The following is a 57,540-nucleotide window of genomic DNA, read 5'->3' as shown; positions in this document are numbered from 1 at the left end:
TGTTGATCTCGCGCTTGCCAACCATCATCACGTCGGTGCCGCCCGAGATGGCCTGCCAGATGGTTTCGTCCGGCTTCAGGTCGTCGCGCGATTGGTCGACATAGGCCAGCTTGACGGTTTCACCGACCTTGATCGTGCCGCCGTCAGGCTTTTCTTGGCCGGTGATCAGCTTGAACATGGTCGACTTGCCGGCGCCGTTCGGGCCGATGACGCCGACGATGCCGTTGGGCGGCAGTTTGAAGGTCAGGTTGTCGAACAGCGTCTTGTCGCCGTAGGTCTTTTGCAGACCCTCGACTTCCAGAACGACGTTACCGAGGCGCGGCCCGGGTGGGATCTGGATGTGGGCGTGCGTCTGGGCGCCGCGCATCGATTCCTGTTCCTCGACCATCCGCTCGTAGGCGGCCAGACGGGCCTTGGACTTGGCCTGACGGGCTTTGGCGCCCGAACGCACCCATTCCAGTTCGCGGGTGAGGGCGCGCTGTCGGGCTTCGGATTCCGACTGCTCCTGCACGACGCGCTTGGTCTTGGCTTCCAGCCACGAGGAATAGTTGCCCTCGTGCGGGTGGCCCTTGCCGCGGTCCAGCTCCAGCGTCCACTTGGTGACGAGGTCCAGGAAATAGCGGTCGTGGGTCACCAGGATGACGCAGCCGGGGAAGTTTTCCAGGTGGTGCTGCAGCCAGGCGACGGATTCGGCGTCCAAGTGGTTGGTCGGTTCGTCGAGCAGCAGCATGTCGGGCTTGGACAGCAGCAGTCGGGCCAAGGCCACGCGGCGCTTTTCACCGCCGGACAGATTGGTGACTTCCCAGTCGTCGGGCGGGCAGCGCAGGGCGCCCATGGCCTGGTCGATGCGGCTGTCGATGTCCCAAACGTCGCCGGCGTCGATCTTTTCCTGAAGGGAGGTCATCTCCTCCATCAGTTCGTCGGTGTAGTTTTCGCCCAGTTCGGCGGCGACTTCGTTGAAGCGGTTGACCCACTGCTTCTCTTCGCACCAAGCCTCGACGTTCTGGCGGACGTTCAGGGCCGGATCGAGTTGGGGCTCCTGTTCCAGATAGCCGCGCTTGATGCCGTCGGCGGCGCGGGCCTCGCCGTTGAACTCGTTGTCCAAGCCAGCCATGATCTTCAGCAGGGTAGACTTACCCGAGCCGTTGACGCCGACGACGCCGATCTTGGCGTCGTTGTAGAAGCTGAGCCAGATGTTCTCGAAGATCTTGCGGCCGCCGGGGAAGGTCTTGGTCAGACCCTGCATCTGGAAAATATATTGCTGCGCCATGAGGTGCGGTGCGCCCTTCGGGTTAGTCTGAATGGGGAGTTGCGCCGGATGTAGCGATCCTGCGCGCGAAGGGCAAATATGGCGGGCAGGCGGCCGGACGGAACGGCAGTAAAGCTTGTCCGTTGATGACAGTCACACGCCTTGATCCGGCCCGAAACCGGGTGCGGAATGGCGTCATTCTACGCTTGCCAGTCTCGGATGCCCATGAAGACCCGATCGATCGTGCTCGCCGCCGCCTTCGCCCTGTCGGCGTGCGGCAATCCCTCGAATTCCAAGGCGCAGGAGGGCGAGTTCGCCCAGCCGACACGCACCGCCCCGGCCGATGCGGCGGGAATGAAGTCCAGTTTCGCGCCGGTGGTGCGATCCGCCGCGCCGGCCGTGGTCAACATCTCGGCGCGTAGCGTGCAGCGGGTGCAGGCCGATCCCTTCTTCCAGTTCTTCGGCGGCGGCATTCCCCAGGCGCGGGTGGCCGAGTCTGTGGGCTCCGGCGTCATCGTCCGCTCGGACGGGATCGTGGTGACCAATAACCACGTCATCGACGGCGCCCAGCAGATCAAGGTCGTGCTGAACGACCGGCGAGAGTTTCCCGCCACCGTCATCCTGGCCGACGAGCGCAGCGATATCGCCGTGCTGAGGCTGGAAAACGTCAGCGATCGGCTGCCGGTGCTGGCCATCGACGATCAGGAAGAGCAGCAGGTCGGCGATCTGGTCCTGGCCATCGGCAATCCGTTCGGCGTGGGCCAGACGGTGACGAACGGCATCATCTCGGCCCTGAACCGGACCGAGACCGGCATTTCCGACAGCGGCTCCTTCATCCAGACCGATGCGGCCATCAACCCCGGCAACTCGGGCGGGGCGCTGGTGGACATGGACGGCGACCTGATCGGCATCAACACCGCCATCTTCTCGCGCTCGGGCTCCTCGGCCGGGGTCGGGTTCGCCGTGCCCGCGGCGATGGTCAAGCGGGTGGTGGATTCGGCCTTGGGCGGAGCCAAACAAGTGGTGCGTCCGTGGCTGGGCGTGAAGGGCGACACTGTGACTGGCGACATCGCCGGCAGCCTGGGCCTGAGCCGGCCGCAGGGGCTCGTCGTCACTGACGTCTACGCCAACGGCCCGGCCGCGCGCGCCGGCGTGCGTCAGGGCGACGTCATCACCGCCGTCGATGGTCAGGAGATCAACGACCAGAACGGACTGAACTACCGCGTCGGTTCGCGCAATCCGAACGATCAAGTGCAGGTGTCCATCCTGCGCGACGGTCGGGCTCAGACCTTGACGGCGCGAGTGCAGACCCTGCCGGGCGACGCCGATCCGAAGCAGGGGGTGACGATCCAGTCCGGTCCCTTCGCCGGCGCCGAGGTCGTCGCGCTCAGCCCTGCTCTGGCGGACCGACTGGGCGGCGATCCGTTCGCGACGGGCGTCATCGTGACCGGCGTGTCCGGCCGTGGCTATGCGGCGCGCGCGGGCTTCCGCCAGAACGACCTGATCGTCAGCATCAACGGCCGCGCCATCGGCTCGGCCCGCGATGTCGAGGCCGCCAGTTCCGGTCGCGGCCCGTGGGAGGTCGTCGTCAACCGTGGCGGCCGTCAGATCCGTGGCGTGCTGAGATAGGTCTTCAGGTCTTCGTCGGCCCGCCGATCGACCAGGTGTGGCCGAAGGGGTCGCGCAGGACGCCGTAGCGGTCGCCCCAGAACTGATCGGCCATGTCCAGCACGGGTTCCGCGCCGCCGACGGTCATGGCGCGCGTCCACCAGGCGTCGGGATCGGAGACCTGAAGATGCAGGGTCACGCCGGCAGGGCGGACATCCTGCGAGCCGCCGTATTCCGGAAACTCGTCATTCAACATGACGCTGGCGCCGTTGATTCTCAGGTGGGCGTGCATCAGCCGCTCGCCGTCATCGGCCAGTCGACGGTCCAACACCTCGGCCCCGAAGGCGATAATGTAGAAATCGATCGCCGCAGAGGCCCCGCGCGACGGGATTGTCAGATGCGGCGTCACGCCAGAAGTCGGACCCTGGTTCGGATTGGCGTCGGTCATGGTGCGGTCTCTGTGGCGGTTCGCCATACTAACGCGTGAAAAGCCTTTGGCGAACGCCTACATAGGTCGCACCCATGAGCGACCTGTTCGAAGCCTCCGGCATTCTGCCCCCCGACGCCCCTCTGGCCGACCGTCTGCGTCCGCGCACGCTGGACGAGGTGGTGGGGCAGGATCATCTGCTGGGGCCAGGCGGGCCGATCCGGCGCATGATCGAGGCGGGGCGGTTGGGGTCGATGATCCTGTGGGGACCGCCGGGGACGGGCAAGACCACGATCGCGCGCCTGCTGGCCCAGGCCGCGGGCTATGAGTATCAGGCGATCAGCGCGGTGTTTTCGGGCGTCGCCGATCTGAAGAAGGCGTTCGAGGCGGCGCGGATGCGGCGTGCAGCGGGACAGAGCACGCTGCTGTTCGTCGATGAGATCCACCGCTTCAACCGCGCCCAGCAGGACGGCTTTTTGCCGTTCGTCGAGGCAGGCGTGGTGACCCTGGTCGGGGCCACGACGGAGAACCCCAGCTTCGAGTTGAACGGCGCCTTGCTGTCGCGCAGTCAGGTCTATGTGCTGAAGCGGCTGGACGACGCGGCATTGGATCAGCTGCTGAGCCGGGCCGAGGCGCACATGGACCGGACCCTGCCACTGACGCCGGAGGCCCGGCAGGCGATGCTGGCCCTGGCCGACGGCGACGGGCGGTATCTGCTGACCATGTCGGAGGTGCTGTTCGACCTGCCTGAAGGCGAAAAGCTGGACGTGCAGGGGCTGGCGGGCGTGCTGCAACGCCGAGCGCCGGCCTACGACAAGAGCCGAGAAGAACACTACAACCTCATATCGGCCCTGCATAAATCGGTTCGGGGATCCGACCCCGACGCAGCGCTCTATTGGCTGGCGCGCATGCTGAACGGGGGGGAGGATCCGCTGTATCTGGCGCGGCGGATCGTGCGGATGGCGGTCGAGGACATCGGCGAGGCCGATCCGCTGTCGATCCTGGTCGCCAACGCAGCTAAGGACACCTACGACTTCCTGGGCAGTCCCGAGGGCGAGTTGGCCTTGGCTCAGGCGGTGGTCCACTTGGCCACGGCGCCCAAGTCGGTTGGGGTCTATGAGGCGTTCAAAGCGGCCAAGAAGGCGGCCTATGAGACGGGTTCGTTGATGCCCCCCGCCCATATCCGCAACGCCCCGACCAAGCTGATGAAGTCGCTGGGCTACGGCAAGGGCTACCAGTACGACCCCGACACGCCCGAGGGCTTCTCCGGCGCGAACTTCTTCCCCGACGAGATGGACCGTCGCACCTTCTACAAGCCGAAGGGCGAGGGCCACGAAGAGAAGGTCAAGGCGCGTTTGGGGCGCTGGGCCGAAATGCGAGCACGGCTGGCGGCGGACGCGTCCGGCGACTGACTGAACGCCGTTCATTGTCGCCAGTCGACAACGCAGTTAGCGTTCCGGCCTGACATCCTTGGAGGGGACGATGATCGAGACGGTGAAAACGCCCTGGCATCTGTGGCTGGTGGGCGTGTTGTCGTTGTTGTGGAATGGATTCGGCGCGTTCGACTTCATCCAAACCACGACGCGGGGTGAGGCCTACATGCGGGTGGCTGGTTTCGACGATGCCATGGTCGCCTATTACGAGGCCATGCCCCGCTGGATGTATCTGCCGTGGACGCTGGGGGTCTGGGGTGCGGTGATCGGTTCGGTGATGCTGCTTTTGCGCCTGCGCTGGGGGGTTCCGGCCTTCGGCCTGTCGCTGCTGGGCGCGCTGGTCAGTCTGCTCTATGGCAAACTGATCGATCCCCCGCCGCCGGCGCCGACCGAACTGGCGGCCATGAGTTGGATGCCGATCGTCATCCTGCTGATTGCGGTTCTGCTGTTTGGCTATGCGTTCAATATGCGCAAACGCGGCGTGCTGCGCTGATGGGCTGACGCAGGGCGCGCCGTCGCGTATGGACGCGCCGTGACCCGTGTTCCTGTCGATCTTTCAGCCGATGATATCGCCGCCGTCCGGTCGTGGGTGATCCACGAGGATGCGCACGTCATTGCCTTTTCCAAGCCGCCGGGCCTGTCCAGTCAGGGCGGACGGATAAAGGCGCATACGCTGGACGACCTGCTGTGGGCGTTCGCGCGGTCAAACGGCAAGCGGCCGGAGCTGGTCCATCGGCTGGATCGCGACACCTCCGGCGTGATTCTGGCGGCCAAGACCAAGCCGGCGGCGAGTTTCCTGGGCAAGGCGTTGCAGATGCGCCGGTTCAGGAAACAGTATCTGGCCCTGCTGTCGGCCGCGCCCGAGCCCAAGGCGGCGACCATCGACGCGCCGTTGCGCCGCGAGGAGATCGGGCGTGAGAGCTATATGCGGGTCGTGGCCTTTGACGCGCCGGGCGCGCAAGGGTCGCAGAGCCGCTATCGGACCTTGGCCGCGGGACCGGAAGGGGCCGTTGTCGAGATGGAGCCGCTGACCGGGCGGATGCATCAGTTGAGGGTGCATATGGCCCATATCGGCCGGCCGTTGATCGGGGACGTGCGATACGGGGGCGCCTTGACCACACCGGTCGGGCCGGCGCCGCGTCTGATGCTGCATGCCGCCAAACTGACCTTTCCGCATCCCGAGGGTGGGACGACGACGGTCGAGGCGCCGCCGCCCGAGGATTTCGCGAAGCTGAGGACGGCGCTGGGTCTTTAGGGCGCGGGCGCCTCAGGGAACGACGTGCGCGTTTTGGCGCTATGTCGTTGAAAGGATACCTCTGATGAAGCGTCTCGCCCTCGCCTTGACCGGTCTTTCCGCCCTGGCCCTGACCGCCTGCGCCAGCTTGGCGCCCTATGGTGCCCAGATGGGTCCGAACGGGCAGGGGTATTCCGAGCAGCGGATCGAATCCAACCGCTATCGTGTCACCTACAACGGCGTCGGCGCCGCGGGCCGTGTCGCTGATTGGGCGTTGGTGCGAGCCGCCGACCTGACCACCGAACAAGGCTACGACTGGTTTGAGGTAACGCAGAGCTGGACCGATGGTCGGCCGGGTGGCGCGGGCGGGGTCAGCCCAAGCGTCTCCATCGGCGGCGGCAGCAGCCGGTATGGCGGCTATTCAGCCTCGGGCGTCGGCGTGGGCGTCGGTCTGAACTTCAGCGGACCGCAGCCGACCTCGACGACGCTGGAAGTCGTTTTGGGACGCGGCCAGAAGCCGGATCGTCCGAACGCCTATGACGCGCGCGCGGTCCAGAGCTCCATCCCGCGCTGACCATCGCTTTCGGCGCGGGCGGCGTATATATCGCCGCACGATGACACGTTTTCTTCTCGTTGCGGCAGGTGGCGCCATCGGCTCCATGGCGCGCTATGGCCTTGGCCTCGCTGCCGGGCGGCTCGCACCCAATGCCGGTTGGCCCGTGGGCACCTTCGCCGCCAATGTCGCCGGGGGTCTGCTGATGGGTTTGCTCGTCGGCTGGCTGGCGTTCCGGGGCGGGGCGCAGCAGGAGATGGTGCGCCTGTTCGCCGCCGTCGGCGTGTTGGGCGGGTTCACGACTTTTTCGTCCTATTCGCTTGAAGCGGTGCAGATGATCGAGCGCCGCCAGATCGGCCTGGCCGCGGCCTATGTGATTGGCTCGGTGGTTCTGGCGATCGCGGCCCTGTTCGTCGGCCTGATGGTCGCCCGCCGCGCCTTTGGAGTTCCCGCTTGACCGATCAGCCGCCCGCAGCAGATGCGCCCAAACGCGAAGTCCTGACGATCTATGTCGCCGAGGACGAGGACGGCATCCGGCTGGACCGCTGGTTCCGCCGGCGCTGGCCGCACCTGTCCAACATCCAGGTGCAAAAAATGGCCCGCAGCGGTCAGATCCGCGTGGACGGCGCCCGCATCAAGCCCGAAGGCCGACTGACCGCCGGCGCCGCCGTGCGCGTGCCGCCGATCCCCGATGACACCTCTCGCCAAGCGGGGGACGCCCACACCTTGTCCGAAAGGGACATCGCCTTCGCCAAGTCGCTGGTGCTGTACGAAGACGACATGGTCATCGCCTTGAACAAGCCGCATGGCCTGGCGGTGCAGGGCGGGACCAAGACGAGCCGTCACGTGGACCGTCTGCTGTCGGCCTGGGGCGAAGGGCTGGAGCGGCCGCGTCTGGTTCACCGGCTGGACCGCGACACCTCGGGCGTCCTGCTGCTGGGCAAGGGGCCGGAGGCGGCCAAGCGTCTGGCGGGCGCCTTTGCGCGTAGACAAGCCAAGAAGACCTATTGGGCCATCGTCATCGGCAATCCGAAACCCTATTCGGGCCAGATCGACATGCCGCTGAAGAAGACGGGCATCAACGACTTCGAGATGATGCGACCGGCCGAGCGCAAGGACCCACGCGCCGAACCGGCCGAAACGGCCTTCTCGACCATCAGCCGCGCCTCGCACCGGGCGTCATGGATGGCCCTGCGCCCCTTCACCGGACGGACGCACCAACTGCGCGCTCATATGGCGGGGATCGGCCATCCGATCCTGGGCGATCCGAAATACGGCGACGAGAAATCGCGTGAACTGTCGGGGCCGCTGAAGCTTCAGCTGCACGCTCGCAGCATCGAACTGGATCACCCGCGCGGCGGCGTTCTCAGGGTCACAGCCCCCTTGAGCCCCGAGATGAAAGCCGGCTTCGCCCACTTCGGCTTTTCGGAAGACGAGGCTGAGGACGACCCCTTCCTAGGCGTGAAGCGAATCCGGTGACTGCTGAGGTTCAGGCGAGGGTCGAAGGGGCCAAGGCTCTGGCCGCCGCCGGCCAGCTGAACGCGGCCTTGGAAATGCTGGCGCCGATGGCGCAGCAGGCCGATGCGCCGTGGCAGGCGCTGTCGGTCCAGGCCGATCTGATGAAGCGTGTGGGGCGTCTGGACGAGAGTGCTGAGCTGTCGCAGCGACTCGTCGAGGTTCGGCCGCACAGCATTCCGGCGTGGCATAATCTGGCGTCCACCCTCGGCGATCTCGGGCGGGCGGCCGAGGCGGAGGTCGCGTGTCGCGCCGCCATGTCCATCGGCGGCGATGCGCCGGAAACCTCGCTGGTGCTGGCGCGGGCTTTGCAGGCGCAGAGTCGGTTCGACGAGGCCGAGGACGCCTACCGTCAGGCGCTGCTGCGGCGGCCCGGCTACGGCGATGCGCTGCGTGATCTGAGCCAGTTGATCTGGATGCGAGATGCCGATCTGGAAACCGCCTGCGCGCCGCTGGATGCCGCCATAGCCGTATCGCCAGCGACGCCTTTGCTGCGCCAGATCAAAGCGAAGCTGCTGGAATATGCAGGGGAGGGCGAGTGGGCCTATCGCACCATGGTCGCCGGACCGCTGGATGGGCCCGGGGAACTGGCGGCGGCGCAGGCGTGTCTGACGTGGGATCCCCTCAGGGCGCTGGACCATGCGAACCGGGCGGCGGCGCTGGCAAGCGGCGAGGTTCCGGCGATCATGGTGACCCAAGCCGAATGTCTGCTGGCGCTGGGCGAGGCCGAGGCGGCGCTGGTCACGATCGAGACGTTGCGGGGCCGCGAGCCGCTGAACCAGCATGTGCTGGCCTTTCAGGCGACGGCCTGGCGGATGCTCGGCGATGTGCGGTACGGCCGGCTTTACGACTACGACGCCTTCGTGCGGCCGTATCGGCTGCAGGCGCCTGACGGGTGGGCGTCATTGGAGGCCTATCTGGTCGATCTGGCGAAGGCGCTGCACGATCTGCATACGCTAAAGACCCATCCGGTGGGTCAGTCGCTGCGCGGGGGATCGCAGACCAGCGCGTCCTTGGCTCAGAGCGAAGATCCGGCCATTCGCGCCTTCTTCCAGGCTATCGACAAGCCGATCCACGACTATGTGGCCGCGTTGGGCCAGGGCGACGATCCGCTGAGAGCGCGCAATACGGGCGACTATCGCATCCAGGGCAGTTGGTCGGTGCGGTTGAGGCCGAACGGATTTCACGCCGACCACATTCACTCGAACGGCTGGCTGTCCTCGGCCTGCCATATCGAACTGCCGCCGGCGGTGCAGGGGGAGGGCCGCGAGGGTTGGTTGCGGTTCGGCGCGCCGCCCGGCCTGCCGAGCTTGGCGGCCGAACACTATGTGCAGCCCCAACCCGGCACGTTGGTGCTGTTTCCTTCCTACATGTGGCATGGCACCCAGCCGTTCGGTGGCGAGGCGTCGCGTCTAACGCTGGCGTTTGACGTCGTGCCGGCCTGATTTCAACGGACCTTCTGATGACCGATCAACCCACCCCGCATCGCCCGCGTTTCGTTGAACAGTCGCCGGATCGCATCTCCCGCTTCTGGACTGATGCGGGCGTCGGGCCGCATGCGGACGGGGGCTGGGCCGTGCTGCTGGACGGACGCACGCCGAAGACGCCGGACAAGGCGGCGCTGGTCTTGCCGACGCAGGCTGCGGCGCAGTTGGTTGCTGACGAATGGGCGGCGCAGGGGCAGTTTCTGGATCCGTCGACCATGCCGGCGACGCGCTTGGCCTCGACCGCGATCGACCGGATCGGGCAGGCGCGCGAGCCTGTTGCGGACGAGATTGCCGCCTATGCCGGATCGGACGTGGTCTGCTATCTAGCTGATCATCCGACGTCGCTGGTCGAACGGCAGGCGCGGGAGTGGGGGCCTTGGCGCGATTGGGCCGCGCGCGAGATGGGTGTGGTGCTGGAGCCGGTTGAAGGCATCGTGCATCGGCCGCAGTCGCCTGACGCCATCGCGCGGGTCAAGGCGCACGCCCTGTCGCTGGACGACTTCCGCCTGACCGGACTGGCGACGGCCGTGCCTCTGCTGGGGTCGGCCGTGTTGGCCTTGGCGGTGGAGCAGGGGGTGTTGGATGGCGGGGCGGCGTTCGACCTGTCGCGGATCGATGAGCTGTTTCAGGAAGAGCAGTGGGGCGTGGACGCCGAGGCCGCCGAACGCACCGAGGCGCGCCGTGAGGAAGCCCAACTGCTGGATCGGTGGTTCAGGGCGCTCGATTAGAGCGCGGGCGGCGTCGTCGAGGCCGCGATCAGCATCGCGCGTTCCTGATCGGTCAGGTGACGCCAGCGACCCTCGGGCAGGTCGCCCAGTTCCAGCGGGCCGATGCGGATGCGATAAAGATCCACGACCTCCAGCCCGACCAGTTCGCACATGCGGCGGATCTGGCGATACTTGCCCTCGGTCAGGACGAAGCGAAGGCGTTGCGGTTCGATCTGGGTGACGCGGGCGGGCTTCAGGGGCTTGTCGTTCAGCGACAGGCCGTGGCGCAGCTTGCTGAGCTTGCCTTCGGTGATCTGGCCTTCGACAACGACCAGATATTCCTTGTCCAGCTCGGACGCCGGGCCGATCACCGCCTTGGCGACGACGCCGTCCGACGACAGCAGCAGCAGGCCGCGTGAATCCTCGTCCAGCCGACCGATGGGGGGCAGGGAGGCATCCCGCGCAGGCGTCTCGCCTTCGCCGATACGATTGGGCGTCTTCAGCAGTCGCACGGCCGGGATTTTGCCCGGATCAGGCTGGCCCGAGACGTAACCGACCGGCTTGTGCAGCACCAGCGTCATGCCCGTCGCCAAGGCCGCCTGGGCGGTGTCGTTCAGCGTCAGGGTCTCGCCCGGCTGAATCTTGCGGCCCGCATCGCTGATGGTCTCGCCGTCGATGGAGACCAGGCCGTTGGCGATCAGGGTGTCGGCCTCGCGCCGCGAACAGACGCCGGTCTGGCCCAGCCACTTGTTCACGCGAACGGGTTCGTCGCCGTCATAGGTGCGGGTGAAGGCCATGCGATTCTGTCGTCCAGTCGATGCGGCTGTCTAGAGCCGGGCGGGATTGCGAGCAAGCGGGTCGCCGTTTTCAGGATCAGCACGGCCAGTCTGTTCGAACTGGCAGGTTGATCCGGACGGGATCATCACTATATCTGACGGCATTCCACAAATGATCCAGAGTGCGGGACGACACGCGTCGGACCCGTCGATTGTCTTTTTTCTGGTCATCGGCGTGGGTGGTCCGACAGCGTCGCTTGTCGGATCTGGATCAGTATTGAAACATCTCAAGGAGACGTCTTGTTCGCTCAAAACAAATCTTCCGCAGGCCCCCGTCGCACCGGTTACAACCGTCCTGTTCCCACCCGCCTGCGCATGGGGCTGGTGATGCGGCGTGACATGGCGTTTGGCGAGTTGGGCGACGTGGAGGGCGCGTTGCGGGCCGAAGGCGTGGGTCTTGCGCCGATGTCGACGGGCGACGCCAGCCTGATCGCCGGCGGCGTGACCGTGCTGGCCACCGCTACAGCCAAGGACATCGTCGAAGGCCGCCTGAAGGGTTTGGTCGTTCCGGGCGGTTCGACGGATGAGGCGTCGTTGGCGGCCGTGCGGTCGCTGATCGAACTGGCGCGTGCCAACGGTCTGACGGTCATCGCCTTCGCGGACGGCGTTGCGCTGGCGGCCGACAGCTTTGGCTTATCGGCCCAGGCCGAGGGCGCGGTGTTCAAGGACGGGGGAGTGACCCTCCTGAACGAGCGGGCCGAACTGTCCAAGCTGGTCGGTGCGATCGTCTGATCAGACAGCGCGGAACAGCAGGATGAGGTTGTTCGCAGGCATCTGAACCCGCAGCGTGGCCGCAAGGCCATGCGAGCGGGCTAGGGTCTCAACCGCTTCGCGATCACGCAAACCCCATTGCACGTTTCGCGCCTTCAGACTGGCCTCGAAGACCGCGTTCGACTCTGCCAGCGGAACCTCGGCCTCGCGGTAGGGGCCATAAAGCGCCAGCAGGCCGCCGGGCCGTCGCAAAACCCGACCGGCCAGATCCATTAGCCCCTCGGTCGCCGACCAGGGGCTGATGTGTGTCATGTTCGCACAATACAGAGTGTCAAACGTGTCTGCTGGCCATGTCGTGGGGTCGCCGGCGTCGAGCGCCAACGGCGGTTTCAGGTTCGACAGATCGAGCTGGCGGCTCCAGGCGGCGATGCTTTCGCGGGCTTGATCGCTGGGGTCGCTGGGCGTCCAGTCCAGATCCGGCAGGGCGGCGGCGAAGGCGGCGGCGTGTTCGCCCGATCCGGACGCGATCTCGAGCACCGATCCACGCGCCGACAGATGGGCGCGGAGCACGCGAAGAATCGCATCGGCGTTTCGACGCGCGGCGGGCGAAGTGAGCGCGCCGTCAGGCAGGACAGTGAGCGGATCCAGTGTTTGCACAAAGCCCTTCTACCCGTCTGACGCCGCGATCGCACCCGCGATCTTTTGCCCGAGACACCGGTGGACATCGGCGCTTTCGTGCGCGGTTTGACGCGGCGGAACAGACGGCGCATTCCGCCTGTAACAGTGCGTGATCGTTTTGTTGTCGGGTCATGGCGGCGTCAGATCGCCGGGCTCTTTTTGCTCAGGAGACGTCCTTGTCCAATTCTTCGACGCCCGGCTTGCGCCCGGCGCCCACCGCCCATGCCGGGCTGATCGCCTGGGTCGAGCAGATCGCCGCCCTGACCAAACCCGCCAAGGTCCACTGGTGCGACGGCTCAGAGGCCGAGAAAGAGGTCATTACCGCCGACCTTCTGGCCAAGGGCACGCTGAGGGCGCTGGATCAGACCAAGCGGCCGGGCTGCTACTACGCCGCCTCCGATCCACGCGACGTCGCGCGCGTGGAGAGCCGCACCTTCATCTGCTCGGACGACGAGGCTGACGCCGGCCCGACCAACAACTGGGCCGATCCGATCGAGATGCGCGTACGTCTGGACGGTCTATTCGACGGCTGCATGGCCGGGCGGACGATGTACGTCGTCCCGTTCTGCATGGGCCCGCTGGGATCCAAGATCAGCGCCCTGGGCGTCGAGATCACCGACAGCGGCTATGTCGCCCTGTCGATGGGGGTGATGACCCGCATGGGCAAACCGGCGCTGGATCAGTTGGGCGACACGGGCGTCTTCGTACCGGCTGTCCATACGCTGGGCGCGCCGCTGGCCGATGGTCAGGCGGACGTGGCCTGGCCGTGCAATGACGACAAATGGATCGTTCATTTCCCCGAGACTCGGGAGATCTGGTCCTATGGCTCGGGCTATGGCGGCAACGCCCTGTTGGGCAAGAAATGCTACGCCCTGCGCATCGCCTCGATCATGGCTCGCGATGAGGGATGGCTGGCCGAGCACATGCTGATCCTGAAGCTGACGGATCCCAAGGGCCGGGCGAAATACGTCGCCGCCGCCTTCCCTAGCGCGTGCGGCAAGACCAACCTGGCCATGCTGCAGCCCAGCCTGCCGGGCTGGAAGGCCGAGACCATCGGCGACGACATCGCCTGGATGCGGTTCGGCGACGACGGGCGGCTCTATGCGGTCAATCCCGAGGCCGGCTTCTTCGGCGTCGCGCCGGGCACCAGCCGCAACACCAATCACAATGCGCTGGAGACCCTGGCCTCCAACACCATCTTCACCAACACCGCCCTGACCAACGATGGCGATGTCTGGTGGGAGGGTCTGACCAAGGAGACGCCCGAAGGTCTGACCGACTGGAAGGGCCGTCCGCACGATCTCACGTCCGGCGAACCCGCCGCGCACCCCAACGCCCGTTTCGCGGCGCCCGCCAGCCAATGCCCGGCCATCGCGCCGGAGTGGGAAGATCCCAGGGGCGTGCCGATCGACGCGATCCTGTTCGGCGGCCGCCGCGCCAGCGCCGTGCCGCTGGTGACCGAAGCCTTCGATTGGGAGCATGGCGTCTTCATGGGCTCGACCGTCGCGTCCGAAGGCACGGCGGCGGCCGAGAACAAGGTCGGCGAACTGCGCCGCGATCCCTTCGCCATGCTGCCGTTCTGCGGCTACAACATGGGCGACTATTTCGCCCACTGGCTGAAGATGGGCCAGGGGCGAGACGCGTCGAAACTGCCGCGCATCTTCTTCGTCAACTGGTTCAGAAAGGATCAAGACGGCCGCTTCGTCTGGCCCGGCTTCGGCGACAACGTTCGTGTTTTGAAATGGATCAGCGAACGGATCGACGGCGAGGCCGAGGCGGTCGATACGGCGGTTGGTCGCGTGCCGTCCGTCGCGGCTTTGGACCTGTCAGGCCTGGACCTGACGCCGACGCAACTGTCGACCCTGTTGGACGTCGATGCAGGCGTCTGGGCCGAAGAGGCGGCGCTGATCCCCGACTTCTATCGCCAGTTCGGCGATCGACTGCCGACCGCCCTGTGGGACCAGCACGCGGCCCTGGTCGCGCGTCTGGACGGCGCCGGCGCGGCCTCAATGGCCGCGGAATAGGCGAAAGCCATCTTGCAATAGGGGGGTCACGGGTCGATCAGACGGCCCGTGACGTCTTCCTCTTCCATTGTGATCGTCGGCGCCGGCGTACTGGGGCTTTGTACGGCGTATGAGCTGCATCGGGGCGGCCGGGCGGTGTTGGTGGTCGATCCCGGCGAGGTGAACGCCTCCCTGGTGGCTGCGGGGATGATCGCCCCGGCGATGGAATCAGCCATCGATGACGTGTCGCTGGATCGCGCCCAACTGTTTCGGGCGGGACGCGACCTGTGGTCCGAGTTCGCGAGCGCCGCCGGCATCGCTCTGGCACGTCGACCCGCCGAGTGGAGAGGCCGCGATGTGGGGGCGATGGAGGCGCGGTTGCGCGCACTGAACTTCGACGCGCGGCGCGATGGCGCCGGCGTCACGACAGATGACGATTATCAGGTCGAGCCAGCACAGGCTCTGGCAGCGCTAAAGCAGGCGCTGGGCGAGGATGTCGTGGCGGGGACGGTGACGACGATCGCCCGCACCGATGGCGGCTGGCGGCTCAAAGTCGGTGATCGATGGCTGGATGCGGAGGCGGTCGTGCTGGCCACCGGCGCCTGTGACGCCATTGCCGGTCTGCCCGATGTCGCGCGCCGATTGATCGAGGAGATCCAGCCGATCCGCGGACAGATCGGCGTCGCAGCCGAACATCTTGTCGATCATGTCGTGCGCGGACCAGGCGCCTATGTCGCGCCAATGGCGTCTGGCGCGGTCATCGGAGCGACGATGGAGCCGGGGCGGCGGGATACGGCGCCGGATGCCGAGGCGTCCGAGCGCCTGACGCAGGCGGCTTGGGCTGCGCTGGGTCGGTCGCCTGAGCCGCTGTCTATCGAATGGCGCGTCGGCATCCGGGGCGCGACGGCGGATGGTCTGCCGCTCGCGGGCGCGGCGCCCGGTGCAGAGGGTCTGTTCATGGCCTTGGCGCCGCGTCGAAACGGCTGGTTGCTGGGGCCCTTGGTCGGCGCCGTGGTCGCCGATGCGATCGAGGGGCGGACGGCGTCGCCGCACGCCCGCGCCCTCGACCCTGGTCGGTTCTAGCCCTCCATCGCGAACCGGACGGTGAAGTTGACGGTCGCGCCGTCGACAGGTCGGCCGTCCACAGTGCGCGGGTTCATGCGGAACGACCGCGTCAGGCTCTGCGCGGCGCGGCCGAAGCCCTGGCCGCTCGGCGTCTCTCCCACGACCCGGCAGCCGTTCAGGCCGCCGTCCGCATTGACCACACAACTGAGCGTCGCCGAACCCGGCGTGCCGTTCTCTGCGGCGCGGCTCGGATAAGCCCGCGCCATCTGCGCCGCCGAAGGCCGGCTGGCCCAAGATGGATTGTTGATCACCGACGGCGGGCGCGGCGGCGTCTCGACGGTTGCCGTGCCGCCCTCGACGCCGGTGGGGGCGACGCTGATGGTCGGCAGACCGGGTTGAGCGGTCACGACGCCGGGCTCGGGCGGCGTCAGCGGGATCGTCTGCACCGTCGAGGGCACGGGGATCGCCGACTTGTGAATGGGTGTTGGCGGCGCCGCCGTTTCGGGCGTGGGCAAGGGCTTGGGTTTGGGCGGCGCCATCATCACCGAGACCGGCGGGTCGAGGATGTCGTCGATGGGCGCCGCACTTAGCTCGAACCTTTGATTATAAAGCGCCACCCCCGCCGCAACGTGCAGGACGACCGAGACGCCGATGGCGCCCAGCATCCAGCGCGGGATGGGTTTCTTGCGTTCCCCGAAGTCGATCGGGCTGATCAAGCCGGGACCACCGGCAGCACGGATCATCATAACGTCACTCCCTCGTTCACCGCCCCCGCAGCGCCCGTAACTGGAAGTTGAGCGCGCAGGTTGTGGCGGCTTTACGGCGAAGTTTTCCCGTTCGACGAAGGTCGAGGCGTTAACGCGGCCGTTAAGAATTAAGAGTTGGTTAACTACGTTCGCCGACCCTTCGCACATGGGTATCGGAGCGATTCCATCGACAGGCGGAGTAGAGGCGGCCATCCGGCGCGCGTCGAACGCCGTTGGCGTGGACTATGACTTCCTGGTCAAGACCGCGCGGCGCGAGAGCGCGATGAACCCGTCGGCCAAGGCCCCGACCTCGTCGGCCGCCGGCCTGTTTCAATTCATCGAGCAGACTTGGCTGGGCACGGTCAAGCAGCATGGGGCCCAGCACGGCTACGGCCAGTACGCCGACCTGATCCATCGTGGATCGGACGGACGTTGGCGGGTCGAGGGTTCGGCGCGCAACGTGGTGCTGGACCTGCGGTTCGATCCCCATGCGGCCTCGACCATGGCGGCTGAGTTGACGGCGTCCAACGCCGCCTATCTGCGCGGACGCACGGGCAAGGAACCGGGCGCAGGCGATCTGTATGCGGCTCATTTCCTGGGGCCGGCTGGGGCCGCCGGTTTGATGGAGGCGATGGATCGTAATCCGGGCGGCAGCGCCGCAGCGCTGTTCCCCGACGCTGCGCGGGCCAACCGCAGCATCTTCTATCGCAATGGACGCGCCGCCACGGTCGCCGAGGTCCACGCCAATCTGCAGCGCACAGCCGGCGAGGGCGCACCCGCCGCTGGAGCCGGCGAGACGAAATACGCCTTGCCGAATCTGAGCGACAAGGACCAGATGCTGGCCGCGCGTCTGGATCGGTTGAAGCAGGATCAAGGTCTGCTGGCGCTGCTGCTCGGTCAGGACGGATCGTCCAGCAGCGGCTTCGGCGGCGCTTTCGCGCCAAATGGCAAAGAATCGACCTAGAGCCTGATCGGTAGAGGGGAAGTCGCTTCGCGACTTCGCTGATGCCGTGAATCAGGCTCCAGATTGAAGCAAGAGCCTGATTCACGCTTCAGCCGAACCGCGCAGCGGTTCGTCAAAAAAGCGATCAGGCTCTGAGTCGTTGCATTGCAACCGATGGTAAACCGCCCGTTAAGCATGGCAGTCTCATTCTGGGATCAACGTCCGATTCCCTCACGAGCCGTCCATGACCGCCTTCCGCGCCCGCCTGACAGAAGTGGACATTCGACGCCTGATCAAGGCGACGGACGACGACGAGCGGGCCGAGGCGGCGCACAAGCTGTGCCGCAACATGGAGCGCGCGGAACTGAATGAGGACGACCGGGCGGCGGCGCAGAAAATCCTGCGTCTGCTGGCCAATGACGCCGCCGAACTGGTGCGTCGCGCCATGGCCGTCACCCTGAAGGCGTCCGATCTGATTCCCAATGACGTGGCCCGCAAGCTGGCCGGCGATCTGGACAGCATCGCCCTGCCGATCATCGCTTCCTCGCCGGCGTTCAGCGACGAGGATCTGATCGAGATCGTGCGTGCCGGATCGGTCGTGCGTCAGGTCGCCGTGGCGGGACGGGCGCGGGTGTCGCGCGATGTCGCGACCGTGTTGGCGGCCGAAGGCTGCGAGCAGTCGGTTCGCACCTTGGCGGCGAATGACAACGCCGATCTGTCCGAAGGGGCGCTGGCGACCGTCGTCGGTCGTTTCGCCGAAGCGCCTGAAGTCCTGGCCGCCGTAGCCTATCGCCAGGTCCTGCCGCTGCATGTGACCGAACGGTTGATCCAACTGGCCAGCGAGGCGGTGCGCGAACATTTGATCAGCCATCACGCTGTGGCGCCGGAAACCGCGATCCGTCTGGCCCAATACTCTCGTGAGCGGATGACGGTCGATCTGGTCGATCAGGCCAGCGCCAGCGCCGATCTGGCAGCCTTCATGGCCCAGCTGAACGCCCGTCGCGTCCTGAATGCATCGCTGCTGCTGCGCGGACTGGCGCGGGGTCAGATGGCGATGTTCGAATATGGGCTGGCCGAGCTGGCCAACACGCCCCATCACCGCGCCTGGCTGATGGTGCATGACGCCGGCCCGTTGGGGCTGAAGGCCATCTATGATCGCGCGGGTTTGCCGCCGCGCCTGTTCCAGGCCTTCCGCGCGGGGGTCGACACCTGGCGTGCGCTGGCGGCGGAGGGGATCGATACGTCGAGCGCCTATTTCCGCGATCAGATGCTGGAGCGGTTCCTGACCCAGCGTCCGGCCGTACTGCGCGACGATCTGGCCTATCTGATGGAGCGGTTGGATCAGTCGCCGTCGCTTAGCCTGACCGCCGCCAACGCGGCCTGATCCTGAGAGCTTGATTCACGGCATCGACGAGATCGCGAAGCGATTTGTTTCGACCGATCAGGCTCAAAGAAAAAGGCCCGCCAGAGACGACGGGCCTTCGCAAACGGCTGGAGGGACTTCAGCCTGCGAGGTGATCTGCGACGCGCGCTTCCAGGGTCTCGGCCAAGGCGCGGCCGGTCGGATGTTCGTCAGTCTTGATCTGGTCGCGGACCACGGCGCGGATGGCGTCGATGTGGGCGTCCAGGATGGCGATCGGCGCAGTCATTCGGCGATCGGCTTCGTCCAGCATCTTGCACAACGAACCAGCGATGCGCGTCACCAGCGGATATTCATAGGTCGTGCCCAAGCCCTTCAGATCATGAGCGCGGAAATATAGAGCCTCTGCGGTGACGGGGGTGTAGCCCTGCTCACGGATGTCGGCCTGAGCCTTGTCCAGCTTGACGATCTCGTCGTTCAGCCACTGGCCGAACTGGGCCGACATGGCTTTCAGCGCCTCCTCTGCACGAGCGATGGCGTCGGCGTTGATGCCGAAGCCGCCGCCGACCTTGAGACGTAGCGAGTTGGTCGGAGGGGTGATCTGCGCCGGATTGCTCATGGCGGGCTCCATAGGACGTTCACGCCAAGATACGGTAGCGGGCTTAAGAAGCCGTGACCGATCAGTTCGCGAACTGTTCGGCCATCACCCGCTCATCGAACGACCGGCCCGCATCGAAGAGCATGGTCAGGGTGACGTCACGACGCTCGCGCACCTCTACGCGTGCGACACGGCGGACCTCGAAGTTGTCGGCGGTGGCCGAGACCGGGCGTTTGTCGGCCTCCAGGACCTCGAACCGCACCTTGGCGCCGTGCGACAACAGGGCGCCGCGCCAGCGACGGGGACGGAAGGCGCTGATCGGCGTCAGGGCCAGGATGCGGGCGTCCAGAGGAATGATCGGGCCGTGCGCCGACAGGTTATAGGCGGTCGATCCCGCAGGCGTCGCCACGAGGCAGCCATCGCAGGACAGTTCTTCCAGGCGCACGCGTTCATCGACAGTGATGCGCAGCTTGGCCGACTGGCGCGTCTGGCGCAGCAGCGACACCTCGTTGATGGCCAAGCCGGTGTGGACTTCGCCGCTTTCGGTCCAGGCGTCCATCTGCAGAGGGTGGATGACAGTCCTTTCGGCCGTCGCGATCCGCTCCAGCAGACCTTTGTCGTCGTAGTCGTTCATCAGAAAGCCGACGGACCCCCGGTTCATCCCGTACACGGGCGTGCGCTGGCGCAGGTTGCCGTGCAGGGTTTCCAGCATCTGCCCGTCGCCGCCCAATGCGACGATCACATCGGCCTCGTCTTCAGGCACGGCACCATAGTGGGCGATCAGGGCCTTGCGCGCCGCCTGGGCTTCGGGCCGGTCGCTGGCGACGAAGGCCAATCGGGGCGATGACGGCAGGGGGGAGGGGCTTGACTGAGTCACTTGGCGACGTGGCCCGAGCTTAGGGCGAGAGTCAAACGGTCGCGGGCTTCTGCATCATCTGATGGAAGGCGCGAGAGGCGGCGTGTGCGCTCATCGGCGTCGCCTTCCAGCCGCCGTCGGCAGGCATTCCGCCCGAAAGCTTGCGCACTTCCACCAAAAGAGAGGCGAAGACGGCCTTATCCACGCCCACGGCAATGCAGGCCAGGTAAAGCGGTTCGGCGGTCGGCGCGCGGATGGCGTGATGCACCTGGGCCTCGCTGAAGCCGCCCAGGACCGCCAGCGTCTGTTCGAACAGTTCGAAACGCTGTTCTCGCAGCGCGCGGACCAGCAGACCGGGGCGCAGCTGGCCGGCGGCTTGAAGTTTTTCCACCAGTCGTCGTTCCGCGTCGATGCGTACGCGATCCTCGGTCATCCGGGCGGACATGGCGCGCCATTCCGGGCTGCCGGCAGCCTTCGCCGCCGCGTCTTGAACCGCCGCATTCAACTGGGCGTCGTCGATGCGGAAGCGTTCGCCGATCGACTGACGCAGAGCCTGGCCGACCCATTGATAAAGCTGCTGAGCCAGTTGTTCGTTCAGCCTGGGGTGACGCGTCAACGGCGCCCGCAGGCCCGCGATGCGGCGCGAATGATCGACCAGCTTGCGCATGGCGTCTTCGCCAATGTCGGCCGTACGGTTGGACGCCAGCGCCGTCATGGTGACGGGTTCGGCGCGATCGACGATCGTGTCCACGACCGGCCGCGCCAGCTGCGGGCGCCGGGCGACGGCGATTTGATGCTCCAGCGTCGCCTCGATCAGCAGGCGTATCAGGTCGGCGTTTTGAAGAAGCGGGCTGGAGGTGATGACCGGGCGGGCGATCTCGATCTCATCCAGCGCCAGCATATTGACCAGCGCAGGCGGCGCCCAGTCGACGCCCGCGATCCGTTCGGACAGGGCCAGTCGAATATCCCGCTCGGCCTGGGCTGTCAGAGCGAGGAAAATGTCGCTGAGCAGCGGCGCGACCTTGGGCGGCGGCGGATTGGATTCACACAGCGAGGTGACCTTCAGCAGCAGGCGCTGACGGTCGTCGGCCGAACGGCTGCTGGCCAGCGCCAGAAGCTCAGACACAGTCCGGTCGTCCCAGGCGTCGCGGGGCGGCTCCAGTTGAACGACAGACAAGGCGGCTCCCCGAACCGGCGACGATGCTTAACCATATGCTTGCGTGATGAAGACCGGGTTAAGCAAGGCCGCTGCGGGGAGTGACGTCACGTCAACGGCGGCCTTGTCGGCTTGACGACGCGACCGCGCGGGGTGACGGTTTGTAAAAGCCCATCCAGAGGCAGGAGGAAATCATGGCGGACGGAACCAGTCCCTCGATCAAGTCGCGCGTGTCCCAAGCCGAATGGCAGGTCCGTGTCGAGCTGGCGGCTCTCTATCGGCTGGTCGCCTTGAACGGTTGGGACGACATGATCTTCACCCATATCTCGGCGCGCGTGCCCGGGCCGGAGCATCATTTCCTGATCAATCCGTACGGCTTCTACTTCGACGAGATTACGGCCTCGTCGCTGGTGAAGGTCGATCTGGAAGGGAACATCGTCCAGGACACGCCCTATTTCATCAATCCGGCGGGCTTCACGATCCACTCGGCCGTCCACGCCGCGCGCGAAGACGCCAAGTTCGTCATCCATCTGCATACAGTGAACGGCGTGGGCGTCGCCGCTCAGGCAGAGGGTTTGCTCCCCGTCAGTCAGAACGCGTGTTTACTGCAGCATCAGGTTGCGTATCATGGGTACGAAGGGTTGGCCCTGAACCATGACGAACGCGAACGTCTGGTCGCCGACCTGGGGGACAAACCGCTGATGCTGCTGCGAAACCACGGCACGCTGGCGGTCGGGGAAACGGCGGCTCAGGCATGGATCGGCATCTTCTTTCTGGAGAGGGCCTGCGCGCAGCAGGTTGCGGCGTTGTCTGGCGGGCGCGAGCACATCTTGCTGGCGCCGGACGAAGCGCAGGCCGAGACCAAGGAGCAGGGGCGCGGCATCGGCTTCATCTCTTCGCTAGCCTGGCCGGGCGCGCTGCGCCAACTCGACCGCAAGTCGCCGGGCTACGACGCCTAGGTCCCGTTGTCGCGGGGGCGCTGGTCCTCGCGGCGCTGACGCCGACCCAAGCTCTCGCCGGCGCCTGGACCCAGCCGAAGGGCAAGGGCCAGGCCATCGTCAAATACGAGCGGCTGAGCGCCGACACGGGCTTCGACGCTGCTGGCGATGAGCGTGATCTGCTGGGCCAGCGGCGTGACGCCACATTGGGGCTGTTCGCCGAATACGGCGTGTCGGATCGGCTGACGCTTCAGCTGAAGGCGGACTGGCAGGACGGCGAGGACGCCTTCGTCGATTACAGCGGGCGCGGCCCCATCGAGATCGGTGCGACCTGGCAGGTCTGGCGCGACGACCGCAACGCCGTCAGCCTTTACGGCGGCTATACCCAGGCCGGGGAGGGGCGCAATGCCGGCTATGCCGCGCCGGGCGTCGGCGATCACGATTGGGAAGCGCGAGTCTCGATTGGCCGGTCCCTCGGCCCTATGGGCGAGCGCTCGGGAATGGACGGCGCATTCGTCGAGCTTCAGGCCGCACGCCGTCTTCGCGACGGCCTGCCGGATGAAACCCGCATCGACGCCACGGCGGGTGCCCGGATCGGCGAAGATTGGATGGTGCTGGGTCAGGCGTTCGGCGGCGCGGCCGACGGCGGCGCGCGCTGGCTGTCCCTGGAAGTCTCGGTCGTGCGTGATTTCGGCGCATGGAGCATGCAGGCCGGATGGAGACAAACCGTCGCAGGCCAGGAGATCCCGATTACCCGTGGGCCCGTTATTGCGATCTGGCGAAGATTTTAGGGAAGATTTCTGCGACGGAAAATGTGATCCGGCACGTTACTGATACGTAACATTGCGCGCACTTCATTACCCGGTAATGCATGCGGCGTCCCCCTGACCGAGAGACCCCCGCGTGATCAAACGTCACTTCTTCCTCGTCGCCGCCGCTGTCCTGCTTGCCCTGATGGTAGTCGCCGCCATCGTCAAAGTCTCCGCGGGAGATGAAAAGAAGGCGGCAGGGCCGGGCGGCGGTCGCGGACGCGGAGCGCAGCAGGTGTCTGAGGCTGTCGTGGCGCAGCGACCCTTCTCGGACCAGGTTCGCGTCTTGGGCGTGGCGCGCGGCGAGCGCTCGGTGAACGTCACCTCTTCAACCACCGAACTGATCACCCGCGTCCTGTTCGCGGACGGCCAATATGTCTCGGCCGGTGCGCCTCTGGTCGAGCTTCAGGCGCGCGAGGAAGACGCGGCCATCATCGAGGCCCGCGCCAACGTCAATCAGGCCCAGCGTGAATATGATCGCTACAAGGCCCTGGCCGACCGAGGCGTCGCGCCCCAGGTCATGCTGGAACAGGCCGAGACCGCGCTCGAAACCGCCCAGGCGTCGTTGCAGGCGGCCCAGGCGCGTCGCGGCGACCGGGTGATCCGGGCGCCCTTCTCAGGTCGTGTCGGTCTGACCACGGTGACGCCCGGCACGCTGATCAACCCGGGCGCGGTGATCACGACGCTGGACGACACCTCAACGATCCGCGTCGATTTCCCCCTGCCTGAGCGCTATTTGAACCTGCTGCGTCCCGGCGCACAATTGACCGCGACGGCAGACGCCTATGGTGACGAGCCGTTCACGGGCCGGATCTCCCTGATCGACACGCGCGTCAACGAAACGACCCGCGCCGCAACCGCGCGCGCGGAGTTCCCCAACCCCGGCGGTCGCATCCGTCCCGGCATGTTGATGCGCGTGGCGGTCCAGCAGGGCCAGCGTCAGAGCGCCGCCGTGCCCGAGTCGGCCGTGCAATACGAAGGCGCCGGCGCCTTCGTCTATCGCATCGCGCCCGGCCAGAACGGCTCCACCGCTCAGCGGGTCGAGGTCGAGACCGGAGCCGTCGAGAACGGCTTTGTTGAAATCCTGTCCGGTATCGAGGCAGGCGACCGCATCGTCGGATCGGGCCTGAACCGTATTCAGCCGGGCGCACCGGTCAGCGTGGGCGGCCAAGGTCGCAAGTCGGGCGCCGCCAAATGATGCTGTCCGATGTTTCGGTGCGGCGGCCCGTCTTCGCGGCCGTCGCGGCCATCGTGCTGTGCGTCATCGGCGCGGCGGCCTTCTTCTTCCTGCCCGTGCGTGAACTGCCGGACGTCGATCCGCCCATCGTCTCGGTCAACACCAGCTATGCCGGCGCCTCGGCCGAGGTGATCGAGAGCCGGATCACCGAGCCGGTGGAGCAGCAGATCGCCGGCATCCAGGGCGTCGAGCGCATCAACTCGACCAGCCGCGACGGGCGCTCCAACGTGAACATCGAGTTCTCGCTGGACCGCAATATCGATGACGCCGCCAACGACGTGCGCGACCGCGTCAGCCGCGTGGTCGGCCGCCTGCCGGATCAGGCCGATCCGCCCGAGGTGGCCAAGGCCGATTCCGACAGCCAGCCGATCATCATCGTCTTCCTGCGCTCGACCAGCATGAACCGGCTTCAGCTGACCGATTACGCTGACCGCTATCTGATCGACCGGATGGCGACGGTGCCCGGCGTGGCCCAAGTCAACATCTATGGCGAGCAGCGCTATTCGATGCGGATCTGGCTGGATTCCGCCGCCATGGCGGCGCGGGGCCTGACGGTCAACGACGTCGAGACAGCCCTCACGAACCAGAACGTCGAACTGCCCGCCGGCTCGCTGGAATCGACGGACAAGGACTACACCGTCCGCGTGGCGCGCACCTACGCCCTACCGGAAGACTTCCGCCAACTGCCAATCGGCACGCGCGGCTCGGCCTCGACCTCGGCGACAGTCGCCACAGGGACGGGCAGCGGCTCGTCTGCCATAATCCAGGGGCAGCCGACCTATGTGACGCGCCTTGGTGACATCGCCCGCGTCGAGGAGGCGCCGGAAGAAGATCGTCGTCTGTTCCGCGGCAACGGGATGGATCAGATCGGCCTGGCCGTGACCCGGCAGGCGCAGTCGAACGACCTCGCCATCTCGGACGGCGTCCACAAGATGATCGAGGAAATCCGGCCGACCTTGCCGCCGGGCGTAACCATCGAGGTCGGATCCGACAACTCGGTCTTCACCTCGCACGCGATCGACGAGGTCTGGATCACCATCGGCATTTCCATGGCCCTGGTGGCCTTGGTCAACTTCATCTTCCTGGGCAGTCTGCGGGCCGCGCTGATCCCGTCCATCGTGGCGCCGATCTGTCTGCTGGCGACCTTCATCGTCCTGGCGCCGCTGGGCTTCTCGCTGAATCTGCTGACGCTGTTGGCCTTGGTTCTGGCCATCGGCCTCGTGGTCGATGACGCCATCGTGGTGGTCGAGAACATCCAGCGTCGTCTGGACCTGGGCGAGCCGCCTCTGGTTGCCGCCGAACGCGGCGCGCGCCAAGTCTTCTTTGCGGTCGTGGCCACCACCATCGTTCTCTTGTCAGTGTTTGCGCCGCTGCTGTTCCTGCCCGGCTATGTCGGACGTCTGTTCGTCGAACTGGCTGCGGCGATCGCGGCGGCCGTGGCCTTCTCCGCCTTCCTGGCGCTCAGCCTGTCGCCGATGCTGGCCTCCAAGATTCTGCGACCCGCCCATGGCGGCGGCTGGGTGGCGCGCAAGGTCGACTGGGGCATGGACCGGCTGAAGTCGTCCTATGGCCGGTCGCTGGACATGCTGTTGGGCCGTCGCATCGCCGTGATCGGCGTCGGCGCCTTGATCCTGCTAGTTGCTGCGGGCGCGGGCGGCATCTTCCTGACCCTGCCCAACGAACTGGTGCCGGACGAGGATCGCGGCCGGGTCACGGTGCGCGTCGCCGGGCCCGAAGGCGCGGGCTTTGATTACACCCGCAAGATCATGCTGGGGCTGGAGCCTCTGCTGGCCGAATACAAGACCAGCGGCGAGGCCGACAGCTATCTGGTGTCCGCGCCAGGCTTCGGCGGCGGCAGCTTCAACTCGGGAAACGCCGTTCTCACGCTCGCCGACTGGTCCAAGCGCGACCGCTCGGCGGCCGAGATCGCTCAGGAATTGAACGGCAAGCTGCGCGGCCAGACGGGCGCCCAGGTCAACGCTTCGACGCCCGGCGCCTTTCAGCGCGGCGGCGGCAACTCCAACTCCATCGAGCTGATCGCGACCGGCAGCGACTATCAGCAGATCTACGCCTGGCTGCAGCCGATGCTGGCCGCGGCCCAGGCCAATCCCGGCTTCTCGCGTCCACGCCTGAACTATGAGCCGAACTCACCGCGTCTGCTGGTCGATGTCGATCCGCAGAAAGCCGCCGCGCTGGGCGTTTCGTCCCAGTCGATCGGCCGCACGCTGGAGACCATGTTCGGCTCTCGCCGCGCCACGACCTACATCAAGGGCGGTCAGGAATACGATGTCATCCTGCAGACCGAGCGCGACAATCGTCGTGAGGTCGCCGACCTGGAAGCCCTGTATGTCGCGACCGGAGGCGGCCAACTGGTGCCGCTGTCGGCCGTGGTCACGACCAAGACCAGCGGCGACACGCCGGACCGTCGCCGCCTGGATCGTCAGCGCGCGATCTCCCTCCAGGCAGACCTCAATCCCGGCACCACGATCGACGACGCGATTCAGTTCCTGAACGCCGAGGCGGCGAAGCAGCCGCAAGGCGCCGTCGTCACCCAGTGGGGTGGGGCGGCGCGCGATCAGCAGGAAGCGGGCGGGGCGGTGTTCGCGGCGTTCGGTCTGGCGCTGTTGCTCGTCTTCCTGGTTCTGGCGGCCCAGTTCGAAAGCTGGATCACGCCTGCGGTCATCATGCTGACGGTGCCGCTGGCGGCGGCGGGCGGGCTTTTCGGCCTGCTGATGGCGGGCTCCAGCCTGAACATCTACAGCCAGATTGGTCTGATCATCCTGATCGGGGTGGCGGCCAAGAACGGCATTCTGATCGTCGAGTTCGCCAATCAGCTGCGCGACCAGGGACGGTCGATCCGGGAGGCGATCATCGAGTCGTCGTCCTTGCGTCTACGTCCGATCATCATGACCTCGATCGCCACCGCCTTCGGCGCCCTGCCGCTTGTGCTGTGGCAAGGGGCAGGCGCCGGCAGCCGTCAGACGATCGGCGTGGTGATCTTCACCGGCGCCATCTTCGCCACCGTCCTGACCCTGTTCGTCGTGCCGGTGATCTATGGCGTCCTGGCGCGCTTCACCAAGTCGCCGGAATGGACCGCCCGCAAGATCGAGGAGTGGGAGGCTCAGGAACTGCGCGAAGGCGGCCCCAGGGAATTGCCCGAGGCCTGACCGATCAGGCGGCGGGCGCAGGCTCCGGCTTGTAGCCCGTCTCCACCTTCAGGAAGGCGATGACGTCGCGGCGATCCGTGGCGTCGGGCAGACCGGGGAAGGTCATCTTGTTGCCGGGCAGGAAGGTGCGTGGGTTTTCCAGCCAGTGATCCAGCTTCTCGGCGTCCCAGGTGAAGTTCGCCGTACGCATGGCGTTGGAATAATTATAGCGCGGGCGATCGCCCGCCTTGCGGCCGAACACACCGTACAGGTTTGGCCCCGCCATGTCCGGGCCGCCTTCGCCGATAGTGTGGCAGGCGCGACAGCGCGCAAACGCCCGACGCCCGTTCTCGAGATCGCCCGCATTGTAGGGGGCGGGCAGGGAGGCCAGCAGGGTCGCCTTTTCCGCATCCGTTAGCACGTGGACCGGCGCGGCAGGCTTGGTTGCGGACGGCTCGCCCTGACCACAGGCGGCCAAGGTCAAAACCGGGGCCAGAAAAAGGGGGGCGACGAGGGCGTGGCGTGTCATGGAGGCTTCCTGTTTGCCTTGTGATACCGCAACGCACCGGCGCGGCAATTGGTCAAGCTGTCCTGCTGGACGTAGCCCCCTCGCACCTGATAATCAGTGTCAAAGAAACGCGGAGCCGTTGGGGAGCGGCCTCGCCCGTGCGAGCGTAGAATTGACCGACACCATCAAGTTGAGCCAGGCCCGACGCGGCGATCGCGGCGTCATCGTTCAGGTGGGCGCCCATTGTCACCATCAGGGCGAGGCGGTCGAGCTGGAACGCCGTCTGCTTGAACTGGGCTTTGTCGAAGGCGCGCAGATCGAACTGCTGCACGAAGGTCTGTTCGGACGCGACCCGATCGCCATGAAGGTGGACGACATGCGCGTGGCCCTGCGTCGCCACGAGGCGGAAAGCCTCTCGATCCGGCTGGGCGCCGCCTGATGGACATTGCGCTGAAGACTGCTCGCGTCGCACTGGTGGGAAACCCCAACAGCGGCAAGACGGCTCTGTTCAACGCCCTGACCGGCGCTCACCAGAAGGTCGCCAACTACGCCGGCGTGACGGTGGAGCGCAAGGAAGGCCTGATCCGCGCCGCCTCGGGCCGCACGATGTCGGTGCTGGACCTGCCCGGCACCTATTCCCTGCGCGCGCGCAGCCCGGACGAGGAGGTCACGCGCGACGCCGTCCTGGGGCGATTGGCCGGCGAGACGCCGCCCGACGTGGTGGTCTGCGTCGCCGACGCCACCAATCTGCGTCTGGTCCTGCGCCTGATTCTGGAGCTGAAGGCCGTCGGCCGGCCGATGGTTCTGGCGTTGAACATGTATGACATCGCCCAGCGCCAGGGCCTGCGCATTGATCTGGAGCGATTGCGCGCCGAACTGGGCGTGCCAATCATCACCACCGTGGCCACGCGCAGGCGCGGCATCGACGATCTGGTCGCCGCCATTGAGGACCACGCCGCCGTCGCCGCCGTGACCGAAAGCCAATGGCGCAGTCCGGACGCCGCCGAGTTACGAACCGCCGCCCGCGAAGCCGAGCGGATCATGAAGGCCTGCGTCCGCCCCCCCGAACGGCCTGACACACTCACCGGCAGGATCGATTCGGTGCTGCTGCATCCGGTCGGCGGGCTGCTGATCCTGTTCGCCCTGCTGTTCGTGATGTTCCAGGCCGTGTTCAGTTGGGCCGCGCCCGTGATGGACGGCATCGAGGCCGGTATCGCCTGGTTGGGCGGTCTGGTCGCCAATGTGCTGCCCGACGGTCTGCTGCAAAGCCTGATCGTGGACGGCATCATTTCCGGCGTCGGCAGCGTGCTAGTGTTCCTGCCGCAGATTCTGATCCTCTTCCTGTTCATCATCGCGTTGGAAGACTTCGGCTATATGGCCCGTGCGGCCTTCCTGATGGACAAGATCATGGGCGGCGCAGGGCTGCACGGCCGGGCCTTCATACCCCTGCTGTCCAGTTTCGCCTGCGCCATTCCCGGCGTCATGGCGGCGCGGGTGATCGATTCGCGACGCGATCGCCTGACCACCATCCTGGTCGCCCCGCTGATGACCTGCTCGGCGCGCATCCCGGTCTATACGCTGATCATCGCCGCCTTCATTCCCAATGAGACGGTCTGGGGCTTTGCGAACCTGCAAGGCCTTGTGATGTTTGGACTGTACGCTGCCGGGATCGTCAGCGCCCTGATCGTGTCCCTGCTGATCCGCAAGGTGTTCTGGCGCGGCGCGGTCGAGCCCTTCATGATGGAGCTTCCGGCCTACAAGACGCCGGACCTGCGCAGCGTGGGCTTCAATCTGTGGCTTCGGGCCAAGATCTTCCTGAACCGCGCGGGCCGCATCATCCTGCCGTTGGTGATCATTCTGTGGGTGCTCGCGACCTTCCCCTATCCGCCGGAGAATGCGACCCTGCCGGCCATCGACTATTCGTTCGCGGGCATGATCGGCCGGGCGCTCGAGCCCGTTTTCGCGCCCATCGGATTCAACTGGCAGATGGTGATCGCCCTGATCCCCGGCATGGCGGCGCGCGAGGTCGCGGTGGCGGCGCTGGGCACGACCTACGCCATCGCTGACGCCGAAAATGCGACGGGCCTTCTGGCGTCGACCCTGGCGTCGCACTGGTCGCTGGCGACGGCGTTGTCCTTCCTGGCCTGGTACATCTTTGCGCCCCAGTGCGTGGCGACCTTGGGCGTCGTGCGGCGCGAGACCAACTCGCTGAAATGGACCTGGATCATGATCGGCTACATGTTCGGTCTGGCCTATCTGGCGTCGCTGGTGACCTATCATGTGGCGGTGGCGCTAGGTGGCGGCTAAGCCAGAGGGGTTCGCCGCCTTCGGGACGCCCTGATGAATGCTGTACTCGCCGCCGCCATCATGGGCGGCTTGGGCCTGATCGTCGGCAGTTTCATCGCCGCCGTCAGCGTTCGCCTGCCGCGCGACGAGGACATCGTCGTCGCCCGCTCGCGGTGCCGGGGCTGCGATCAGACGTTACGCCCCTGGGAGCTTGTGCCGGTCTTCAGCTGGCTTGCCTTGCGCGGTCGGTGTGCGCGATGCCACACCCGAATTTCGCCGCGTTATCCCCTGATCGAACTGGCGTCGGCCGGCGTCGGCATTTGGGCCGGGGTGTGGGGTGCGACAGGCGCCACCTCAGCGTTCATGATCGCCGCCACGGCCGTTCTGGGTTGGCAGTTGTTGCTGATCGCCATCGTCGACGGCGAACACTTCTGGCTGCCGGATAGTCTGACGCTGCCCTTGATCTCGACAGGGGTTACGGTCGCCCTGATCCTGGATTGGGGCCTCGGTTTTTCCCATCTGATCGGTGCGGCTGTCGGGTTCTGTGGTCTGTGGCTGGTCGGTTGGCTCTACCAACTCGTCCGAAAGCGCCAGGGACTGGGGGGAGGCGACCCCTTCCTGTTCGCGGGGGCAGGGGCCTGGGTCGGCTGGATGGGCCTGCCCAGCGTGCTGCTGTGGGCCTGCGCGGTCGGGCTCAGTCTGGTCTTCGGCATTCTGGTGGTCCGGCGCAGCGTCAGCGGATCGGAGAAGCTGCCCTTCGGCGTCTTCCTGGCCGTCGGGATCTGGTTGACGTGGCTTTATGGACCGTTGGGCCTCTAACGTCCGGTCGTCAGCTTCACGATAATGATGGCCGCCGTGTCCAGAATGGCCTCTGGCGTATCGGCCCGCCGCAAGAGATCGAAACTGGCCGCCGTCGATTCCGCGATGGAGGCGATCTGATACGAGGCCAGACGCGGATTGTAGTCCTTGGGGTGCAGACCGCTGGCGTGGGCCTGGGCCACGCGGCGTTCGATGGACAGGTGAAGCCGGCGCAAACGGCGCACCCGGCTTTCGACGAAGGCCGCGTCGCCATTGTCCGCCAGCATATGTTCGACACGCAGCACCTGACCGTGGCTGCGCCAGATGGCCATCACATTCAGAATAAAGGCGCGCGCGATGACGAAGGCCTTGTCGCCCGGCCAGTCGGCCTGGAAATGCGCGGCCAATCCCTGGAAATCCGTCGCGGCGACCTCGCACAGCGCCAGAACAGGCTCTTCGACCGTCTTGAAATAGGTGTAGAAGTTGGACGGCGACACGCCGGCGGCCGAGGCCAGATCGGCGACGCGGATTTCCCCGTAATGCCGCTCGTTCAACAGGCGTTGGGTAGCGTCGAGGATCGCTTGGCGGGTTCTGCCGCCTCGCGCACCGATCTTGTGGCCCAGCTTGTTGGTTGTGTCGGCCATGTCCCCGATGGTCGAAAGGCGTGGTGCCGGCTGCAGGAATCGAACCCGCGACATCCAGTTTACAAAACTGGCGCTCTACCAACTGAGCTAAGCCGGCCCGCACGGGCGGTGAGCGGCCCTTATGTCCAGCCTCGCGCCCGGACGCAAGGCGCCAGCGCCGCCTTGCCTAAAATCCGACGTCCGACGCCGAAAACAAGCTGAGGTTCGATGATGGTAACCGGTGTCTTTTTGCGGTCCATGTTGTAGGCTTGTTGGATCAAGATCGAGAGGCGAACCAAGCCTCCGCCACGAGGCAATGAGAAACGCTATGGTTCATCCGCTCAAACTGAACCCCGATCGCCTGTTTCCGGCGGACGCCGACACCCGGGCGATCGCGCGTCGTCTGTATGGCGAGATCAAGGGGCTGCCGATCATCAGCCCGCATGGTCATACGGACCCGAGCTGGTTTGCGTTGAACGAACCCTTCGCCAATCCGGCCGAACTTCTGATCACACCCGACCACTACGTCTTCCGCATGCTGCACTCGCAGGGCATGGCGATGGAGGATCTGGGCGTGCCGCGCGCCGATGGCGGGCCGGTCGAGACCGATCCACGCGAGATCTGGCGGCGCTTCGCCGAGAACTATCACCTGTTCCGGGGGACGCCTTCACGGATGTGGCACGACTGGGTCTATGCCGAGGCCTTCGGCATCGACGTGCGCCTGTCGGCCGAGACGGCGGATCACTATTACGACGTAATCGATGCGGCCCTGAAGACCGACGGCTTCAGGCCGCGCGCCCTCTTCGATCGCTACAATATCGAAGTCCTGACCACGACCGAGAGCCCGCTGGACACGCTGGAGCATCACAAGACCATCGCAGCCTCGGGCTGGAAGGGAAGGGTGCTGACCGCTTATCGCCCGGATCCGGTTCTAGATCCGGACTATGAAGGGTTCCGCGACAATCTGAGGGTTCTGGCCGAGCAGACCGGCCGCGATACGCTGAGCTGGGACGGATACCTCCAGGCCCTGCGCGACCGGCGCGCCTTCTTCATTGAAATGGGCGCCACCTCGACCGATCACGGCCACCCGACCGCCTTCACTGCCGATCTGCCAAAGGCCGAAGCCGAGGCCCTGTTCCGGCGTGTCTCGACCGCCCCTGCCAGCGCTGTCGACGCCGAACTGTTCCGCGGCCAGATGCTGACCGAAATGGCCGCCATGTCGGTCGAGGATGGTCTGGTGATGCAGCTTCACCCCGGCAGCTTCCGTAACCACTCGGCCACCGTCTTCAACCGCTTCGGCCGTGACAAGGGCTGCGATATCCCGACCCAGACCGACTACGTGCGCGCGCTGAAGCCGCTGCTGGATCGGTTCGGCTCGGACAGCCGTCTGTCTCTGATCCTGTTCACCTTGGACGAAACCACTTACAGCCGCGAACTCGCGCCACTCGCCGGCCACTATCCGGCTCTGAAGCTGGGACCCAGTTGGTGGTTCCACGACAGTCCCGAAGGGATGCGTCGCTTCCGCGAGCAGGTCACCGAGACGGCTGGCTTCTACAATACCGTCGGCTTCAACGACGACACCCGCGCCTTCCTGTCCATTCCCGCCCGTCATGACGTGGCGCGGCGCATGGACTGCGGCTTCCTGGCTAAACTGGTCGTCGAGCATCGGATGGAGGAGGACGAGGCTCACGAACTGGCCCACGCTCTGACCTATGGCCTGGTCAAGGCGGCCTACAAGCTGTGAGTAGACTGAACCAAGCCGGCCTGACGGGGCTGCCCGCCGACATCGCCGTCCCCGGCTACGACCGCGCCCAGGTGAAGACGGGTGTCGTCCATCTGGGCATCGGCGCCTTCCACCGCGCCCACCAGGCGGTCGTGTTCGACGATGCGATCAGGTCGGGCGATCCGCGCTGGGGTGTGCTGGGCGCTTCGCTTCGGTCGCCCGGTGTACGCGATCAGCTGAATCCGCAGGACGGGCTGTACACCCTGGTCGTGCGTGACGGATCGGACGATCATCTGCGGGTGATCGGCGCCTGCGCAGGCGTGATGGTCGGGCCGGATGACCCCGCCGCCCTGGTCGCCGCCATGGCCGACGCCGATGTCCACATCATCACCCTGACCGTGACCGAGAAGGGCTATCGCCTCGATCCGGCGACCGGCGACCTGCTTTTGAGCGACGCTGATGTCGCGGCCGATCTGGTTGATATCGCCGCGCCCCGCACCGCGCCTGGATTCATCGTCGCGGCGTTGCAGGCGCGAAGGGCGGCGGGGCTGAAGCCCTTCACCGTCATCAGTTGCGACAACCTTCCCCACAACGGCAAGCGTATCCGTGCCGGGGTCATCGCCATGGCGCGCCGGATCGACCCGTCGCTGGCGGACTGGATCGAAGCCGAGGGCGCCTTCCCCCAGACGATGATCGATCGGATTGTCCCGGCGACCACCTCCGACGACATCGTCCGCCTGACCGCGCGTCTCGGAGTCGAGGACCGGGGCATGGTCAAGGCCGAACCCTTCACCCAGTGGGTGATCGAGGACTGGTTCGCCGGCGATCGGCCCGACTTCGCGTCTCTCGGCGTGCAACTGACCGACGCGGTCGAGCCTTGGGAGGACGCCAAGCTGCGCCTGCTGAATGGCGCCCACTCGGCGATCGCCTATCTGGGCGCTTTGTCGGGTTACGAGCATGTCCACGAGGCTGTCGCCGTCCCCGCGTTCCGCGCCTATGTCGAGGCCCTGTGGGACGAGGCCGAAACGACGCTGAACCCGCCGCCGGGCCTGGACATCCCCGCCTATCGCGAGGCGCTGATGGCCCGCTTCTCCAATGCGGCTCTGATGCACCGCACGCGCCAGATCGCCATGGACGGCTCGCAGAAACTGCCCCAGCGCCTGCTGGCCGGCGCCGCCGAACGTCTGGCGGCGGGGCAGGGGATCGAGGCCATGGCCCTGGGAATCGCCGCCTGGATGAGATGGCAGTCGGGCGTGACCGAGAGCGGCGAGGCCTTCGTCGTCGACGATCCGCTGGCGGCTAAGACCGCCGAACTTCTGGCCGGCGCCAACAATGATCTGGCGCGGGTCTCGACTCTGCTGAGCCTGTCCGCCGTCTTCCCGCCTGCGTTGGCCGCCGACGACCGGTTCGTCGCAGCGGTCACGGGTACCTATCTGTCGGTCAGCCAGAACGGCGCGGTCGAGGCCGCGCGTCTGGTCGCGGAGTAGTCCATGTCTCGCGTCCTGATCCTGAACTCCGCCGACGATGTCGCCATCGCCCTGGACGACATCGCCAGCGGCGATACGCCTGATGGCCTGACCGCGCCGGCGCGCGCCGACATCGCCACCGGCCACAAGATCGCCCGTCATGCGATGGAGGCGGGCGGTCTGGTCCGCCGCTACGGCCAGGTCATCGGGCGCGCCAAGACCGCTATCGCCGCCGGTGCTCACGTCCACGTCCACAACCTGGCCATGGCGGAGGACGGGCGTGAAGCCGAGGTCGGGGCCGACCTGCGTCCGCCTGCGGCGTTGTCGGGCGTGACGTTCAGCGGCATCGTTCGCCCAGGCGGCCGCGTCGGCACGCGCAACTATATCGGCGTCCTGACCAGCGTGAACTGTTCGGCCACAGTGGCGCGCCGCATCGCCGACGCCTTCCCGGATTCCATCCTGCCTGCGGGCGTCGATGGCGTGGTCGCTTTCACTCACCAAGGCGGTTGCGGCGGCTCATCGCTCAGCAGCGACGTCACCCTGCTGCAGCGGACCTTGGCCGGTTATGCCCGGCACCCGAACTTCCATTCCATCCTGATCGTAGGCCTGGGCTGCGAGGCCAATCAGATACCCGCCTGGCTCGCCAACGAAGGCCTTCAATCCGGCCCGCATCTGCACGCCCTGACGATCCAGGAGGCTGGCGGCACGGCCCGGGCGATCGAGGCCGGGATCGAGATCGTACGCGATCTGGTCGTGGACGCCGCCAAGGTCCAGCGCCAACCTGTCTCCGCGTCCTACCTGACCGTCGGCTTGCAATGCGGGGGTTCGGACGGCTGGTCCGGGGTCACCGCCAATCCGGCCTTGGGCGCCGCAGTCGATCTGCTGGTCGCGCACGGGGGCTCGGCCATGCTGTCGGAAACGCCCGAAATCTGGGGTGCGGAACATCTGCTGCTCCGGCGCGCGGCGTCGCAGAACGTTGCGGACAAGCTGAACGCGCGTCTGGCGTGGTGGCGTGACTATGCGGATCGCCATCAGATGGAGCTGAACAACAATCCGTCGCCCGGCAATCTGAAGGGCGGTTTGACCACCATCCTGGAAAAGTCGCTGGGTGCGGTGGCCAAGTCCGGTTCGACCCCGCTGAACGACGTGATCGGATACGCCGAACCGCTTCAGGCCAAGGGCCTCAGTTTCATGGACAGCCCCGGTTACGACCCGTGCTCGGCGACGGGCCAGATCGCCTCGGGCGCCAATCTGATCGTCTTCACCACGGGCCGGGGCTCGGTCTTCGGCGCCAAGCCCGCCCCGTCGATCAAGGTCGCCTCCAACGCCAGGCTGGCGAACTGGATGGACGAGGACATGGACATCGACGCCTCGCCCGTCCTGACGGGAACCAGCTTGGCCGAGGTCGGCGGGGTCATCTTCCGCAAAATGCTTGATGTCGCGTCAGGCGAGCCGTCCAAATCCGAGGCCCTCGGCATCGGCGACAACGAGTTCGTGCCCTGGCAGGTGGGGGCGTATTTGTAGAGGCGGCGAGGGATCCGAAAACCTCAATCGCCGCCTTTTTCCTGGGTAAAAAAGAAGGCCCGGAGCTGTCCGCTCCGGGCCTTTAGTTTGTCACGCTGGAGGCGTCAGGGAGGGAAGCTCAATACTTCCAGCGCAATCCCACGGCGATCTCTCGGCCGGTGTGACGGTAGTCGGACACGCGGTTGGTCACATCGACATAACGGTCGGTGTAGGCGTCCGTCAGATTGATGCCTTCAAGCGAGAAGGTCAGGTTCGGCGTGAACTCGTAGGACATCGAGGCATCGACATTGGTGGTGTCGTTGACGCCTTCTTCGGAGTTGCCGTTCGCGCCGGGGAAGGACAGCAGATACTGGCTGCGGTGTGCGACCGAGACGCGGGCCTGGAACGGCCCATCCTCATAATACAGGGTCGCGTTGGCGGTGTTCTTCGACTGGCCGGTCAGGCGGTTCTTGCCGGCCGTGCCGTAGCTGACTTCGGAATCAACCCAGGTGACGTTCCCGGTGAAGCCGAAGTTGGACCACAGACCGGGCAGGAAGGTGAAGGGCTGCTGATACTGGATTTCGATCCCTTTCAGCGCGCCGCCTTCGCCGTTCAGGCGGCGCGTGACCTGGAAGATGTCAGTCGGGCTGGCAGCGCCCTGAAGCAATTCGTTGGGCAGGCCCAGCTGGTTGTAGGGGATACCGACTGTTTCGGATGTGATGAAGCTGTCGATGTCTTTGTAGAAGACGGCGGCGGCCAAAAGGCCCTCATTCTGGAAATACCACTCGACCGAGAAATCGTAGTTGGTGGCGCGGAACGGGTCGAGAAGCGGATTTCCGTAGGAGACTGTGCGGGTGGTCGGTGAGACGCTGCCGCCCGGGGTCAGATCGCCGAGGGTTGGACGGGACATCACCTTGGCGGCGCCCAGGCGAATCACGACGTCGTCACGCGGCTCCAGCGCCAGGTTGAAGGACGGCAAGACGTCGTCATAGTCGTTGTCGGTTGTCACATAGTCATAAGTCGTGACCGGCGGCGTCCCCACTGCGATCGTTTGCCAGCCTTTGGCAGTGACCTCGGTCTGGGCGTAGCGGATGCCGGCATTGCCGCGCAGGACCATACCTCCGACAGTCGTATTGAAGTCGGCCTGGAGGAAGACGCCCTTATCCGTTTCGTCCACTTCACGCTCGCTGCGATTAGGGACCAAGGGATCGTCATAGAAGCTGAGGAAATCAGCAATCTTTGAAATGTCGGGAACGATGAAGCTGAGATCAGAGCCTGCGCCGGCGCTTACTCCATCCCCGATGCTGACGACGCGTCCGATGCTGTCGACCCCGGTCAGCCGATCGGCGCCGGTCGGAGACGTTTTGGTCCGCGTCAGGCCAAAGGTCTCGAACCCGTAGGTGCGATACTCGCCGCCGATCTTGAAGGTCAGGGAGTCGGACCAGTCATAGGCCAACGAGCCGGCGCCGACCTTATTGTCAAAGTTGCCGCCGGCGTTACTGCGCGTCGCATTGACCAGGGTGAAGCGTTGACCCGAAGTGACGTCAAAGCCGTAGTTTATGCGCGGCCGGCGATCATCCTCGCGGAAGTCGAAGGTATAGCCGTTTACGCCTGCGGCCTCGAAGGCATAGGCTACATTGAGCGGCGTGCGGGCTTCGGATCGGTTGGCGCCGACCTTCAGATTGCCATGCAGCCGGTCGCTGAAATCGTGGCGGACGTTCAGAGAGGCCTGGTAGAAGTTGCTTTCGTTGCGGGTGAAGCCGTTCTCGGCGCGCACCAGCATGTTGTCGAATACGCCGTAGGACAGGATGTTCTTGTCGGCGTCGATCGCATAATCGCGCACGACGACGCTGTTGACGTTGGCGCGACTGAACGACCAGGCTTCGATGTTCGGGCTTTCCAGTTCCGAATTAAACCGCGACCACAGGACGTCCAGCACCGCCTCGGTGCGGTCGCTCGGCCGCCATTGCAGCGCGCCCGTCATGCCCAGGCGGTCTTCCTGAGTATTGCCCAAGGTGTAGCGCGGGATGCGGGGATAGAAGGCGTTCAGGACGGCGTCACGTTGCGCCGTCGTGGTGCAGGGAATGCAGCCGCCGAAGTTCTGGCCGCGCCCATAGGGGTTGCCGGCGGCATTGACGTTTGACGGGTCGCCCTTTTGCCAACGCGTCGTGTTGAAGCTGCCCAGGATTGGCGACCGCTCGGAATAGGCGACTGACACCAGGGCGCCAAAGGTTCGGTCCTCGTTCGACCAGCTGAGCAGACCCGCGAGCCGCGGCACCGTCTTCTCAGACAGATCATTGTACGAGCCCTGCACAGACAGGGCGGAGTTCAGGCCGCTGCCGCTGAAGTCCAGGGGGCGACCCGTCTGCAGATCGACGGTGGCGCCCAGCGAGCCCTCTTCGATCTCGGCCGATTGCGTCTTGCGAACCTTGATGCTGTTGAACAGTTCGGACGCGAACATTGAGAAGTCGAAGCTGCGGTTGCGGTTGCCGCCAGACGCAGCCTGGGCTTCCAGGCCGTTGATGCGAGTGCGGGTGAAATCGGAACCCAAACCACGCACCGATATGGTGGTGCCTTGGCCGTTCACACGGTCGATGGTCACGCCGGGCAGGCGCTGGATCGCTTCGGCCAGGTTCTGATCGGGAAAGTCGGCCATGTCTTCAGCCAGGATGGCGTCCACCGCTCCGGCTTCGCGGCGCTTGATGTTCAGCGCCTGTTGCAGGCTGGACCGGAAGCCGGTGACGACGATTTCATCGACCACGGTTGCGTCCTGGGCGGCGTCTTGCGTGACGGGTTCTGAGGCAGGAACCGCCTGAGCCGCAGCCGCCGACGCACCCATCAGGGCCGCCAGGGATACGCCAACCACGCACAGAGTCCGGGTGTTGGTCCGTCGCATTCGTTCTCTCCCCATCCCGGCGTCCATCTGGCACCGGTGTCATTTTGTGGCATGCTGTCGCGTATATTCGGATTAGCGACGTGTCGCTTATTGCAACAGCTTCCCGCATTTTGCAACAAGGTGATATCAGGACCGAGAGATTCCGCCGAGAACGTCGATAAATCCTCGACATCTCAGGCGTTAGGGCTCGAGAAGCTGCCGATGGTTCTAAGCGCCACGATCGATTTCGACAGCATAGACGTGGTTGGCGCCGTGCATGTTCGACACGAAGACGATCCATTTTGCGTCCGGTGTGAAAGTCAGATTCGGCTCAAGCCTGTAGTCGTGGTTGGACAGATCCACGATCCGCTCGGAGCGCAGATATTCGACGAAGATCTGGTTGTCCTTGTCGCTTGACGGATCTTCATCAACGATCGGTTCCGGGCGCAGCAGGACGAGCCATTTACCGTCGGGCGCATGAGCGACCATGTCGCCGTCGCCGCCGTCGCCAGCGAATAGACTGCCGTCCGGCGAGACGTTGTAATGGACCGACCAGTCATTCTGCTCGACCCGACGATAGACCCGGCGGCCCGTCTCCAGATCGACCGAGGCAACCCAGAAGACCTGGCCGCGCGGGGTTTGCAGGTCATAGAGCACCTGTTTGCCGTCCGGGCTGAACCATTCGTGGCCGAAGATCTCGAAGTTCATCGTCCGCTGATGGGTCTTTCTCAGGCCCGTGCCATCTGCGCGGATAGCCCACATTCGATCCACGCGGTGCCAAGGCCCTTCATGGCAAAAAATGACCTGCTGGGGATCGGTGGGGGAGAACTGCGTGTGGCCGATCCATTCGTTGGTCTTGTGGATCACGCGTCGCTCGCCCGTGGTCAGGTCGATGACGAAGATTTCCATCGGATAGCGCGCGGCCCAGCGTTGAAGCATCCGCACGCCCTTGGCGCGGGCGAAGTTCAGCGGCTTTCCGTCCGGCCCATCAGCTTCGTACTCGGCCTGGTCGAAGCGGCGGTTGCGCGGGTCGGGCACGGTCGGCTGGAGCGGTTGGCTGTCATAGGCCACGAAGCCCAAGAGCAGCGTCTCATCGGCATTGACCGAATTGATCTGGCCGTTCGGAATGCGGCCGATCTCGCGACGCTGTTTGGTGTCAACGTCGATGACGAACAGGGTCTTGGCGCGGTCCATCAACTGAACTTCGCCAGGTGTGGTCACCGAATAATAGACGTTGCGCCCCTTGCGGCCCGTGAACATCAGGTCGGCGTCATGGTCGGGAACCAAGACTTTGACGGCCCAGGTCGCCAGATCGACGGTTGAGATGCCCTGAGGCGTCGAGATGACCATCAGGTCGGGCGCCCCGACCTTCTTGGGCAAGAACATGTTCTTGTAGAAATAAGGCTTTCCGCCCCCGCCATCGGGCGAGACGCGGCGGATGCGATGGCCGGTCTTCGGATCGACCCACTCGGTCGGCACCGGGCCGTCCCAGCGCGGCCGCTCGACCGGCGTCTCTTGAGTCGAGGGCGGGGCGGTGTTGGGCGCGGGCCAGACGGGGGTCTGTCCCGGCGCTTGCGGGACGGCCGGCGTGGTCCGCGCCTGAGCGGTCGTCGTGGTGAAGGCGCCGACGGCGGGGGCGCTGAGCAGAGCTTTCAGGGCGGTGCGTCTCGAGGTCGTCATTGGGGCGGTCCTCTCGGTTTTCTTGATTACGGCGCGGGGGTCAGGCCTTCGACACGGACGGTCCAGCCTTCCTTTGGGAAGCCGGGCGCGTGGCCGCTGGACCCGTCCCAACCCGCCGCCATCAGACCGACGGCCATAAGCAGGGATCCGTTGGACGGGAAATAAGTCTCGGCTGCGCGGCGATAGCCCGGACCATCCGGATTGACCGCCATCGTCACGCCGCCGGCACCGGCCGAGACGGGCACCAGTTCGTCGGCGTGTTCATCCAGGTGAACGCGAGGCGTCATGCCGGTGACGCCCCACTGATTATTCTTCATGTCGGCGAACAGCCAGTTCACCGCCTTCTCCGGTTCGCCAAGGCGAGCCGCCGTCATCGCCATCATCGGGAAGTCCCAGCCCCAGGTCTGGCGCACGTCCCAGTTCTGCTCCACAGCTTCAAACGTGCGGCGCATGGCGGCTGGATCGATCCGCGTGCCGGGAATGAAGCCATAGGCCATCAGGAAGGAGGGATGGTCGCGGTTCTTGCACTGAGCCGCCGCTGCGTGTCGGCGACAGGCGTCGGACATGGCCGTCTCCCAAAAGTCCGGCACGCTCTCGACAGGCAGATACAGGCCGTCCCTCATCGGCGGCGGCGCGATCTTGGCCAGGGCCTGATCCCAATCGGCGCGGCGGGCCTGACCCTTGCGTTCGCGCCACTTTTGGGCGGTTTCCAGCGCCCACCGGAAATACTCGACTTCGAAGGTCGGGTTCACCGTGGTCAAGGGATCGTAGTTCTCCTGGGCCGGGATCATCGGCGTGCCCAGGTTCAGCCGGCCGTCGTGTTCGATGGGCCAGGAGGCCAACAGGTCGGCGGTCGCCTCGACCACCTCGCCGTATCGGTCGAGCACGGCCGGATCCTTGTCGGCCCGCCAGACCAGTTCGGCCAAAAGGATCGGATGCGGCTGCTGCCACATGATGAAGGGCGAAACCAAGCTGGGGCTGTTGCGACCCTCTGGCCCCACCATCTTGGGCCACCAAGCGCCCTTGACCTGGTGACGGGCGGCCGCGGCGCGCGCGTTGTCCAGATTGCCGACGTACCAAGGCAGGCTGCGTTCAAGTATGTCGGGATGGCCCCACATGGCCTGCCAGCCAGCGTGCCAGGGATGCATTTCCAGGTGGAACTTACCGTACCAGCTGTTGGAGAACAGGCCTTCTTCTTGCGGCGGCAGTTCGCCGGCGCCGTTCACCGCCGACAGGTATTGCGACAGGACGACGCGACGTTCCAGTTCTGCCGCTCGCGGATCGGTAGAGCCCGTGAAATCAACGGCGCCGCCCTGGGTCCAGAAACTGTTCCAGTGTGCAGTCGTTGCCTGGACGCTGGCGGAGTAAGCAGGCGTCTTCTCAACGGGCTCTTGCTGATCGAAGCGGACCATGACGGTCAGCCGGTCGCGACCAGCAGCGGCCACGCGGAAGGCGTCGGGGCCGCTTTGTTCGATCTTACCGGATGCGGTGATGCCGGAATAATAAGTGGTGTCGTCCAGGGTGCGGCGAATATGGACGTCGCCTGTGTCGGAGGCGACGATGTTCAGGCTCTGGTCGCCATCGCGCTCGAACGTCGTCGGGTCGGGATTGATGGCGGGGTTCACGCCCGGATAGCGAACCTGAACGCCCAGGCCGTTGGCGGCCACCAGAGGCGAGGCGATTTCGACCATGACCATGTCCAGCGTCGGGTGGACGCGGGTCACCACCTCGACCGGTTGGCCGTCATAGGTGAAGCGGCTGGTCAGGGCACCGAACCACATATCCAACGTCTGACGTGTGTCGGCGACCTTGGCGAAGTCCAGCGGCTTGCCGTCGGCGAAGGTCAGGCCGATGCGGCTGAGTGAGAACCGATGCGGATTGGCCCGCAGCCAGGTGTAGGCGGGCTGGGTCTCGGCGACCGCCCACGACTTCATCCAGGCATAGGGCTGCTCGCCCCGACCCGGCACGGGTACGTCGATCAGGCCGTCCTGTTCGGTATAGCCGTTGGGATTGGGAAAGCTGTGCCAGGCCCACTGGGCCATGGTCAGCAGGGGCGACAGTTCCGAATACTGCTCCGGGAAGGTCTGGAGCCCGGTGATGTCGGCGGTGAAGCCCAGGTCGCCGTTACCCAGCATGATCGGGGCATGTCGGTCGATGGCGGTCAGGGTCACGTTGTGGCGCGTGACCAAGGCGTGGCGGTCGATGGGAGACGCCGGCACCAAGGCTGCGGTGGGCGCGACCGTTTGGGCGCAGGCGGTCGTGGAACCGGCCAACAGCGTGAAGGCGAGGAGGGCTGTGCGAAGAGGCATCACTTCGCCTCCGCCTTGAGCCCTAGCCCCGCACCTTTCCAGCCGTACCAGGCGACGACGGCGAAGCAGGTGGCGGGCAGGAGGAAGGCGACGTTGGCGCCGTAGAGGTCGGCGATCTTGCCCATGGGCCAGGGCAGCAGAACGCCGCCGCCAATGGCCATGACCATGAGGGACGAGGCCTTCTTGGTGCCGGCGCCTAGGCCGGCGGTGCCCAGGGCGAAGATGGTCGCGAACATGGTGGACATGAAGAAGAAGACGGCCAGCAGGGCGATGGGGGAGACCTTGTCGATACCGGCGGCGACAATCAGCGTCAGCACGACATTGATGACGCCGTAGGCCGTCAGAAGCACGCGTGGCTTGATCTTCAGCAGAAGCGCGGTGGCGAAGAAGCGCCCGACCAGATAGCCGATTGCCGCCAGCGACAGCATGAAGGCGCCCTGCTGCGAGGTCAGGCCCTGCCAGTTGTGCGTCACTAGGTTGATGAAATAGGCGCCGATGCCGACCTGGGCGCCGATGTAGAGGGCTTGAGTGATCACGCCGGCGACGAAGTGCGGCTGTTTGGACAGGGGCAGGGCAGGGGCGTCGCCTTGCGCCGCACCGCCGTGGTCGGACAGCCCGGTCTCCGGCAAACGGGCGCGCCAGACGGCAAAGGCGAACAGGACCACGCCGACGGCGATCAGCCCGTACACGATCTGGATCGAACGGGTCGCGCCGCCCAGGGCTTCGGTCGTCGTCGGGCTGAAAAAGACCGCGCCGCCGATCAGGGGGCCGAAGAAGACGCCTAGGGCGTTGAACGACTGGGCCAGGTTCAGCCGCTGTGAGGCCTTGGCCGGATCGCCCAGGACGTTGACGTAGGTGTCCGCGCTGGTCTCGAGGATGCACAGACCGGCGGCGAGAACGAACATCGAGCCGACGAAGGGCAGGAAGGCGCCCGCCCCCGCCGCCGGGATGAAGAGCAAGGCGCCGATGGCGGTGACCGCCAGGCCCGACACGATGCCGAACTTGTAGCCCCGCGCATGCAGCAGCATGCCTGCCGGAATCGACAGCAGCAGATAGGCTCCGAAATAGGCGATCTGCAGCCAGGCGCTGTCAGCTTGGCTGATGCTCAGCGTCTCCTGGAAATGCTTGTTCAGCACGTCCAGCAGACCATAGGCCAGGCCCCAGATCAGGAAGCAAGCGATGGCGAAGGCCAGCGGGCCCTTCAGGGAGGCGGCAGGCTTGGCGAGGCCTCCGGGCGTGTGGGCGGCGTCGGTCTCGATGACCATGGGATACTCTCCTGGTGTTCCTCGGGCCTCGCCGTCTTGATGCGGCTTTGGCGGATGGGTCAGATACGGTAGATCGCCTCGGCATTGGCGGCGAACAGGCGGTCGCGTTCGTCGGCCGAGAAGTCGGCCGTGATCGCGTCGAAGGCGGAATAGAAGGCGGCGAAGGTTCCGTGGACGCTTTCGACGGGGAAGTCCGAGGCGAACATGGCGCGCTCGGTGCCGAAGGCGTCGATGCATTCGAGGACGGTCGGGCGGATGCTGTCGGGCGTCCAGGCACGGTCGGTGATTCCCAGGCCTGAGATCTTGATCGAGACCTGAGGCTGGGCGGCCAGCAGGCGCAGACCTGTGCGCCAGCGCGCCATGCCCGCCGCATCGCGGTCGGTCGGCAGGCCGGCGTGGTTGATGATGATCGGGATGTCGGGATGGCGGGCGGCGATGATGGCGGCGGTGGCCATCTGGGATGGATAGAGCTGGAGGTCGAAGGACAGCCCATAGTGCGCCAGCTTGGCGAAGCCCTCGACCCATTTCGGATCACGCAACAGATCGCGGTCGGTGTAGGTCTTCAACGGATCTTCGTGCCAGCAGACGATCTGACGCACGCCGCGGACGTTCGGCCGGGCGGCGTGAGCTTCCAGCAGGGCGTCCAAATCAGGATCCAGCATGTCGGCGCCAGCGACGATGGCGTGCGGATAACCGGTGTCATCAGCGATCGACTGAAGCCAGTCGGTCTCGGCCAGCTGCTGGCCCATCGGCTGGCCCGCCTCGACGTGGACGATCTTGTCCACGCGCCAGCTGGCCGTATCGGCCAGATAGTCGTCCAGCAGATAGTTTGCGTTGGCGATGGGCGACATGTCACCCGCCGGATTGTTCGGCAGGGGATCGTCCTGAAGCCAGCCATAGCGCGCACGCGACAGGTCCCACAGGTGGACGTGGCCGTCGACGATGCGAAGGTTCGAAGCCACGCGTGCGTCCTAATAGGTCGTTCTGCCGCCGGACGTGTCGAACGTCGAGGCGGTGGTGAAGCTGCATTCTTCCGAGGCCATGAAACAGACCATGGCGGCGCTCTCGTCGACCTCGCCCAGGCGACCCATGGGGATCTTGGAGCGCATGTAGTCGACCTGGCTTTGCGGCATCTGGGCCAAGATCGGGCTTTCGAAGGTGGCCGGGGTCAGGCTGTTGGCGATGACGTCCTTGCCGGCTAGTTCCTTGCCCAGCGACTTGGTGAAGCCGATGACGCCGGCCTTGGACGCCGAATAGGCGCTGGCGTTGGGGTTGCCTTCCTTGCCCGCGACCGAGGCCACGTTGACGATGCGGCCATAGCCGTTGGTCAGCATGAAGGGCACGATGGCGCGGCAGCAGTAGAAGACGCCGTTCAGATTGATGTCGACGACGCGTTTCCAGCTGTCGATCGGGAACTCGTGCACCGGCACGGTGGCGCCGGTGATGCCGGCCGAGGCGATCAGGATGTCGATCTTGCCCAGCGCCTTGTTGGATTCCTCGGCCGCTGCAGCGACGGCGTCTGCGTCCGAGACGTCCAGGGCCACGACGTGGGTCGCGCCGACCTCTTCGGCCGCCGCCTTCAGCGCGTCGGCGTTCAGATCCCACAGTACGACTTTGCCACCCTCGGAGACGATCCGAGCGGCCGAGGCCTTGCCTAGGCCGGAGGCGCCGCCGGTGACGACGGCGGTGCGGCCCGCGAACCGATCCCGGTAGGCGCTCATCGGGTCCACTCCACGAAGGTCTGACCCTGTTCACCCAGCTTCTGGATGCCCAGACGGACCATGTCGCCAGCCTTGAGATAGAGCGGCGGCTTCTGGCCCAGGCCCACGCCAGGCGGGGTGCCGGTGGTGATCAGGTCGCCAGGCTCCAGCGTCATGAACTCTGACAGATAGGAGACGATCTCGGCGACGCCGAAAATCATCGTCCGGGTGTTGCCGGTCTGCATGCGCTTGCCGTTCAGGTCCAGCCACATGTCCAGGTCCTGAACGTCGCCGACCTCGTCGGTCGTCACCAGCCAGGGGCCGACGGGGCCGAAGGTGTCGCAACCCTTGCCCTTGTCCCAGGTGCCGCCGCGCTCGGTCTGATAGGCGCGCTCGGACACGTCGTTGATCAGGACATAGCCGGCGACATGATCCAGCGCCTCGGCCTGGATGACGTAGGAGGCGGGCTTGCCGATGACGATGCCCAGCTCGACCTCCCAATCGGTCTTTTCCGAACCGCGCGGGATGACCACGTCATCGTTCGGCCCGTTCAGACAGGTGATGGCCTTGGTGAACAGGACCGGCTCGGCCGGGATCGGCAGGTTCGATTCCTCCGCGTGATCTGCGAAGTTCAGGCCGATGGCCAGGAATTTGCGCACGCCATTGATCGGCACGCCATAGCGGGGCTGGCCCTCGACCAGGGGCAGGGTGGTCGGGTCGATGGCCTTCAGCGCCTCGAGCGCCGGGCCGTGCAGTTGGTCCGGTGTGACGTCGGCGATAACGCCCGACAGGTCGCGGATGCGCCCCTCGGCGTCCAGCGTGCCCGGCTTTTCCTGGCCCTTGGGCCCGTAACGCAGTAGTTTCATGGTGGAAGTAGGGCTTTCGTCTTAGCGCGCGTACGGGCGATGCAGGGCGATGTCGCGGTTCAGCTCGACGCCGAAGCCGGGGGTATCTGGAACCTTCAGGCGGCCGTTTACGGGGACGGGTTCGCCGATCAGTTGCGGGTGGAACATGGGCACGACCTCGTCGGCGCCGGGGGCCATCATCAGGAACTCGGCGAACGGGCTGTTATGGCGGGTCACCACGAAGTGGTAGGAATAGACCGATGAGCCGTGCGGGATCATCAGCACGCCCTTGGCGTCGGCCATGGCGGAGATCTTGATCAGTTCGGTGACGCCGCCGCACCAGCCCACGTCCGGCTGGATGATGTCGCAGCATTCCATCTCCAAGAGCATGCGGAAGCCCCAGCGGGTGGCCTCATGCTCGCCGGTCGTGACCAGCATCCCCTTGGGAGCGTTCTTCTTCAGCGCCTGATAGCCCCAGTAGTCGTCGGGGCTGAGCGCCTCCTCGATCCACTTCAGACCCAGCTTGTGCGCCGCGTGGGCCAGGCGGGTGGCGTAGTTCAGGTCTAGCGCCATCCAGCAGTCGAACATCAGCCAGAAGTCGTCGCCGCAGGCGTTCCGCATGGCTGCGAGTTCAGCGATGTTCTTGTGCAGGCCTTCCTCGCCCTCGGCCGGGCCGTGGTGCAGGGGCATCTTGCCGCCGATGAAGCCCAGTTCCTTGGCTTTGTCGGGCCGCGCACCGGTGGCGTAGAAGGTCAGTTGGTCGCGCACCGCCCCGCCCAGCATGGCGAAGACCGGCTCCTGACGCAGACGGCCCAGCAGGTCCCACAGCGCCAGATCGACGCCGGAGATGGCGTTCACCACCAGACCCTTGCGGCCATAATACTGCGTCGAGAAATACATCTGGTCCCAGATCTTTTCGACCTCGGACGGATCGCGGCCTTCCAGGAAGCGGGCGAGGTGTTTCTCGACGATATAGGCGGCGGGTTCGCCGCCGGTCGTGACCGCAAACCCGACCACGCCGTTCTCGGCCTCGATCTCGACGACCAGGGTGCCCAGCACATTGATGCCGAAGCTGCGGCGGCTCTGGCGGTACTCAGGGTATTTCGCCATGGGCGTGGCGATGTGGTCGTCGATCCAGTGGCCATCGCCCTGATCGTGGTAGTCGGCGCCGCCGCCCGTGCCGTCGTTCTTCACGACGAAGGCGCGAACGTGCTTGATGCGGGGGAGGCGGCTCATCGCCTCATCACCAGTGATTGGCGATTCGCTCCCATAATGCGGGATTTCACTGGCGTTCCTCCGTGCACAGCGTCAAAGTCAGGTCCGTGTAGTGGATAGACTTGCGCGTTTTGCTACATTCTGAGAATGAGGATTACGAAATGGGACGAACGCCGTCAATCAAGACCGCACAGGTCGATGGGGATGAAGAGGTCGGCGCTAAGGCGTCCGGTAGCCAGACCCTATTGCGGGGTCTGGACGTTATCGACGCCCTGATCGACGGCTCACTGCCGCTGGCCGAATTGTCCGAAAAGCTGGAGCTGACGCGCAGCACGACCCATCGTCTGGCCTCGGCCCTGGTCGAGCGGCGGTTGCTGTCCTTCCGCCCGCGCGAGGGCTATTCTCTCGGCCCCAAGCTGCTGGAGCTTGGCCATGCCGCCAGCCAGCAGATGCATTTGCCGCGCGTCGCACGGCCCTGGTTGGAACAGCTGTCGGCCCAGACCGACGATACGGTCCACCTGGGCGTGCTGGACGGCCGTCATGCGCTCTATCTGGACAAGGTGGCGGGGCGCAGGCGGATCAACATCGGCTCGCGCCTGGGCGAACGTCATCCGATCGCCTCGACCGGCCTGGGCAAGGCGCTGATCCTGGACAAGACCGAGGCGGATTGGATCGACTTCTACGCCGAGCCGGGCGCCACCTACGACTCGTCGGCCCGCGCCGTCTGGCTGGAGCGGATGCATGGCTATGCCCAGAAGGGCTATGCCTTCGACCTGGAAGAGAACGAAGACCAAATCCGTTGCGTCGCCGCGCCGATCCGTTCGGTGAACGGCCAGATCGTCGCCGCGCTCAGCGTGTCTTCCGCTGCCCAATATATGTCCGACGCTCGGATGACCGAACTGACCAAGACCGTGACCGAGGCCGCCGACGCGATCAGCGCAGACCTGGGCTGGTCGCCCAAATCCTGAAACCGAACCACCGCCGGAGCCCGCATGCTGCTTGAGAACAAGGTCGTCCTGATCACGGGCGCATCGCGGGGTATCGGACGGGCGACGGCGATCGAAGCTGCACGCCAGGGGGCGGATGTCGCCTTGAATACCTTCCGAGACGAGACGGCCGCCGCCGAGGTGGTCGCCGAGATCGAGGCGCTGGGCCGCCGGGCCATCGCCGTCGACGGCGATGTGGCCCAGCCCGAGAGCGCCGCAGCCTTCGTCGATGCCGCCGTTCAGGCGCTGGGCCGGGTGGACGTCTTCGTCTCCAACGCTGGCATCTGTCCGTTCCACGCCTTCCTCGACATGCCGGTCGAGACCCTGCGCCGGACGATGGAGGTCAATCTTCACGGCGCCTATTACATGGTGCAGGCGGCGGCCAATCAGATGGTCAAGCAGGGAGACGTCGGCGCTATTGTCGCCATCAGCTCGATCTCGGCGCTCGTCGGCGGTGAGATGCAGACCCATTACACGCCGACCAAGGCGGGGGTGCACAGCCTGATGCAGTCCTGCGCCGTCGCCCTGGGCCGTCACGGCATCCGCTGCAACTCCGTCCTGCCCGGCACCATCGCCACCGACATCAACAAGGACGACCTCGCCGACCCGCAGAAGCGCGAATATATGGAGGGCCGCATTCCGCTGGGCCGTCTGGGCCGGCCGGAGGACATCGCCTCGGTCGTCGCCTTCCTGGCCTCGGACATGGCGTCCTATATGTCCGGCGCGGCCCTGTTGGTCGACGGCGGCGCCTTCGCCAACTTCCAGTAGGATGAGCGCGTGATCATTTCGTCGCCGAGCGATTATCGGGAAGCCGCGCGGCGCAAGCTGCCGCCCTTCCTGTTCCACTACATCGACGGCGGCGCCTATGCCGAGCAGACCCTGCGTCGCAATGTCGAGGACTGGCAGTCCATCGCCCTTCGCCAGCGCGTGCTGCAGGACATGACCAGTCTCAGCCTTGAGACGAAGCTGTTCGACGAGACCCTGCGCCTGCCGATCATCCTGGGGCCCGTCGGCCTGACCGGCATGTATGCGCGCAGGGGCGAAGTGCAGGCGGCCAAGGCGGCGGCCTCGCGCGCCGTGCCCTTCACTCTGTCGACCGTCTCTGTCTGCCCGATCGAGGAGGTCGCGCCGGCCATCGACCGACCCATGTGGTTCCAGCTCTATGTGCTGCGTGATCGCGGCTTCATGAAGAATGCGCTGGAGCGCGCCAGGGCGGCGGGAGTGAAGACCCTGGTCTTCACCGTCGATATGCCGACGCCGGGCGCTCGCTATCGCGACGCCCATTCGGGCATGAGTGGGCCCAATGCCGAGATTCGCCGCATGGTCCAGGCGATGACCCATCCGGCCTGGACCTGGGACGTCGGGGTGCGCGGCACGCCGCACGATCTGGGCAATGTCTCGGCCTATCTGGGCAAGCCGACGGGGCTCGCTGACTACATCGGTTGGCTGGCCAACAACTTCGATCCCTCGATCTCGTGGAAAGACCTGCAATGGATCCGCGATTTCTGGGACGGGCCGATGATCATCAAGGGCATCCTGGATCCGCAGGACGCCCGCGACGCCGTCAGCTTCGGCGCAGACGGCATCGTGGTGTCGAACCACGGCGGGCGTCAGTTGGACGGGGTGCTGTCGTCTGCCTGCGCTCTGCCCGCCATCGCCAACGCGGTGCAGGGCGAGCTGAAGATTCTGGTGGATTCCGGCATCCGCAACGGTCTGGACGTGGTCCGCGCCATCGCCCTGGGCGCCGACGCTGTCCTGCTGGGCCGGGCCTTCATCTACGCCCTGGCGGCGAAGGGCCAGGCGGGGGTCGAAAACCTGCTGGATCTGTTCGAAAAGGAAATACGCGTCGCCATGACCCTGACCGGGGCCAAGTCAGTCTCGGGCATGACCCAAGAGATGCTGGCGATCTGACGCGGATCAGTGCGTCATCCCCGCCACGAAAGCGGGGATGATGCACATCTTCGCAAGTCCTAAGCCCCCAACGACTCGATCAGGTCGCCCATGTTGCGGATGAAGACCGAGGTGGAGACGCCCTCGACCGGGAAGTCGGTGTTGTAAGGCGAGGTGTCCCACAGGTCGCCGACGCGGGTCATCTGGTATTCGCCGCCGGTCACGGCGGTGGGCGAGGGGCCCTTGTACGGGTTTGACGTCGTGGTCAGCGGCGTAGGCCAATAGCCGCGCGCGTTCAGCCCGGCCATGACTTCGGCCGCGCGACCGGCGTGAGGCGCGGTCGGGCGACGAGCGTCGCTGGACATGTCCCACACGTCCACATCCTGAAGCGTGAAATACTTGGGCAGGTTCAGCGAGCCGGGGCGAGCCTTCAGCGGCGAACCGCGCGTGGCCTCATCGACCGGCATGGCCGACAGACGCGCGTATTCGGCGCGCAGGGCAGGGGTGTCCACATTGCGGAACGAACCGTAGTGGACGATCAGATTGGTGGGGTTGTCGTCGGCGTAGTACTGGCCGTTGGCGATGTTGGACCCGCGCCGGTGGATGTAGATCGGGGTGTTGGCGCCTTCCAGGATGAAGGTCGGGTGCGTGCGGCCCGGCGTGTTCAGCGGCGGCTTGGCCGCGACCTGATCCAGCCAGTCCATCGCCTCGGGCAGGCGGGCCAGATACTTGCGGTCGCCCGTGAGGCGATAGAAGCCCATCATCGACTTGATGTTGGTGCCGGTCGTGTGGGTGACGAAGGCTTGCGGCTCGATTGTCCGCGCGCCCGCCGGCTTCAGCGTGTCGGGGAAGTGTTGCAGACCCCAGGCCGGTTGCGGCTGCGGCTGCTGCGTCTTCACGAAGATGTCCATGCCGCGATTGATGGCGTCCAGGATCCTCGCGTCGCCCCGGCCGTTTCGCGCCAGGCCGTGATAGGCGTAGATCAGGAACTCTAGGTTCTCGCCGGCCACGTCGTCGTTGAAGGTGATGTAGGGCGTATAGTCGGCATGGCCGTGCAGGCCGCCGTTCTCGACGAAGGGATAGCGCTGGGGCCAGCCGCCGTTCTCGTACTGGCTTTCCAGCACGAAGCTGATCGCCTTGTTCAGCGGCGCCAGATATTTGCGATCCTTCTTTTCAAGGTAGGTCCGCAGCAACAGTTGCGACGCCTCGGCTGTGCCCGCGTCGTCGAAGGTGGCGTTGCCGTAGTAGTGATGGAATTCTTCCAGCCGCCATGCGTTGGCGGCGACCGTGCCGTACCACTGCTTCAGCGACTCCTCGCCGGCGGTATCGATCACATAGTTCCAGCCGCCCAGCGGGTGCTGGCCCTTGATCAGGGCGTCCGCAGCCTTCTTGGCCGCTTCATAATAAAACTCGTCGCCGGTGGCGTGATAGGCGTCCAGGAACAGATGGCCCACGGTCGCGGTGCCCGGCGGCTGGACCCAGATCATCGTCGGGTTGGCCTCAAGCTCGCCCCAACGGCGCGAGAAGTCGGGCAGATATTGCCAGACATAGCCGCCTTCGACGGCGGCCTCTTCGCTCATGAACCGAGCGGCGCGCTTCATGGTGTCCAGAATGGCGGCGCGCTCTGGCGACGCCTGGGCCAGGACGGGCCCTGAAGCGGCGACGAAGGTGGCGGCGGCGCCTGCGGCCAGCAAGGCGCGGCGGTTCATGGACGTGACGGACATGGAAACTCCTGGTGTGACCTCTCTCGCACGGTTTCTTCTGACCGTTTCGAAGCATCACTGAAGCATGATTGACACCGGTTTCCTAGCCCTATGGCGCCATTGAAAAAGGCCGCATGGACTTCCCCATGCGGCCTCCACACAATCTCAATGTTAGCAGCCTCAGCGGCGGATATCGAACCCGCCGTCGCCCATAGCGGCGCGCACATCGTCGGCTGAGAACAGGTTGAAGTCGCCGGGGATCGAATGTTTCAAGCCGGCGGCGGCGAGGCCGAAGTCGAGGGCCTCCTGATCCGACCAGCCGCTCCACAGGCCAAACAGCACACCGGAGGCGAAGGCGTCGCCGCCGCCGACCCGGTCCACGACGCCGGCCATGTGAATGGCCTCGGCTCTGGTTTCGATCACGTCGCCGCCATTGCGGGTCAGCATGACAGCCGACAAGGCCTGGTCGGCGACGCTATCCTGAACGCGCAGGGTGCAGGCGATGCGTTGCAGGCGAGGGAAGGCGGCGAAGGCGGCCTTGGCGGCTTCACGACGCCGCACAGCCGGATCGGGGCTGTCGAACGTCGTCTTCAGCACCAGGGCGAAGTCGCGGTCGTCGGCGAAGGCGACCGCGGCGCCTGCCAACATTCTGCCCAGCGTGGCTGGGGGATCGCCATCCCATTGTTCCCACAACTTGCCACGGAAGTTGCCGTCGTAGCTGACCTTGACGCCTTTGCGGACGGCGGCCTCGATGATGGCGACGGCAGCGGCCGAGCCGTTCGGGCCCGTCGCCGGCGTCACGCCCGAGGCGTGCAACCATTCGACGCCGTCCAGCATTTGGTCCCAGTCGAAGGCCGTATCGACATGTTCGACGAAGGCCGATCCGGCGCGGTCGTAGAGGACTTCCGACGGACGACGCACAGCGCCGGGCGTCAGGAAATACAGACCCATACGGCCGGGTTTGAAGACGACCTGAGAGGTGTCGACTCCGTGCTTGCGCACCTCGTCAAGCACGCCGCGACCCAGCGCATTGTCGGCCAGGACCGTCGCCATGCCGGTCGGCGCGCCGAAGCGGGCCAGCGACACGGCGACATTGGCCTCGGCGCCGGCGGGACGCACGGTCAGGGCAGGCGACTGCATCAGCAGTTCGTTGGCGTTGGGCGAAAACCGCAGCAGCATCTCGCCGAAGCAGAGGATGCGCCGGGAAGATGCAGCCTGGGTCATGATCGCAACGCTAACCCCGGATCAGCGCGCCTGCCAGCCGCCGTCGACCGGCAGGATGGCGCCCTGGACGTAGTCGGAGGCCCGGCTGGCCAGGAAGACGGCCGCGCCGCCCAGGTCCGACGGCTCGCCCCAGCGCCCGGCCGGGATGCGGCCCAAAATCTCGGCCGAACGAACCGGGTCCTCGCGCAGGGCCTGGGTGTTTGCCGTGGCGAAATAGCCGGGGGCGATGGCGTTGGCGGTGATGCGGTGCGGCGCCCATTCGTTGGCCATCAGCTTGGTCAGGCCGGCGACGCCCGATTTGGACGCCGTATAGGAAGGCACGCGGATCCCGCCCTGGAAGGACAGCATGGAGGCAATATTGATGATCTTGCCGCCGTCGCCCTGTTTGATGAACAGACGGGCGACCGCCTGGCTCATGAAGAAGACGGTCTTCAGGTTGATGTTCATCACTAGGTCCCAATCCGCCTCGGTGAAGTCGACGGCGTCGGCGCGGCGAATTAGACCGGCGTTGTTCACCAGGATGTCGATCCGCCCCATGGCGGCCAGAGTTTCCTGCACGACGCGCTCGACCGGCTCGATCGAGGTCAGGTCGGCGCTGATGGCGTGGGCACGACGGCCCATCGCCTGTACCTTGGCGACCGTGTCGTCGGAGTCCGACAGGGCGACCGAGACGATGTCTGCGCCCGCCTCAGCCAAAGCCAGGGCGATGCCTTGGCCCAGGCCCACATTGCCGCCGGTCACCAGCGCGACCTTGCCGGTCAGGTCGAATGGATTGCTCATGCTTTTCTTCCTCTTGTCCTGATTACTTCAGCTGGCAGATGTCGAGTTTGTACATGTCGGTGTAGTCGAGGTTCTCGCCGCCCATGCCCCAGATGAAGGTGTAGTTCGAAGTGCCTGCGCCAGTATGGATCGACCACGGCGGGCAGATCACCGCCTCGCCGTCGGCGATGACGATGTGGCGTGACTTGTCTGGTTCGCCCATGAAGTGGAAGACGCGGTCGTCTTCGCCCAGGCCGAAATAGAGGTAGGCTTCCGAACGGCGGTCGTGAATGTGCGGCGGCATGGTGTTCCACACCGAGCCCGACTTGAGCACCGTCACGCCCAACAGCAACTGGCAGGACCTCACCTTGGCGGGAACGATGTACTGATAGATGGTCCGTTCGTTGGAGGTCTCCAGCGACCCCATTTCCAGCGGCACAGCCTCCTCGATCGAAATCTTGGTCAAGTCGTAGCGGGCGTGGGCCGGCGTGGCGACCAGATAGAATTTCGCCGGCTCGGCGGGGTTATTCGAGGCGAAGCTGACGTCGCTCGATCCCATCGGCACGTACAGGCCGTCACGGAAGCCTAGTTCGATAGTCTCGCCATCCACCGTGATCGAACCGGTGCCGCCGATATTGACCACGCCCAGTTCACGGGCCTGCAGAAACGGCACGCCGGCCAAGGAGGGTGGCTCCGACTGGGTGGGCAGGCTCAGGGCGGTCTCGGCCGGTGTCGCGCCGCCGATGATCATGCGCTCGTGGTGGGAATAATTCAGGCTGATTCTGCCCGGAACGAACAGGTTCTCGATCAGATAGCGATCGCGCAGCTGTTGGTTTGAGGCGCCGTCCATCATGTCGGGATGAGTGGCCTGATAGACTTTGTCGTACATGGGGTCGTACATGCCGGTCTCCCTGGGAACTCGCAGCGCGAGCCATCGAGACGGATCTTGCGCCCGTCCTTCTGTGGACTAGGTAACCGGTGTCATATAATGATGCAATCGATTAGACCAACGCCGTCCACATATGTCGGCATCGCTTCGCCACCGTCTTGAGGATTCCCCACCATGAAGATCGCTCTCATCATCGAAAACAGCCAGGCCGCCAAAAGCGAGACGGTGCATGGCGCTCTGGCCGCCGTTGCCGAACCCCTGGGCCATGAAGTCTTCCACTATGGAATGTATGCGGCCGAGGACAAGGCCTCGCTGACCTACGTCATGAACGGCGTGCTGACCGGCATCCTGTTGAACTCCGGCGCGGCCGATTTCGTCGTCACCGGCTGCGGAACCGGCATGGGCTCCATGCTGGCGTGCAACAGCATGCCCGGCGTCTTCTGCGGTCTGGTGATCGACCCGACCGACGCCTTCCTGTTCGGCCAGATCAACGACGGCAACGCCATCTCGATGCCTTATGCGAAGGGCTTCGGCTGGGCGGCAGAACTGAATTTGCAGGACGTGTATCGCAAGCTGTTCGAAGGCGAGCGCGGCCTGGGCTACCCCAAGGAGCGCGCCGAAATCATGCGCAAGAATCGCGGCGTGCTCAGCGACCTGAAAGCCGTGACCTGCCACGACATGCTGACGGTTCTGAAGACGATGGATCAGGACCTGCTGAAGGCCGCCATCGCCGGCGAGAAGTTCCAGGACTACTTCTTCGCCAATGCCACCGACGAAGGCATTCGCGACTATCTGAAGGGCGTTCTCGCCGCCAAGCCTGCGCTCGAAACGGCCTGAGGCAAAGAGGTCGGCGCGATCACGCGCGCCGACCCAACTCAGACTGCCGGGATTGCCGACTTGCGCACCACCAGGGCCGGTCGAACTTCGGGCTGCTGCATCGTGGCCGGATCCACGCCCCGCATCGGCGCCAGCAGCTTTTCGGCCGCCATCCGTCCCATGTCTCGGATCGGCAGGCGCACCGAGGTCAGGTTGGGCCAAACCCGCGCCGCCATCGGCAAATCATCGAAACCGACGACGGACAGGTCGCGAGGCAGTTCCAGCCCGCGATCTCGCGCCGCCTGCATCACCCCGATGGCCATGTCGTCGTTGAGGGTAAAGATCGCGGTCGGCGGCGTTTCCAGCGCCAAGAGGGCGTGGCCCGCCTCCACACCTGATTCGAACGTATAGGCGCCTTTGAAATCGTAAGCCGGGTCCAGCGGGATTCCGCGCTCGGCCAGAGCGTCGAGGAACCCCTTGCCCCGCACGGCCGACGACCGGAACAGGTCCGGCCCGCGCACCAGACCGATCCGTCTGTGTCCCAGGTCGGCCAGATGCGCCGCCGCTTCGGCCGCGCCGATCCAGTCATTGGTGACCACCATCGCCTGAGGCTCGTCCAACGCCACCGAGGCGATGCGGACATAGGGGCAGTCGAGATCGCGCAGCAGGTCGATGACCTGTTCGTCCTCGGACACCGACGGCGGCATGATGACGCCATACAGACGTTGGCGCTCGACGAAGCCTCTGATGTCTTCCAGCAGGGTAGGGGAGTTACGATTGCAAGGATGAACGACCAGTTCCAGGCCGGACCCCTTTAGCGCATCCAGCACGCCTTGCTGCATGTTCACGACGTAGGTCGGGCTGGGGTTGTCGTAGATCAGACCGACCAGGAACGAGCGTCGAAAGGCCAGGCCGCGCGCCTGTGGATCAGGTGTGAACCCCAGAGCCTTGATGACGGCGTTGACCTTTTCGCGCGTGTCTTCCTTGACGAACGGCGACTGATTGATGACCCGCGAGACGGTCTTCTTGGAGACCTGCGCCTCACGGGCGACATCGTTGATGGTTGCCCGCTTGCCCGGCTTGCCGGATCGCGGATCGTCTTGAGCCAAGGTTCGGCTCCTTCCCTATGTGCAGCTTGAAGGCATAGCCGCGACTCGCGGCCGACGCCATGGGGCTCAGTTA

Annotated in this window: 51 protein-coding genes and 1 tRNA gene (1 of these 52 only partly in view); 28 read left to right on the top strand and 24 right to left on the bottom strand. The window is 65.6% G+C overall.

Annotated features, from left to right (window positions below):
- Positions 1-1,270: the 5' portion of an energy-dependent translational throttle protein EttA gene (gene ettA, locus BLR19_RS04155; protein WP_091747513.1), read on the bottom strand. The gene continues 398 nt to the left of window position 1, outside the view; 1,270 of the gene's 1,668 nt are visible here — the first part of the coding sequence; its start codon is at positions 1,268-1,270; its stop codon lies beyond the left edge, outside the window.
- 204 nt (positions 1,271-1,474) lie between these two features.
- On the opposite strand from ettA, the gene BLR19_RS04150 reads away from it, so the two are divergent.
- The gene (locus BLR19_RS04150; RefSeq protein ID WP_091749091.1) at positions 1,475-2,878 is read left to right on the top strand and encodes a Do family serine endopeptidase; all 1,404 of its coding nucleotides are present in this window, start codon (positions 1,475-1,477) and stop codon (positions 2,876-2,878) included.
- A gap of 4 nt (positions 2,879-2,882) precedes the next feature.
- On the opposite strand, the gene BLR19_RS04145 is transcribed toward BLR19_RS04150, so the two are convergent.
- A complete protein-coding gene (locus BLR19_RS04145; RefSeq protein ID WP_091749088.1) occupies positions 2,883-3,305 on the bottom strand; it encodes a VOC family protein in 423 nt (140 codons plus the stop codon).
- 74 nt (positions 3,306-3,379) lie between these two features.
- On the opposite strand from BLR19_RS04145, the gene BLR19_RS04140 reads away from it, so the two are divergent.
- The 8 genes from BLR19_RS04140 (at position 3,380) to BLR19_RS04105 (ending at position 10,234) form a co-directional block, all read left to right on the top strand.
- Complete coding sequence (locus BLR19_RS04140) at positions 3,380-4,696, top strand: replication-associated recombination protein A (protein WP_091747511.1); 1,317 nt, start codon at positions 3,380-3,382, stop codon at positions 4,694-4,696.
- 70 nt (positions 4,697-4,766) lie between these two features.
- A complete protein-coding gene (locus tag BLR19_RS04135; protein WP_091747508.1) occupies positions 4,767-5,210 on the top strand; it encodes a hypothetical protein in 444 nt (147 codons plus the stop codon).
- A 39-nt stretch (positions 5,211-5,249) separates the two neighbouring features.
- Complete coding sequence (locus tag BLR19_RS04130) at positions 5,250-5,972, top strand: RluA family pseudouridine synthase (RefSeq protein WP_091747505.1); 723 nt, start codon at positions 5,250-5,252, stop codon at positions 5,970-5,972.
- A gap of 64 nt (positions 5,973-6,036) precedes the next feature.
- Positions 6,037-6,525 (top strand): CC0125/CC1285 family lipoprotein, encoded by a 489-nt coding sequence (locus BLR19_RS04125; RefSeq protein WP_039247208.1) that lies wholly within the window; start codon positions 6,037-6,039, stop codon positions 6,523-6,525.
- A gap of 40 nt (positions 6,526-6,565) precedes the next feature.
- Entirely contained in the window at positions 6,566-6,961 is a 396-nt protein-coding gene (crcB, locus tag BLR19_RS04120) for a fluoride efflux transporter CrcB (RefSeq protein ID WP_039247210.1), read from the top strand.
- Positions 6,958-7,983: an RluA family pseudouridine synthase gene (locus BLR19_RS04115; protein WP_091747502.1), complete on the top strand. Its 1,026-nt coding sequence runs from the start codon at positions 6,958-6,960 to the stop codon at positions 7,981-7,983. The genes crcB and BLR19_RS04115 overlap by 4 nt, the downstream gene beginning before the upstream one ends.
- Complete coding sequence (locus BLR19_RS04110; RefSeq protein WP_091747499.1) at positions 7,980-9,464, top strand: putative 2OG-Fe(II) oxygenase; 1,485 nt, start codon at positions 7,980-7,982, stop codon at positions 9,462-9,464. The genes BLR19_RS04115 and BLR19_RS04110 overlap by 4 nt, the downstream gene beginning before the upstream one ends.
- A 17-nt stretch (positions 9,465-9,481) precedes the next feature.
- Positions 9,482-10,234 (top strand): ATP12 family chaperone protein, encoded by a 753-nt coding sequence (locus tag BLR19_RS04105; RefSeq protein ID WP_091747497.1) that lies wholly within the window; start codon positions 9,482-9,484, stop codon positions 10,232-10,234.
- Here the strand turns inward: BLR19_RS04105 and BLR19_RS04100 are convergent.
- Positions 10,231-11,010, bottom strand: a complete 780-nt coding sequence (locus BLR19_RS04100; protein WP_091747494.1) for a pseudouridine synthase — start codon at positions 11,008-11,010, stop codon at positions 10,231-10,233. The genes BLR19_RS04105 and BLR19_RS04100 overlap by 4 nt on opposite strands.
- A gap of 279 nt (positions 11,011-11,289) precedes the next feature.
- Between BLR19_RS04100 and BLR19_RS04095 the strand changes: the two genes are divergently transcribed.
- Positions 11,290-11,781, top strand: a complete 492-nt coding sequence (locus tag BLR19_RS04095; RefSeq protein WP_255366424.1) for a hypothetical protein — start codon at positions 11,290-11,292, stop codon at positions 11,779-11,781.
- Here the strand turns inward: BLR19_RS04095 and BLR19_RS04090 are convergent, their stop codons facing one another.
- Positions 11,782-12,330, bottom strand: a complete 549-nt coding sequence (locus tag BLR19_RS04090) for a DUF938 domain-containing protein (protein ID WP_369818829.1) — start codon at positions 12,328-12,330, stop codon at positions 11,782-11,784.
- Between the two features lie 284 nt (positions 12,331-12,614).
- On the opposite strand from BLR19_RS04090, the gene BLR19_RS04085 reads away from it, so the two are divergent.
- Together BLR19_RS04085 and BLR19_RS04080 are read left to right on the top strand one after the other, a co-directional pair.
- A complete protein-coding gene (locus BLR19_RS04085; protein WP_176758265.1) occupies positions 12,615-14,462 on the top strand; it encodes a phosphoenolpyruvate carboxykinase (GTP) in 1,848 nt (615 codons plus the stop codon).
- A 48-nt stretch (positions 14,463-14,510) separates the two neighbouring features.
- On the top strand, positions 14,511-15,524 hold the full coding sequence (locus tag BLR19_RS04080) for an NAD(P)/FAD-dependent oxidoreductase (protein ID WP_255366423.1): 1,014 nt from the start codon (positions 14,511-14,513) through the stop codon (positions 15,522-15,524).
- Here the strand turns inward: BLR19_RS04080 and BLR19_RS04075 are convergent.
- The gene (locus tag BLR19_RS04075) at positions 15,521-16,252 is read right to left on the bottom strand and encodes a TonB family protein (RefSeq protein ID WP_091747482.1); all 732 of its coding nucleotides are present in this window, start codon (positions 16,250-16,252) and stop codon (positions 15,521-15,523) included. The genes BLR19_RS04080 and BLR19_RS04075 overlap by 4 nt on opposite strands.
- Positions 16,253-16,418: 166 nt before the next feature.
- Here BLR19_RS04075 and BLR19_RS04070 point away from each other — a divergent pair, with 166 nt between their 5' ends.
- Positions 16,419-17,216: a transglycosylase SLT domain-containing protein gene (locus BLR19_RS04070; RefSeq protein ID WP_091747478.1), complete on the top strand. Its 798-nt coding sequence runs from the start codon at positions 16,419-16,421 to the stop codon at positions 17,214-17,216.
- A 223-nt stretch (positions 17,217-17,439) separates the two neighbouring features.
- Positions 17,440-18,579, top strand: a complete 1,140-nt coding sequence (locus BLR19_RS04065) for a SpbR family protein (RefSeq protein ID WP_091747475.1) — start codon at positions 17,440-17,442, stop codon at positions 18,577-18,579.
- Between the two features lie 118 nt (positions 18,580-18,697).
- Here BLR19_RS04065 and BLR19_RS04060 read toward each other — a convergent pair whose 3' ends face one another.
- From BLR19_RS04060 to BLR19_RS04050, 3 genes are all read right to left on the bottom strand, one after another.
- The gene (locus tag BLR19_RS04060) at positions 18,698-19,174 is read right to left on the bottom strand and encodes an Hpt domain-containing protein (RefSeq protein WP_176758264.1); all 477 of its coding nucleotides are present in this window, start codon (positions 19,172-19,174) and stop codon (positions 18,698-18,700) included.
- 61 nt (positions 19,175-19,235) lie between these two features.
- Positions 19,236-19,988 carry an NAD kinase gene (locus BLR19_RS04055; RefSeq protein ID WP_091747469.1) on the bottom strand — a complete coding sequence of 251 codons (753 nt, stop codon included), beginning with the start codon at positions 19,986-19,988 and terminating at the stop codon, positions 19,236-19,238.
- A gap of 73 nt (positions 19,989-20,061) precedes the next feature.
- Positions 20,062-21,186 carry a DUF2336 domain-containing protein gene (locus BLR19_RS04050; RefSeq protein WP_091747466.1) on the bottom strand — a complete coding sequence of 375 codons (1,125 nt, stop codon included), beginning with the start codon at positions 21,184-21,186 and terminating at the stop codon, positions 20,062-20,064.
- 173 nt (positions 21,187-21,359) lie between these two features.
- Here BLR19_RS04050 and BLR19_RS04045 point away from each other — a divergent pair, with 173 nt between their 5' ends.
- The 4 genes from BLR19_RS04045 (at position 21,360) to BLR19_RS04030 (ending at position 27,316) form a co-directional block, all read left to right on the top strand.
- Positions 21,360-22,124 carry a class II aldolase/adducin family protein gene (locus BLR19_RS04045; protein ID WP_091747462.1) on the top strand — a complete coding sequence of 255 codons (765 nt, stop codon included), beginning with the start codon at positions 21,360-21,362 and terminating at the stop codon, positions 22,122-22,124.
- A gap of 185 nt (positions 22,125-22,309) precedes the next feature.
- A complete protein-coding gene (locus BLR19_RS04040; RefSeq protein WP_369818828.1) occupies positions 22,310-22,894 on the top strand; it encodes a hypothetical protein in 585 nt (194 codons plus the stop codon).
- Positions 22,895-23,006: 112 nt separating this feature from the next.
- Entirely contained in the window at positions 23,007-24,110 is a 1,104-nt protein-coding gene (locus BLR19_RS04035; protein ID WP_091747458.1) for an efflux RND transporter periplasmic adaptor subunit, read from the top strand.
- Positions 24,110-27,316: an efflux RND transporter permease subunit gene (locus BLR19_RS04030; protein ID WP_218119351.1), complete on the top strand. Its 3,207-nt coding sequence runs from the start codon at positions 24,110-24,112 to the stop codon at positions 27,314-27,316. Before BLR19_RS04035 ends, BLR19_RS04030 begins: the two co-directional genes overlap by 1 nt.
- Before the next feature lie 4 nt (positions 27,317-27,320).
- Here BLR19_RS04030 and BLR19_RS04025 read toward each other — a convergent pair whose 3' ends face one another.
- On the bottom strand, positions 27,321-27,824 hold the full coding sequence (locus BLR19_RS04025; RefSeq protein ID WP_091747452.1) for a c-type cytochrome: 504 nt from the start codon (positions 27,822-27,824) through the stop codon (positions 27,321-27,323).
- Positions 27,825-27,975: 151 nt separating this feature from the next.
- Here BLR19_RS04025 and BLR19_RS04020 point away from each other — a divergent pair, with 151 nt between their 5' ends.
- Genes BLR19_RS04020 through BLR19_RS04010 form a run of 3 tightly spaced genes read left to right on the top strand, consistent with a single transcriptional unit; the run spans position 27,976 to position 30,908 of the window.
- The gene (locus BLR19_RS04020; RefSeq protein ID WP_055754847.1) at positions 27,976-28,242 is read left to right on the top strand and encodes a FeoA family protein; all 267 of its coding nucleotides are present in this window, start codon (positions 27,976-27,978) and stop codon (positions 28,240-28,242) included.
- Positions 28,242-30,110, top strand: a complete 1,869-nt coding sequence (locus BLR19_RS04015) for a ferrous iron transporter B (protein ID WP_091747449.1) — start codon at positions 28,242-28,244, stop codon at positions 30,108-30,110. The genes BLR19_RS04020 and BLR19_RS04015 overlap by 1 nt, the downstream gene beginning before the upstream one ends.
- Before the next feature lie 33 nt (positions 30,111-30,143).
- The gene (locus BLR19_RS04010) at positions 30,144-30,908 is read left to right on the top strand and encodes a prepilin peptidase (protein ID WP_091747447.1); all 765 of its coding nucleotides are present in this window, start codon (positions 30,144-30,146) and stop codon (positions 30,906-30,908) included.
- Here the strand turns inward: BLR19_RS04010 and BLR19_RS04005 are convergent.
- Both BLR19_RS04005 and BLR19_RS04000 read right to left on the bottom strand, forming a co-directional pair.
- Positions 30,905-31,531 (bottom strand): TetR/AcrR family transcriptional regulator, encoded by a 627-nt coding sequence (locus BLR19_RS04005; protein ID WP_055754850.1) that lies wholly within the window; start codon positions 31,529-31,531, stop codon positions 30,905-30,907. The genes BLR19_RS04010 and BLR19_RS04005 overlap by 4 nt on opposite strands.
- 21 nt (positions 31,532-31,552) lie before the next feature.
- Positions 31,553-31,628 (bottom strand) — tRNA-Thr (locus BLR19_RS04000).
- 210 nt (positions 31,629-31,838) lie between these two features.
- On the opposite strand from BLR19_RS04000, the gene uxaC reads away from it, so the two are divergent.
- Genes uxaC through BLR19_RS03985 form a run of 3 tightly spaced genes read left to right on the top strand, consistent with a single transcriptional unit; the run spans position 31,839 to position 36,223 of the window.
- Positions 31,839-33,254: a glucuronate isomerase gene (gene uxaC / locus BLR19_RS03995; protein ID WP_091747444.1), complete on the top strand. Its 1,416-nt coding sequence runs from the start codon at positions 31,839-31,841 to the stop codon at positions 33,252-33,254.
- Positions 33,251-34,720: a mannitol dehydrogenase family protein gene (locus tag BLR19_RS03990; protein ID WP_091747443.1), complete on the top strand. Its 1,470-nt coding sequence runs from the start codon at positions 33,251-33,253 to the stop codon at positions 34,718-34,720. Before uxaC ends, BLR19_RS03990 begins: the two co-directional genes overlap by 4 nt.
- A 3-nt stretch (positions 34,721-34,723) precedes the next feature.
- Positions 34,724-36,223: a UxaA family hydrolase gene (locus BLR19_RS03985; RefSeq protein ID WP_055754853.1), complete on the top strand. Its 1,500-nt coding sequence runs from the start codon at positions 34,724-34,726 to the stop codon at positions 36,221-36,223.
- A 118-nt stretch (positions 36,224-36,341) separates the two neighbouring features.
- Here BLR19_RS03985 and BLR19_RS03980 read toward each other — a convergent pair whose 3' ends face one another.
- The 8 genes from BLR19_RS03980 to rhmD form a co-directional block, all read right to left on the bottom strand.
- Positions 36,342-39,098 carry a TonB-dependent receptor gene (locus BLR19_RS03980; RefSeq protein ID WP_176758263.1) on the bottom strand — a complete coding sequence of 919 codons (2,757 nt, stop codon included), beginning with the start codon at positions 39,096-39,098 and terminating at the stop codon, positions 36,342-36,344.
- Positions 39,099-39,305: 207 nt separating this feature from the next.
- Positions 39,306-40,757 carry an oligogalacturonate lyase family protein gene (locus BLR19_RS03975; protein ID WP_091747437.1) on the bottom strand — a complete coding sequence of 484 codons (1,452 nt, stop codon included), beginning with the start codon at positions 40,755-40,757 and terminating at the stop codon, positions 39,306-39,308.
- Positions 40,758-40,783: 26 nt separating this feature from the next.
- Positions 40,784-43,066, bottom strand: coding sequence for a hypothetical protein (locus tag BLR19_RS03970; RefSeq protein ID WP_255366422.1), 2,283 nt, complete (start codon positions 43,064-43,066; stop codon positions 40,784-40,786).
- Entirely contained in the window at positions 43,066-44,331 is a 1,266-nt protein-coding gene (locus BLR19_RS03965; protein ID WP_091747434.1) for a sugar MFS transporter, read from the bottom strand. Before BLR19_RS03965 ends, BLR19_RS03970 begins: the two co-directional genes overlap by 1 nt.
- Positions 44,332-44,390: 59 nt before the next feature.
- A complete protein-coding gene (locus BLR19_RS03960) occupies positions 44,391-45,293 on the bottom strand; it encodes an amidohydrolase family protein (protein ID WP_091747431.1) in 903 nt (300 codons plus the stop codon).
- Between the two features lie 9 nt (positions 45,294-45,302).
- A complete protein-coding gene (locus BLR19_RS03955) occupies positions 45,303-46,052 on the bottom strand; it encodes an SDR family NAD(P)-dependent oxidoreductase (RefSeq protein WP_091747428.1) in 750 nt (249 codons plus the stop codon).
- Entirely contained in the window at positions 46,049-46,897 is an 849-nt protein-coding gene (locus BLR19_RS03950; RefSeq protein WP_091747426.1) for a 2,4-didehydro-3-deoxy-L-rhamnonate hydrolase, read from the bottom strand. Before BLR19_RS03950 ends, BLR19_RS03955 begins: the two co-directional genes overlap by 4 nt.
- 21 nt (positions 46,898-46,918) lie before the next feature.
- A complete protein-coding gene (gene rhmD / locus BLR19_RS03945; protein WP_091747423.1) occupies positions 46,919-48,112 on the bottom strand; it encodes an L-rhamnonate dehydratase in 1,194 nt (397 codons plus the stop codon).
- Between the two features lie 140 nt (positions 48,113-48,252).
- Here rhmD and BLR19_RS03940 point away from each other — a divergent pair, with 140 nt between their 5' ends.
- The 3 genes from BLR19_RS03940 to lldD are packed head-to-tail and all read left to right on the top strand — an operon-like array spanning position 48,253 to position 50,988.
- Complete coding sequence (locus tag BLR19_RS03940; RefSeq protein ID WP_091747421.1) at positions 48,253-49,059, top strand: IclR family transcriptional regulator; 807 nt, start codon at positions 48,253-48,255, stop codon at positions 49,057-49,059.
- A gap of 24 nt (positions 49,060-49,083) precedes the next feature.
- A complete protein-coding gene (locus BLR19_RS03935) occupies positions 49,084-49,845 on the top strand; it encodes an SDR family NAD(P)-dependent oxidoreductase (RefSeq protein ID WP_091747418.1) in 762 nt (253 codons plus the stop codon).
- Between the two features lie 9 nt (positions 49,846-49,854).
- On the top strand, positions 49,855-50,988 hold the full coding sequence (gene lldD / locus BLR19_RS03930) for an FMN-dependent L-lactate dehydrogenase LldD (protein WP_091747415.1): 1,134 nt from the start codon (positions 49,855-49,857) through the stop codon (positions 50,986-50,988).
- 59 nt (positions 50,989-51,047) lie between these two features.
- Here lldD and BLR19_RS03925 read toward each other — a convergent pair whose 3' ends face one another.
- From BLR19_RS03925 to kduI, 4 genes are all read right to left on the bottom strand, one after another.
- Positions 51,048-52,691 carry a pectate lyase gene (locus BLR19_RS03925; RefSeq protein WP_091747411.1) on the bottom strand — a complete coding sequence of 548 codons (1,644 nt, stop codon included), beginning with the start codon at positions 52,689-52,691 and terminating at the stop codon, positions 51,048-51,050.
- 159 nt (positions 52,692-52,850) lie between these two features.
- The gene (locus BLR19_RS03920) at positions 52,851-53,894 is read right to left on the bottom strand and encodes a sugar kinase (protein WP_091747408.1); all 1,044 of its coding nucleotides are present in this window, start codon (positions 53,892-53,894) and stop codon (positions 52,851-52,853) included.
- A 21-nt stretch (positions 53,895-53,915) separates the two neighbouring features.
- A complete protein-coding gene (gene kduD, locus BLR19_RS03915; RefSeq protein WP_091747405.1) occupies positions 53,916-54,674 on the bottom strand; it encodes a 2-dehydro-3-deoxy-D-gluconate 5-dehydrogenase KduD in 759 nt (252 codons plus the stop codon).
- Positions 54,675-54,696: 22 nt separating this feature from the next.
- On the bottom strand, positions 54,697-55,542 hold the full coding sequence (kduI, locus tag BLR19_RS03910) for a 5-dehydro-4-deoxy-D-glucuronate isomerase (protein ID WP_091747402.1): 846 nt from the start codon (positions 55,540-55,542) through the stop codon (positions 54,697-54,699).
- A gap of 174 nt (positions 55,543-55,716) precedes the next feature.
- On the opposite strand from kduI, the gene BLR19_RS03905 reads away from it, so the two are divergent.
- Entirely contained in the window at positions 55,717-56,379 is a 663-nt protein-coding gene (locus BLR19_RS03905) for an RpiB/LacA/LacB family sugar-phosphate isomerase (RefSeq protein WP_091747399.1), read from the top strand.
- A 38-nt stretch (positions 56,380-56,417) separates the two neighbouring features.
- On the opposite strand, the gene BLR19_RS03900 is transcribed toward BLR19_RS03905, so the two are convergent.
- Positions 56,418-57,467 (bottom strand): LacI family DNA-binding transcriptional regulator, encoded by a 1,050-nt coding sequence (locus BLR19_RS03900; protein ID WP_091747396.1) that lies wholly within the window; start codon positions 57,465-57,467, stop codon positions 56,418-56,420.
- Positions 57,468-57,540 lie beyond the last annotated feature (73 nt).

The organism is Brevundimonas sp. 374 (assembly GCF_900102995.1).
Lineage (GTDB): Bacteria > Pseudomonadota > Alphaproteobacteria > Caulobacterales > Caulobacteraceae > Brevundimonas > Brevundimonas vesicularis_C.
Note: the sequence above shows the minus strand (reverse complement) of the source record. Positions and strands in the feature narration are given on the sequence as shown.

Bases quoted from the DNA above. Each gene is read 5' to 3' on its own strand.
- BLR19_RS04150 (WP_091749091.1), top strand. From the start codon at position 1,475: ATGAAGACCCGATCGATCGTGCTCGCCGCCGCCTTCGCCCTGTCGGCG.
- BLR19_RS04145 (WP_091749088.1), bottom strand. From the start codon at position 3,305: ATGACCGACGCCAATCCGAACCAGGGTCCGACTTCTGGCGTGACGCCG.
- BLR19_RS04140 (WP_091747511.1), top strand. From the start codon at position 3,380: ATGAGCGACCTGTTCGAAGCCTCCGGCATTCTGCCCCCCGACGCCCCT.
- BLR19_RS04135 (WP_091747508.1), top strand. From the start codon at position 4,767: ATGATCGAGACGGTGAAAACGCCCTGGCATCTGTGGCTGGTGGGCGTG.
- BLR19_RS04125 (WP_039247208.1), top strand. From the start codon at position 6,037: ATGAAGCGTCTCGCCCTCGCCTTGACCGGTCTTTCCGCCCTGGCCCTG.
- crcB (WP_039247210.1), top strand. From the start codon at position 6,566: ATGACACGTTTTCTTCTCGTTGCGGCAGGTGGCGCCATCGGCTCCATG.
- BLR19_RS04105 (WP_091747497.1), top strand. From the start codon at position 9,482: ATGACCGATCAACCCACCCCGCATCGCCCGCGTTTCGTTGAACAGTCG.
- BLR19_RS04100 (WP_091747494.1), bottom strand. From the start codon at position 11,010: ATGGCCTTCACCCGCACCTATGACGGCGACGAACCCGTTCGCGTGAAC.
- BLR19_RS04075 (WP_091747482.1), bottom strand. From the start codon at position 16,252: ATGATGATCCGTGCTGCCGGTGGTCCCGGCTTGATCAGCCCGATCGAC.
- BLR19_RS04070 (WP_091747478.1), top strand. From the start codon at position 16,419: ATGGGTATCGGAGCGATTCCATCGACAGGCGGAGTAGAGGCGGCCATC.
- BLR19_RS04065 (WP_091747475.1), top strand. From the start codon at position 17,440: ATGACCGCCTTCCGCGCCCGCCTGACAGAAGTGGACATTCGACGCCTG.
- BLR19_RS04060 (WP_176758264.1), bottom strand. From the start codon at position 19,174: ATGAGCAATCCGGCGCAGATCACCCCTCCGACCAACTCGCTACGTCTC.
- BLR19_RS04045 (WP_091747462.1), top strand. From the start codon at position 21,360: ATGGCGGACGGAACCAGTCCCTCGATCAAGTCGCGCGTGTCCCAAGCC.
- BLR19_RS04030 (WP_218119351.1), top strand. From the start codon at position 24,110: ATGCTGTCCGATGTTTCGGTGCGGCGGCCCGTCTTCGCGGCCGTCGCG.
- BLR19_RS04025 (WP_091747452.1), bottom strand. From the start codon at position 27,824: ATGACACGCCACGCCCTCGTCGCCCCCCTTTTTCTGGCCCCGGTTTTG.
- BLR19_RS04015 (WP_091747449.1), top strand. From the start codon at position 28,242: ATGGACATTGCGCTGAAGACTGCTCGCGTCGCACTGGTGGGAAACCCC.
- BLR19_RS04010 (WP_091747447.1), top strand. From the start codon at position 30,144: ATGAATGCTGTACTCGCCGCCGCCATCATGGGCGGCTTGGGCCTGATC.
- BLR19_RS04005 (WP_055754850.1), bottom strand. From the start codon at position 31,531: ATGGCCGACACAACCAACAAGCTGGGCCACAAGATCGGTGCGCGAGGC.
- uxaC (WP_091747444.1), top strand. From the start codon at position 31,839: ATGGTTCATCCGCTCAAACTGAACCCCGATCGCCTGTTTCCGGCGGAC.
- BLR19_RS03985 (WP_055754853.1), top strand. From the start codon at position 34,724: ATGTCTCGCGTCCTGATCCTGAACTCCGCCGACGATGTCGCCATCGCC.
- BLR19_RS03980 (WP_176758263.1), bottom strand. From the start codon at position 39,098: ATGCGACGGACCAACACCCGGACTCTGTGCGTGGTTGGCGTATCCCTG.
- BLR19_RS03975 (WP_091747437.1), bottom strand. From the start codon at position 40,757: ATGACGACCTCGAGACGCACCGCCCTGAAAGCTCTGCTCAGCGCCCCC.
- BLR19_RS03970 (WP_255366422.1), bottom strand. From the start codon at position 43,066: ATGCCTCTTCGCACAGCCCTCCTCGCCTTCACGCTGTTGGCCGGTTCC.
- BLR19_RS03965 (WP_091747434.1), bottom strand. From the start codon at position 44,331: ATGGTCATCGAGACCGACGCCGCCCACACGCCCGGAGGCCTCGCCAAG.
- BLR19_RS03955 (WP_091747428.1), bottom strand. From the start codon at position 46,052: ATGAGCGCCTACCGGGATCGGTTCGCGGGCCGCACCGCCGTCGTCACC.
- BLR19_RS03950 (WP_091747426.1), bottom strand. From the start codon at position 46,897: ATGAAACTACTGCGTTACGGGCCCAAGGGCCAGGAAAAGCCGGGCACG.
- rhmD (WP_091747423.1), bottom strand. From the start codon at position 48,112: ATGAGCCGCCTCCCCCGCATCAAGCACGTTCGCGCCTTCGTCGTGAAG.
- BLR19_RS03940 (WP_091747421.1), top strand. From the start codon at position 48,253: ATGGGACGAACGCCGTCAATCAAGACCGCACAGGTCGATGGGGATGAA.
- BLR19_RS03935 (WP_091747418.1), top strand. From the start codon at position 49,084: ATGCTGCTTGAGAACAAGGTCGTCCTGATCACGGGCGCATCGCGGGGT.
- BLR19_RS03925 (WP_091747411.1), bottom strand. From the start codon at position 52,691: ATGTCCGTCACGTCCATGAACCGCCGCGCCTTGCTGGCCGCAGGCGCC.
- BLR19_RS03920 (WP_091747408.1), bottom strand. From the start codon at position 53,894: ATGACCCAGGCTGCATCTTCCCGGCGCATCCTCTGCTTCGGCGAGATG.
- kduD (WP_091747405.1), bottom strand. From the start codon at position 54,674: ATGAGCAATCCATTCGACCTGACCGGCAAGGTCGCGCTGGTGACCGGC.
- kduI (WP_091747402.1), bottom strand. From the start codon at position 55,542: ATGTACGACAAAGTCTATCAGGCCACTCATCCCGACATGATGGACGGC.
- BLR19_RS03905 (WP_091747399.1), top strand. From the start codon at position 55,717: ATGAAGATCGCTCTCATCATCGAAAACAGCCAGGCCGCCAAAAGCGAG.